This window comes from Streptomyces sp. MS19, assembly GCF_047200595.1.
In the GTDB taxonomy this organism is placed as follows: Bacteria; Actinomycetota; Actinomycetes; order Streptomycetales; family Streptomycetaceae; genus Streptomyces.
The window spans coordinates 57,672-115,342 of record NZ_JBJZOH010000014.1; the positions used below are offsets into that span (position 1 = coordinate 57,672).

The 57,671-nt window shown below is 73.1% G+C and carries 46 protein-coding genes and 1 pseudogene (2 of these 47 cut by a window edge); 21 read left to right on the plus strand and 26 right to left on the minus strand.

Annotation, left to right across the window (positions count from 1 at the left end; all coding sequences use genetic code 11):
* The 4 genes in view from ACL02R_RS16150 to zwf are tightly spaced (each overlapping or abutting the next) and all read right to left on the minus strand, a layout consistent with a single transcriptional unit that may run on beyond the window.
* Positions 1-314: the 5' portion of a histidine phosphatase family protein gene (locus ACL02R_RS16150; protein WP_412797604.1), read on the minus strand. The gene continues 289 nt to the left of window position 1, outside the view; the window shows 314 of its 603 coding nt (coding positions 1-314); it begins with the start codon at positions 312-314; its stop codon lies beyond the left edge, outside the window.
* Positions 307-1,956, minus strand: a complete 1,650-nt coding sequence (gene pgi / locus ACL02R_RS16155; RefSeq protein WP_412797605.1) for a glucose-6-phosphate isomerase — start codon at positions 1,954-1,956, stop codon at positions 307-309. The genes ACL02R_RS16150 and pgi overlap by 8 nt, the downstream gene beginning before the upstream one ends.
* Positions 1,949-2,998: a glucose-6-phosphate dehydrogenase assembly protein OpcA gene (gene opcA, locus ACL02R_RS16160; protein WP_412797606.1), complete on the minus strand. Its 1,050-nt coding sequence runs from the start codon at positions 2,996-2,998 to the stop codon at positions 1,949-1,951. Before opcA ends, pgi begins: the two co-directional genes overlap by 8 nt.
* Positions 2,995-4,533: a glucose-6-phosphate dehydrogenase gene (gene zwf / locus ACL02R_RS16165; RefSeq protein WP_412797607.1), complete on the minus strand. Its 1,539-nt coding sequence runs from the start codon at positions 4,531-4,533 to the stop codon at positions 2,995-2,997. Before zwf ends, opcA begins: the two co-directional genes overlap by 4 nt.
* Before the next feature lie 1,424 nt (positions 4,534-5,957).
* Between zwf and ACL02R_RS16170 the strand changes: the two genes are divergently transcribed.
* The 11 genes and pseudogenes from ACL02R_RS16170 (at position 5,958) to gndA (ending at position 15,739) form a co-directional block, all read left to right on the plus strand.
* Entirely contained in the window at positions 5,958-7,310 is a 1,353-nt protein-coding gene (locus ACL02R_RS16170) for an ATP-binding protein (RefSeq protein ID WP_412797608.1), read from the plus strand.
* A gap of 13 nt (positions 7,311-7,323) precedes the next feature.
* The gene (locus ACL02R_RS16175) at positions 7,324-7,737 is read left to right on the plus strand and encodes a roadblock/LC7 domain-containing protein (RefSeq protein ID WP_362959684.1); all 414 of its coding nucleotides are present in this window, start codon (positions 7,324-7,326) and stop codon (positions 7,735-7,737) included.
* Positions 7,734-8,099, plus strand: coding sequence for a DUF742 domain-containing protein (locus ACL02R_RS16180; RefSeq protein ID WP_412797609.1), 366 nt, complete (start codon positions 7,734-7,736; stop codon positions 8,097-8,099). The genes ACL02R_RS16175 and ACL02R_RS16180 overlap by 4 nt, the downstream gene beginning before the upstream one ends.
* Positions 8,077-8,673, plus strand: a complete 597-nt coding sequence (locus ACL02R_RS16185; RefSeq protein ID WP_362959689.1) for a GTP-binding protein — start codon at positions 8,077-8,079, stop codon at positions 8,671-8,673. The genes ACL02R_RS16180 and ACL02R_RS16185 overlap by 23 nt, the downstream gene beginning before the upstream one ends.
* Complete coding sequence (locus ACL02R_RS16190; RefSeq protein ID WP_412797610.1) at positions 8,670-9,953, plus strand: cytochrome P450; 1,284 nt, start codon at positions 8,670-8,672, stop codon at positions 9,951-9,953. The genes ACL02R_RS16185 and ACL02R_RS16190 overlap by 4 nt, the downstream gene beginning before the upstream one ends.
* A gap of 9 nt (positions 9,954-9,962) precedes the next feature.
* Positions 9,963-11,216: a cytochrome P450 family protein gene (locus tag ACL02R_RS16195; protein ID WP_412797611.1), complete on the plus strand. Its 1,254-nt coding sequence runs from the start codon at positions 9,963-9,965 to the stop codon at positions 11,214-11,216.
* Positions 11,217-11,399: 183 nt separating this feature from the next.
* Positions 11,400-12,095 carry a hypothetical protein gene (locus ACL02R_RS16200; protein WP_412797612.1) on the plus strand — a complete coding sequence of 232 codons (696 nt, stop codon included), beginning with the start codon at positions 11,400-11,402 and terminating at the stop codon, positions 12,093-12,095.
* A 34-nt stretch (positions 12,096-12,129) separates the two neighbouring features.
* Positions 12,130-12,792, plus strand: coding sequence for a nucleoside/nucleotide kinase family protein (locus tag ACL02R_RS16205; protein ID WP_412797613.1), 663 nt, complete (start codon positions 12,130-12,132; stop codon positions 12,790-12,792).
* A 49-nt stretch (positions 12,793-12,841) separates the two neighbouring features.
* Positions 12,842-13,230: pseudogene (locus tag ACL02R_RS16210) on the plus strand (MerR family transcriptional regulator).
* A 162-nt stretch (positions 13,231-13,392) separates the two neighbouring features.
* A complete protein-coding gene (locus ACL02R_RS16215) occupies positions 13,393-14,223 on the plus strand; it encodes an aldo/keto reductase (RefSeq protein ID WP_412797614.1) in 831 nt (276 codons plus the stop codon).
* 76 nt (positions 14,224-14,299) lie between these two features.
* Complete coding sequence (gndA, locus tag ACL02R_RS16220) at positions 14,300-15,739, plus strand: NADP-dependent phosphogluconate dehydrogenase (protein WP_412797615.1); 1,440 nt, start codon at positions 14,300-14,302, stop codon at positions 15,737-15,739.
* Positions 15,740-15,945: 206 nt separating this feature from the next.
* Here the strand turns inward: gndA and ACL02R_RS16225 are convergent, their stop codons facing one another.
* From ACL02R_RS16225 to ACL02R_RS16260, 8 genes are all read right to left on the minus strand, one after another.
* Positions 15,946-17,838: a discoidin domain-containing protein gene (locus ACL02R_RS16225; protein WP_412797616.1), complete on the minus strand. Its 1,893-nt coding sequence runs from the start codon at positions 17,836-17,838 to the stop codon at positions 15,946-15,948.
* Between the two features lie 222 nt (positions 17,839-18,060).
* Entirely contained in the window at positions 18,061-19,482 is a 1,422-nt protein-coding gene (locus ACL02R_RS16230) for a GH1 family beta-glucosidase (RefSeq protein ID WP_412797617.1), read from the minus strand.
* Positions 19,483-19,521: 39 nt separating this feature from the next.
* Positions 19,522-20,514 carry an ABC transporter ATP-binding protein gene (locus ACL02R_RS16235; protein ID WP_412797618.1) on the minus strand — a complete coding sequence of 331 codons (993 nt, stop codon included), beginning with the start codon at positions 20,512-20,514 and terminating at the stop codon, positions 19,522-19,524.
* A complete protein-coding gene (locus ACL02R_RS16240; protein ID WP_412797619.1) occupies positions 20,511-21,566 on the minus strand; it encodes an ABC transporter permease in 1,056 nt (351 codons plus the stop codon). The genes ACL02R_RS16235 and ACL02R_RS16240 overlap by 4 nt, the downstream gene beginning before the upstream one ends.
* A gap of 4 nt (positions 21,567-21,570) precedes the next feature.
* Complete coding sequence (locus tag ACL02R_RS16245) at positions 21,571-22,551, minus strand: ABC transporter permease (protein WP_412797620.1); 981 nt, start codon at positions 22,549-22,551, stop codon at positions 21,571-21,573.
* Positions 22,548-23,699: an ABC transporter ATP-binding protein gene (locus tag ACL02R_RS16250; protein ID WP_412797621.1), complete on the minus strand. Its 1,152-nt coding sequence runs from the start codon at positions 23,697-23,699 to the stop codon at positions 22,548-22,550. Before ACL02R_RS16250 ends, ACL02R_RS16245 begins: the two co-directional genes overlap by 4 nt.
* Before the next feature lie 197 nt (positions 23,700-23,896).
* Positions 23,897-25,585: an ABC transporter substrate-binding protein gene (locus ACL02R_RS16255; protein WP_412797622.1), complete on the minus strand. Its 1,689-nt coding sequence runs from the start codon at positions 25,583-25,585 to the stop codon at positions 23,897-23,899.
* Between the two features lie 188 nt (positions 25,586-25,773).
* Entirely contained in the window at positions 25,774-26,775 is a 1,002-nt protein-coding gene (locus ACL02R_RS16260; protein ID WP_412797623.1) for a LacI family DNA-binding transcriptional regulator, read from the minus strand.
* Between the two features lie 675 nt (positions 26,776-27,450).
* On the opposite strand from ACL02R_RS16260, the gene ACL02R_RS16265 reads away from it, so the two are divergent.
* Positions 27,451-28,431 (plus strand): TIGR03557 family F420-dependent LLM class oxidoreductase, encoded by a 981-nt coding sequence (locus ACL02R_RS16265; RefSeq protein ID WP_412797624.1) that lies wholly within the window; start codon positions 27,451-27,453, stop codon positions 28,429-28,431.
* A gap of 66 nt (positions 28,432-28,497) precedes the next feature.
* Here the strand turns inward: ACL02R_RS16265 and ACL02R_RS16270 are convergent, their stop codons facing one another.
* Both ACL02R_RS16270 and ligD read right to left on the minus strand, forming a co-directional pair.
* Positions 28,498-30,534, minus strand: coding sequence for a Dyp-type peroxidase (locus ACL02R_RS16270; protein ID WP_412797625.1), 2,037 nt, complete (start codon positions 30,532-30,534; stop codon positions 28,498-28,500).
* A 150-nt stretch (positions 30,535-30,684) separates the two neighbouring features.
* Positions 30,685-31,632: a non-homologous end-joining DNA ligase gene (gene ligD / locus ACL02R_RS16275; RefSeq protein WP_412797626.1), complete on the minus strand. Its 948-nt coding sequence runs from the start codon at positions 31,630-31,632 to the stop codon at positions 30,685-30,687.
* Positions 31,633-31,829: 197 nt separating this feature from the next.
* Between ligD and ACL02R_RS16280 the strand changes: the two genes are divergently transcribed.
* The 3 genes from ACL02R_RS16280 (at position 31,830) to ACL02R_RS16290 (ending at position 35,582) form a co-directional block, all read left to right on the plus strand.
* On the plus strand, positions 31,830-32,372 hold the full coding sequence (locus ACL02R_RS16280) for a type 1 glutamine amidotransferase domain-containing protein (protein WP_412797627.1): 543 nt from the start codon (positions 31,830-31,832) through the stop codon (positions 32,370-32,372).
* Complete coding sequence (locus ACL02R_RS16285; protein WP_412797628.1) at positions 32,369-33,559, plus strand: Vms1/Ankzf1 family peptidyl-tRNA hydrolase; 1,191 nt, start codon at positions 32,369-32,371, stop codon at positions 33,557-33,559. The genes ACL02R_RS16280 and ACL02R_RS16285 overlap by 4 nt, the downstream gene beginning before the upstream one ends.
* A gap of 157 nt (positions 33,560-33,716) precedes the next feature.
* Positions 33,717-35,582 (plus strand): transketolase, encoded by a 1,866-nt coding sequence (locus tag ACL02R_RS16290; protein WP_412797629.1) that lies wholly within the window; start codon positions 33,717-33,719, stop codon positions 35,580-35,582.
* A gap of 170 nt (positions 35,583-35,752) precedes the next feature.
* Here the strand turns inward: ACL02R_RS16290 and ACL02R_RS16295 are convergent, their stop codons facing one another.
* Positions 35,753-36,838, minus strand: a complete 1,086-nt coding sequence (locus ACL02R_RS16295; protein ID WP_412797630.1) for a hypothetical protein — start codon at positions 36,836-36,838, stop codon at positions 35,753-35,755.
* Positions 36,839-36,845: 7 nt separating this feature from the next.
* Positions 36,846-37,214 (minus strand): tetratricopeptide repeat protein, encoded by a 369-nt coding sequence (locus ACL02R_RS16300; RefSeq protein ID WP_412797631.1) that lies wholly within the window; start codon positions 37,212-37,214, stop codon positions 36,846-36,848.
* A gap of 171 nt (positions 37,215-37,385) precedes the next feature.
* Here ACL02R_RS16300 and ACL02R_RS16305 point away from each other — a divergent pair, with 171 nt between their 5' ends.
* Both ACL02R_RS16305 and ACL02R_RS16310 read left to right on the plus strand, forming a co-directional pair.
* On the plus strand, positions 37,386-38,843 hold the full coding sequence (locus tag ACL02R_RS16305) for an MFS transporter (protein WP_412797632.1): 1,458 nt from the start codon (positions 37,386-37,388) through the stop codon (positions 38,841-38,843).
* Positions 38,844-39,042: 199 nt separating this feature from the next.
* Positions 39,043-40,149 (plus strand): ATP-grasp domain-containing protein, encoded by a 1,107-nt coding sequence (locus ACL02R_RS16310; RefSeq protein ID WP_412797633.1) that lies wholly within the window; start codon positions 39,043-39,045, stop codon positions 40,147-40,149.
* A gap of 44 nt (positions 40,150-40,193) precedes the next feature.
* On the opposite strand, the gene ACL02R_RS16315 is transcribed toward ACL02R_RS16310, so the two are convergent.
* The 6 genes from ACL02R_RS16315 to ACL02R_RS16340 all read right to left on the minus strand — a co-directional run bounded on the left by ACL02R_RS16315 (position 40,194) and on the right by ACL02R_RS16340 (position 49,211).
* The gene (locus tag ACL02R_RS16315; protein ID WP_412797634.1) at positions 40,194-41,018 is read right to left on the minus strand and encodes a LacI family DNA-binding transcriptional regulator; all 825 of its coding nucleotides are present in this window, start codon (positions 41,016-41,018) and stop codon (positions 40,194-40,196) included.
* Between the two features lie 14 nt (positions 41,019-41,032).
* On the minus strand, positions 41,033-43,531 hold the full coding sequence (locus tag ACL02R_RS16320) for a glycoside hydrolase family 2 protein (RefSeq protein WP_412797635.1): 2,499 nt from the start codon (positions 43,529-43,531) through the stop codon (positions 41,033-41,035).
* Positions 43,532-43,674: 143 nt separating this feature from the next.
* The gene (locus tag ACL02R_RS16325; protein WP_412797636.1) at positions 43,675-44,604 is read right to left on the minus strand and encodes an ABC transporter ATP-binding protein; all 930 of its coding nucleotides are present in this window, start codon (positions 44,602-44,604) and stop codon (positions 43,675-43,677) included.
* Positions 44,601-46,511 (minus strand): dipeptide/oligopeptide/nickel ABC transporter permease/ATP-binding protein, encoded by a 1,911-nt coding sequence (locus ACL02R_RS16330; RefSeq protein ID WP_412797637.1) that lies wholly within the window; start codon positions 46,509-46,511, stop codon positions 44,601-44,603. The genes ACL02R_RS16325 and ACL02R_RS16330 overlap by 4 nt, the downstream gene beginning before the upstream one ends.
* Before the next feature lie 18 nt (positions 46,512-46,529).
* Positions 46,530-47,519, minus strand: coding sequence for an ABC transporter permease (locus tag ACL02R_RS16335; RefSeq protein ID WP_412797638.1), 990 nt, complete (start codon positions 47,517-47,519; stop codon positions 46,530-46,532).
* 9 nt (positions 47,520-47,528) lie between these two features.
* Positions 47,529-49,211, minus strand: coding sequence for an ABC transporter substrate-binding protein (locus tag ACL02R_RS16340; RefSeq protein WP_412797639.1), 1,683 nt, complete (start codon positions 49,209-49,211; stop codon positions 47,529-47,531).
* A 310-nt stretch (positions 49,212-49,521) separates the two neighbouring features.
* Here ACL02R_RS16340 and ACL02R_RS16345 point away from each other — a divergent pair, with 310 nt between their 5' ends.
* The 3 genes from ACL02R_RS16345 to ACL02R_RS16355 all read left to right on the plus strand — a co-directional run bounded on the left by ACL02R_RS16345 (position 49,522) and on the right by ACL02R_RS16355 (position 53,555).
* Positions 49,522-50,799 (plus strand): ROK family transcriptional regulator, encoded by a 1,278-nt coding sequence (locus ACL02R_RS16345; RefSeq protein WP_412797640.1) that lies wholly within the window; start codon positions 49,522-49,524, stop codon positions 50,797-50,799.
* A gap of 266 nt (positions 50,800-51,065) precedes the next feature.
* Positions 51,066-52,271 (plus strand): cytochrome P450, encoded by a 1,206-nt coding sequence (locus ACL02R_RS16350; protein WP_412797641.1) that lies wholly within the window; start codon positions 51,066-51,068, stop codon positions 52,269-52,271.
* 183 nt (positions 52,272-52,454) lie between these two features.
* The gene (locus tag ACL02R_RS16355) at positions 52,455-53,555 is read left to right on the plus strand and encodes a type III polyketide synthase (protein WP_412797642.1); all 1,101 of its coding nucleotides are present in this window, start codon (positions 52,455-52,457) and stop codon (positions 53,553-53,555) included.
* Positions 53,556-53,558: 3 nt separating this feature from the next.
* Here the strand turns inward: ACL02R_RS16355 and ACL02R_RS16360 are convergent, their stop codons facing one another.
* The 3 genes from ACL02R_RS16360 to ACL02R_RS16370 all read right to left on the minus strand — a co-directional run bounded on the left by ACL02R_RS16360 (position 53,559) and on the right by ACL02R_RS16370 (position 56,338).
* Positions 53,559-54,098 carry an NUDIX domain-containing protein gene (locus tag ACL02R_RS16360; RefSeq protein WP_412797643.1) on the minus strand — a complete coding sequence of 180 codons (540 nt, stop codon included), beginning with the start codon at positions 54,096-54,098 and terminating at the stop codon, positions 53,559-53,561.
* Positions 54,099-54,184: 86 nt separating this feature from the next.
* A complete protein-coding gene (locus tag ACL02R_RS16365) occupies positions 54,185-54,961 on the minus strand; it encodes an SAM-dependent methyltransferase (protein ID WP_412797664.1) in 777 nt (258 codons plus the stop codon).
* A 171-nt stretch (positions 54,962-55,132) separates the two neighbouring features.
* Entirely contained in the window at positions 55,133-56,338 is a 1,206-nt protein-coding gene (locus ACL02R_RS16370; protein WP_412797644.1) for an NAD(P)-binding domain-containing protein, read from the minus strand.
* A 69-nt stretch (positions 56,339-56,407) separates the two neighbouring features.
* On the opposite strand from ACL02R_RS16370, the gene ACL02R_RS16375 reads away from it, so the two are divergent.
* Positions 56,408-56,818 carry an HIT family protein gene (locus ACL02R_RS16375; protein ID WP_412797645.1) on the plus strand — a complete coding sequence of 137 codons (411 nt, stop codon included), beginning with the start codon at positions 56,408-56,410 and terminating at the stop codon, positions 56,816-56,818.
* A gap of 18 nt (positions 56,819-56,836) precedes the next feature.
* On the opposite strand, the gene ACL02R_RS16380 is transcribed toward ACL02R_RS16375, so the two are convergent.
* Positions 56,837-57,671, minus strand: the 3' portion of a protein-coding gene (locus tag ACL02R_RS16380; RefSeq protein WP_412797646.1) for an ATP-dependent DNA ligase. Its footprint extends 230 nt past the window's final position; the window shows 835 of its 1,065 coding nt (coding positions 231-1,065); its start codon lies off the right edge, out of view; the stop codon is at positions 56,837-56,839.

Sequence of the window (57,671 nt, forward strand, 5' to 3'; positions counted from 1 at the left end):
TCGGTCCACAGGTCCCAGGTGGGGCGGTCGCGGTGGATGTCGACGGTCGTGATGCCCTCGTACGCGCCGTAGTCCCACTCGTGGAGGTCCGCCACGTGCTCCGGGTCGCGCAGCCCGGCCAGCTCGGCCGTGCGCAGGGCGCGGCCGAGCGGGCTGACGAGGACGGCCGCGACCGGGCGCCCGGCGAGGAGCGGCGCGACGGCGCGCGCCTGCTCCTCGCCGTGGGGGGTGAGCGGGAGGTCGGTCCAGCTGGTGTGCCGGTGCGTGGCGCTCCACTCGGTCTCGCCGTGCCGGACCAGGATCAGCTCACCCACGGCCGCGCAGCTTCCGGTAGGCGGCGACGAGGGCGGTGGTGGACGGGTCGAGCCCGGGGACGCCGGCGCCCTCGGTGAGGGCCGGTTCGACGCGCTTGGCGAGGACCTTGCCCAGCTCCACGCCCCACTGGTCGAACGAGTCGATGTCCCACACCGCGCCCTGCACGAACACCTTGTGCTCGTACAGCGCGATCAGCTGCCCGAGGACGGACGGGGTGAGGCGGGGCGCGAGGATCGTCGTGGTCGGCCGGTTGCCGGGGAACGTGCGGTGCGGCACCTGCGCGTCGGGAACGCCCTCGGCCCGTACCTCGTCGGCGGTCTTGCCGAAGGCGAGGGCCTGGCCCTGGGCGAAGAGGTTCGCCATCAGCAGGTCGTGCTGGGCGGCCAGGGCGGGTTCGAGTCCGGGCACGGGCTCGGCGAAGCCGATCAGGTCGGCGGGGATGACCTTGGTGCCCTGGTGCAGCAGCTGGTAGTACGCGTGCTGCCCGTTCGTCCCCGGCGTCCCCCACACCACGGGCCCGGTCTGCCAGTCCACCGGTTCACCCCCACGGGTGACGGACTTGCCGTTCGACTCCATGTCGAGCTGCTGGAGGTACGCCGTGAACCGCGACAGGTAATGGCTGTACGGCAGCACCGCGTGCGACTGCGCCCCGAAGAACGCCCCGTACCAGACACCCAGCAGGCCGAGGAGGAGCGGAACGTTCTGCTCCGGCGGGGCGGTCCTGAAGTGCTCGTCCACGGTGTGGAAACCGTCGAGCATCTCCCGGAAGCGGTCGGGACCGATCGCGATCATCAGCGACAGACCGATCGCCGAGTCGTAGGAGTACCGCCCGCCGACCCAGTCCCAGAACTCGAACATGTTCACCGGGTCGATGCCGAAGCCGGCGACCTTCTCCGCGTTCGTGGACAGGGCCACGAAGTGCAGGGCGACCGCCTCCTGCCCCGCGCCGAGGCCGTCGAGCAGCCACTGCCTGGCCGACGTCGCGTTGGTGATCGTCTCGATCGTCGTGAACGTCTTCGAGGCGACGACGAACAGCGTCTCCGCCGGGTCCAGGCCGCGCAGCGCCTCGTGCAGGTCCGCGCCGTCCACGTTCGACACGAACCGCACGTCGATCCGGCGGTCCGCGTACGGGCGCAGCGCCTCGTACGCCATGGCCGGGCCCAGGTCGGAGCCGCCGATGCCGATGTTCACGACATGCCGGATGCGGCGGCCGGTCGCGCCCGCCCACCGGCCGTCCCGCACGGCGTCGGCGAAGCCCGCCATCCGGTCCAGCACCTCGTGGACGCGCGGGACGACGTTCTCCCCGTCCACCTCCACCACCGCGTCACGCGGCGCGCGCAGCGCCGTGTGCAGCACCGCCCGCCCCTCCGTCACATTGATCTTCCCGCCACGGAACATCGCGTCCCGCAGCCCCGCGACGTCCCGGGCGGCGGCCAGGTCGAGCAGCAGCCGCACCGTCTCGTCGGTCACGAGCTGCTTCGACCAGTCCACCCGCAGGTCGCCGACGCGGGTGGTGAACCGGTCCGCCCTACCGGGGTCGGCGTCGAACAGGTCGCGCAGCCGCGTGCCCGCCGTCTGCTCGCGGTGCTTCGCCAGGGCGGTCCACTCGGGCAGCCGGGTCAGGCGCGTCGGGTCAGGCATCGGAGGTCTCCCGCCGGTCGTGCGTGTGCTCGTCATCGGTGAGCTGCGTGTCCGTGTGCTGCGTGTCCGTGCCCTCGATCCTGCGCCCTCCGGCCGCGTCCCGCGACCCGCCGCCGTCCTGGGCGGGCGGCGGGGTGACGCGCGCGGCGAGCGCCGCCGCGTACGCCTCGTCCGGGTCGAGACGGCGCAGCTCCTCGGCGATCAGCTCGGACGTGCCGCGGACCTTGAGCGCGAGGGTGCGCGTCGGCTGGCCCGGGATGGACAGGCGCGCCACGGGGCCGTCCGGGCGGTCGATGCGTATCTCGCCGTCCTCGGTCCGCAGCCTGGCGGCCGTCACGACGGGGCCGCCGGTGACGATCCGCTCGACGGGGACGCGCAGCCGGTCGGAGAACCAGCGGGCGAGCAGTTCGGCGCTCGGGTTGTCCGCCTCGCTCTCGACGGTGGCCGAGGTCACGGCCGCGCCGCCCTCGTCGAGCGCCGCCGCGAGCATCGAGCGCCAGGGCGTGAGGCGCGTCCACGCCAGGTCGGTGTCGCCCGGCGCATAGGCGGCGGCGCGGGCGTCGAGCTGGGCGAGCGGGTCCTCGACGGCGTACGCGTCGGTGATCCTGCGCTGCGCGAGGGCGCCGAGCGGGTCGCGGGAGGGCACCTCGGGCGCGTCCACCGGCCACCAGACGACGACGGGCGCGTCCGGCAGGAGCAGCGGCAGGACGACGGAGTCGGCGTGGTCGGCCAGTTCGCCGTGCAGCCGCAGCAGGACGGTCTCGCCGTTGCCGGCCGCCCCGCCGGCGCGTACGTCGGCGTCGAGGCGCGACTCGGTGCGGCGCGCGCTCCTGCCGGGGCGGCGGATGACGACGAGGATGCGCGACGGGTGCTCGGTGGAGGCGTCGCGGGCGGCCTTCAGGGAGTCGTGGGCGTTCTCCTCGTCGGTGACGATGACGAGGGTCAGCACCATGCCGACGGCGGGGCTGCCCGCGGCGCGGCGCGCGGCGACCAGCGCCGCGTTGATCTTGGCTGAGGTGGTGCCGGTCAGTTCGGTGCTCATGGCCGCCGCCAGGTCCTTCCGTCTCGTGCGAGCATCTCGTCGGCCTCGTCCGGGCCCCACGTCCCGGCGGGGTAGGGGGCGGGCCTGCCGTGCGTGTCCCAGAACTCCTCGACCGGGTCGAGGATGCGCCAGGACTCCTCCACCTCCTGGTGGCGGGGGAAGAGGTTGGCGTCGCCGAGGAGGACGTCGAGGAGCAGGCGCTCATACGCCTCCGGGCTGGACTCGGTGAAGGACTCGCCGTAGGCGAAGTCCATCGTGACGTCGCGGATCTCCATCTGGGTGCCGGGCACCTTCGAGCCGAAGCGCACGGTGACGCCCTCGTCCGGCTGGACGCGGATCACCAGCGCGTTGTGCCCCAGTTCCTGGGTGTCGGTGGTGTCGAACGGGGAGTGGGGGGCGCGCTGGAAAACGACGGCGATCTCGGTGACGCGCCGCCCGAGCCGTTTGCCCGTGCGCAGGTAGAACGGCACGCCCGCCCAGCGCCGGTTGTCCACTTCGAGGCGGACGGCGGCGTAGGTGTCGGTGCGCGACCGGGGGTCGATGCCCTCCTCCTCCAGGTAGCCGCCGACCTTCTCGCCGCCCTGCCACCCGGCCGTGTACTGGCCGCGCACGGTGTGCCGCGCCAGGTCGTCGGGGAGCTGCACGGCCTTGAGGACCTTGAGCTTCTCGGCCATCAGCGCGTCGGCGTCGAAGTCGGCCGGCTCCTCCATGGCGGTGAGGGCGAGGAGCTGGAGGAGGTGGTTCTGGATGACGTCGCGGGCCGAGCCGATGCCGTCGTAGTAGCCCGCGCGGCCGCCGATGCCGATGTCCTCGGCCATCGTGATCTGCACATGGTCCACATAACCGCGGTTCCAGATCGGCTCGAAGAGGGTGTTGGCGAAGCGGAGCGCCAGGATGTTCTGGACGGTCTCCTTGCCGAGGTAGTGGTCGATGCGGAAGACCTCGCGCGGCGGGAAGACCTCGTGCACCACCGCGTTCAGCTCCTCGGCGGTGGCGAGGTCGCGGCCGAACGGCTTCTCGATCACCGCGCGCCGCCACGACCCGGCGGGCGCGTCCGCCAGCCCGTGCCGCTTGAGCTGCCTGACCACCTGCGGGAAGAACTTCGGCGGCACCGACAGGTAGAACGCGAAGTTCCCGCCCGTGCCGCGCGCGGAGTCCAGCTCGGCGATCGTCTCGCCGAGCCGCTTGAACGCCTCGTCGTCGTCGAACTGGCCGGGTATGAAGCGCATCCCCTCCGCGAGCTGCTGCCAGACCTCCTCGCGGAACGGCGTCCTGGCGTGCTCGCGCACCGCGTCGTGCACGACCTGCGCGAAGTCCTCGTCCTCCCAGTCGCGGCGGGCGAAGCCGACGAGGGAGAAGCCCGGCGGGAGCAGGCCGCGGTTGGCCAGGTCGTAGACGGCGGGCATCAGCTTCTTGCGCGACAGGTCGCCGGTGACGCCGAAGATCACCAGCCCTGACGGCCCCGCGATGCGTGGCAGCCGGCGGTCGTTGGCGGTGTCGCGCAGCGGGTTGGTCCAGGTGTCGGAGTCCGTCATGGGTCAGCCCTCCCGGACGGCGGCGCGCCGCCCCTGTGGGTGCTCGGCGGAGGCGGACGGGCCCTGTGGCGCCCGGGTCGCCCGCGCGGCGCGGCGGCCCGGTGGTGCGGTACGGGACATCGGGTCTCCTGCTGATCTTGTCGTCGGGATGTTCAATGCTCAGCGTGCCCCGGGCATTCCCGGCCAAGCGGCGGAGGGGGCATACGGCGCCCACCCCGGCATCTGCGCGGCGGCGGCGGGGCGTGTGCGGCGCGAGGGGCGGCCGGGCCGGGGCGGGGCGGGGGATTCCGGGGGACCCGCGAAGGGAGCGCTCCCATGCGCCGGGCGGCGGAGTTCCGCTGTGGGGAAATGGTGCGCCCGCCCGGGAGGTTATGCGAGAGCGCTTCCACAGGTGCGAGGATAATCCGCCCATTGCCCGCACGTACAACCAAGGTGTCCGCCGTCACTTTTCCGGCTCCGCGGTACCGCTCCCCCGGCGCGGGAAAACGGGCGCGCGGCAGCGCGGACCCCGGTGCGGGAACATCGGCATTCGCGAACACGGAAATGGAAAGCGCCCTTTGCGCGCGCCCCGGGGCCCTCGCTCCCGGGAAAAGGAACCGCCGTTCCCGTCGGCACCGGCGCCCGCGTCTTCGCAGGCCGACCGGCCTCGCGCCCGTCCGGACGGCAATCACCCGGCGGACTCCCGACTTCACCACGCGGCGGCCACGGGACCGTTCACAGCCCCGCGGCGGGGCGGACACCGGCGCGTATGCGGCGGCCCATCGGGACGTAAGGCGGACGCCACTATACAAATCGCAAAGTGCGGCTTGCCAATCCGCTTGTGCCACAAGCATAGTTGGGCCACTCGACGCACGCCGTCCGGACGCGTTCCCGCCGTCTTCCGGACCAGGAAGGACCGAGATGCCCGCCCGTTCCCCCGAGTTACCTGCCCGCATACGGGAACACCGCAGGGACGGCGGGACTTCGCCGCGTGCACGCTCCTCCCGGTACCGGCGGATCCAGGCAACCGGCGGACGGCGCACCGGAGTCGGAGCCGCGTTCACCTGGTGGACCGCGCTCGCACGACCCGGCGGGACCCGTACCCTGTTCCGCGTGATCACCGCACGGACGTACAGCGACGCAGGTGACGCCCCGTACGGCGCACAGCGAACCGGCCGTAGACGTCCGTCACTTGACGGGCCGTCCGGCCGGGGGCCGCACCCGGCGTCCGGCCGGGCCGCGCGGCCCGGCGCGATCGCTCACCAGGCGGCCCGCGCGTCACATACGAGACAGGGCAGGCGACTTCACACGTGATACATGTGGCGTGATGCCTGACGCCCCATCACCGAGCCACCGGGGACGCCCTTCCGCCGCCGCCCGCACGGCGTGCCCCCCGTCCCCCTCTCCGACGATCAGCCCCCGTTCCGAACGCCCTTGAGGACCCGATGACTCCCGTGATACAGGACGCGCTGGTGTGGGCGCCGACCGGCGGCATGCTCGCCGCCGGCGCGCTCGCACTGCACTACCGCAAGAAGGCGGCCCAGTACCGCACCCGCGCCGGGGTGCTCCAGGACCAGGCCGCCGAGGCGGGACTGCGGGCGGCCGAGGCCGAGCGCGGGATCGCCGTCCGGGACGAGGAGGCGCAGTACCTCGCCGAGACCCGGCTGCCCGACCTGGTGTACGCGCTCCAGTTCGGTCCGGTCGGCGCCGACAGCACCACCGGTACGGCGGGCGGCCTCAGGCACCGGCGGCTGGCCGACACCGTCACGGGCAAGGCCTATCTCTCGGTACTTGAGCAGGTGGGCGCGGTGGCGGAGCGGGCGTCCGAGCACGCCGAGGGCGCCGCCCGTTCCGCCGTGCAGGCGGTGACGCGCTCCGTCCAGGCGCTGGTCTACGAGCAGCAGTCGGCGATCACCCACCTGCTGGACACACAGCACGACGAGAAGTTCCTCGAACTCATCCAGCCCATCGACCACGCCGCCAGCCAGCTGGCCAGGCGCCTCCAGATCCTCGGTGTCCTCACCGGCATGTGGCCGGGGCGCCAGCGCGACGACGCGCCGCTGCTGGAGACGGTGCGCGGCGGCGTCTCCCGGATCAGGGACTACCACCGCGTGCGGGTCCCGAAGGAGTCGGCGCACTACGTGGCCGGGCGCTACGTCGAGCCCGTCGTCCTGGCGGTGGCCGAGCTGCTGGACAACGCGGCGCGGCACAGCGCGCCGAGCACGCCGGTGGAGGTCAGCTTCCTGGAGGCGCACCACGGCATCAGCATCGAGATCCACGACGCCGGCCCCGGGCTGCGGGCGGAGGCGCGCGACGAGGCCGGGCGGCGGCTGTCGGGCGAGGAGCCGATCCGCCTCACCGAGCTGCGCACCCCGCCGAGCTTCGGCCACCTCGGCGTCGGCGCGCTCGCCGCCCAGTACGGCTTCCGCGCCTCGGTGGACGAGGAGCACTCGGTGCACGGCGGTGTCAGGGCGGTGCTGCACATCCCGCGCGCGCTCCTCGCCGCCCCGCCCGGCGAGTCGGACACGGCGCGGACCCGGGCCCAGGGCACGGCGGCCGGCCAGGACCCGGCCCCGGCGCCCCGTACGGACGCGGACCCCGCGCCCGAGGAGGCCGCGGACGACGCGGCGTCACCGGAGTACCCGGTGGGCGAGGACGGCCTGCCCCTGCGCCGCCGCGCCCCCGGCGCGCGGCAGGACCGGTCCCGGCAGACGGCGGAACCCCCCTCCCCCGAGGCCGGTCAGGCACTGGCCGCCTTCGTCCGCGGCACCGAGGCCGCACGCAACACGACTGACTGAGGAGACGACAAACGTGAACAGCCCTGCCTCACCGGACCTGAGCTGGATCCTCGACGAGCTGGTGTCGGCACCGGGGGCCCGGCACGCGGTGCTGCTGTCGGCCGACGGACTGGCGACGGCGATGTCCGAGGGCGTCGACCGCGACATGGCGGACCGCGTCTCCGCGATCGCCTCCGGCATGCAGTCCCTCAGCCGCAGCGGCGCGGCGTTCGTCAGCGGCGGCGAGACGCCGTGGCAGCAGACGATGGTCAGTTACAAGGACGGCTTCCTCTTCGTCATCGCGGCGGCCGAGGGCTCGTTCCTGGTGGCCTCGGCGGGCTCGGGCGTGGACGTCGGCGCCTTCTCGTACCAGATGGCGAAGACGGTGGAGCGCCTCGGGGACGAGCTGGCGGTCGCGCCCCGGCGCCCGCGGTCCGAGACCGCATGACGCCGCCGGAACGGCGGGGCGGCGACCGGCTGGTGCGGACCTATGTGGTCACGTCCGGCCGGGCGCGCGCCAGCCGCAACCACTTCGACCACATCACGCTGGTCGCCCTGTCCACCTCCGCCGTCCACCTCAGCCGCGGCCAGCTGAACCCGGAGCACCACGTCATCCTCGACCGGCTGGCGAGCAGTGCCCAGTCGGTCGCCGAGCTGAGCGCGTTATTGCGCCAGCCCGTGAGCGTGCTGCGCATCCTGCTGGCCGACCTCATGGAGTCAGGACACATCACCACGCGGCAGCCCATCGACGCTGCCGACCCGACCCGCTCGCTGCTGGAGGAAGTCCTTGCCGGCCTTCGGAACCTCTGACCCCTCGCCGACGCTCCGGGGGGACGAGCGCACGGCGAAGATCCTGATCGCCGGGCACTTCGGCGCCGGGAAGACGACACTCGTCAACGTCCTGTCGCAGATCGAACCCGTCAGCACCGAGGAGGTGATGACGAGCGCCGCCGCAGGGGTGGACCGCACGAGCCTGCCGGACAAGACGACCACGACCGTGGCGATGGACTTCGGGCGCCTGCACCTGAGCGACCAGCTCGTCCTCTACCTGTTCGGCGCCCCGGGGCAGCCGCGTTTCTTCCCGGTCCTTGAGGACCTCTCCGTCGGCGCGCTGGGCGCGCTGGTCCTGGTGGACACGCGGCGGCTGGCCGAGACGTACCCGATCCTCCAGCTCGTCGAGGACCTGCGCCTGCCCTACACGGTCGCCATCAACGCGTTCGACGGCGCGCCCGTCATCCCGGACGAGCGGCTGCGCGAGGTCATGGACCTCGACGAGCGCACGCCGCTCGTGTGGTGCGACGCGCGGGACAGGACCAGTTCCCGCGACGCGCTGATCTCCCTCGTCAGCCACCTGCTCACCCTCACGCCGGAAGCCGTCCGATGACCACACACCACGAGTCCGTCCCCACCCGGTGCCCCGTCGCGCACGAGGACGCCGAGGCGCCCGCGGGCCCGATACCCATCCACGGCGAGGCCTTCACCGCCGACCCGCACGCCACGTACCGGCGGCTGCGGGCGCAGGGGCCGATCGTGCCGGTGGAGATATCGCCCGGCGTGTACGGGCTCCTGGCCGTCACGTACCGGGCCGCCCTGCACCTGCTGCGCAACACCCCGGTCCGCTTCGCGAAGGACCCGCGGCACTGGGAGGCCCTGCGCCTCGGCCAGGTGCCCGCCGACAGTCCGGCGCGGTCGATGATGCAGCCGCGTGACAACGCGCTGTGGAAGGACGGCGAGGAGCACGCGCGGCTGCGCAAGGCCATCACCCACAGCCTCGGCCGCGTGGACACGCACGCGCTCACGGCCACCGTCACCCGCATCGCCGACCAGCTGATCGACGCGTTCGCCGCGGCGGGCGAGGCGGATCTCGTCGCCCAGTACACGGACCCGCTGCCGATGCTGACCGTCATCGACATGTTCGGCTGCTCGCAGGAGCTGGGCGGGCGCATCGTCAGCGCCGTCACGCGGCTGTTCGACGGCGCGGAGGCGGCGCGGGCCAACGCCGAGCTGGAGGCGGCCTGCCTGGAGCTGGCGCACCTCAAGCGGCGGCGGCCCGGCCGTGACGTCACCTCGCACCTCATCGCGGCGGGGCTGACCGACCCCGAGCTGATCCAGACGATCCTGCTGGTCATCGGCGCCGCCGCGCCGCCCACCAGCAACCACATCGGCAACGGGCTGCGGCGCGTGCTGACCGACCCGAGCTTCGCGGGCAGCGTCCACGACGGCGTGCGGCCGGTCGCGGACGCGCTCGACGAGGTGCTGTGGGACAACCCGCCGGTCCCCAACTACTCGCCGCTCTACGCGCTCGGACCGCAGAGCTTCGAGGGGGTCGAGCTGCCGCCCGGCGTCCCGATCCTCGTGTCCTTCGCCGCCGCCAACGGGGACCCGGCGCTGGCCGTCGCGACCCCGGGCGCCCGCGCCGGGAACCGCGGCCACCTCGCGTTCTCCGCCGGCGCCCACGCCTGCCCGGCGCCCGACCTCGCCCGCATCATCGCCGAGACCGCCCTGGAGCGCGCCCTCGACCGCCTCCCCGGTCTCGGCCTCGCCGTGCCGGAGAGCGCGCTGGAGAACCGGCCCGGGACGTTCCTGGCCGGACTCACCGCGCTGCCCGTCCGTTTCCAGCCCGACAACCGACTCATCCAGGACAGACCCGCTTCGCACAGATAGGTGACCGCGATGGCAACCGCACAGACCCCTACCACCGGATGCCCCTACCACCTCGACGGCGCCGCCACCGACATCCACGGTGAGGCCGCCGCCCTGCGCGCCCTCGGACCCGCCGCCCCAGTGATCCTCCCCGGCGGGATCCCCGCCTGGTCCGTCACCGACCCGCACCTGATCCGCCGTCTGCTGACCCACCCCGACATCTCGAAGGACGCCCACCAGCACTGGCCCGCCTACATCGACAAGGAGATTCCCGAGGACTGGCCGCTGCGCATCTGGGTGGACGTCCGCAACGCCCTGTCCGCGTACGGCTCGGAGCACCGCCGCCTGCGCCGCCCGCTGGCCGCCGCGTTCAGCACGCGCCGCGTGCGGGCGCTGACCCCGCGGATCGAGGAGATCACCCGCACCCTGCTGGACGAGCTGGCGGCCGCGGGCCCGGACGAGACCGTGGACCTGCGGGCCCGCTTCGCGTGGCGGCTGCCGCTGCTCGTCGTGAACGCCGTGCTGGGCGTGCCCGAGGAGCTGCACGACGGGTTCCGCGACGCGGTCGGCAACCTGTTCGCCACCGACCTGCCGCCCGAGGAGGCGGCGGCGGCCCCGGTGGCGGTGTACGGGCTCATCACGCAGCTGATCGCCCACAAGCGCGAGCAGCCGGGTGACGACGTGACGTCCGCGCTGATCGCCTCGCACGCCGAGGGCGAGCTGACCGGCCAGGAGCTGGCGGACAGCCTGATGCTGCTGATCGGCGCGGGGCACGAGACGACCGTCAACCTCCTCGACCACGCCGCCGTGGACCTGATGCTCCACCCCGGCCAGCTGGCCGAGGCCACCTCGGGCCGCGTCGGCTGGGAGCAGGTGGTGGAGGAGGCGCTGCGGCACCAGGCGCCGATCGCGACGATCATCCTGCGCTTCGCCGTGCGCGACGTGCACGACGAGGCGACGGGGCTGACCTTCGCCCGGGGCGACGCCATCGCCATCAACTACGCGGCGGCCGGGCGCGACCCCGGGGTCCACGGCGACGACGCCGACCGCTTCGACATCGACCGGGCCACGTCCAGGGAGCACCTGGCGTTCGGGCACGGCGCGCACCTGTGCCTCGGCGCGGAACTCGCCAGGATCGAGGCGCGGATCGCGCTGGCGGCGCTCTTCGACCGGTTCCCGGAGATCCGCCTCGCGGTCGGCGCGGACGAGCTGCGCCCGATGCCGAGCCTCATCTCCAACGGCCACGAGCGCGTGCCCGTACGGCTCGGCCCCGCCGCCGCGTAACGGCGCCCCTCCCCCCCACTGCTCCACCGCTCCACTCCCCCACCGCGTCCCCCCACCGCGCGCAGCCGCCAGGACGCGCGCCGGGCCCTCCGCGGCCCGGCGCGCGGCCAGGCCGTTCGCAATCCGGACTTTTCCCCCGCCCGCCTCGTAGGGTGCGTGACGACGCAGCGGAGAGGTGACGGGGTGACAGACGCGCCGGAGATCCGCTCCCTCGGGGAGCCGGGTCCGGAGTTCGACCGGATCTACGCGGAGGTCCTGCGGCCCTCGTTCGACGACGACGAGCTGGCGCCGCCCGGGGAGCTGGCCGCGGAGCTGGCGGCCGGGCGGCTGACCGTCCTGTGGCGCGCCGGCGCGGCGGGCGAGCCGCTCGCGGCGGCCGTCGGCACGTACGAACCCGGCCACCGCATCATGCTCCTGACCTGGCTCGCCGTGCGACCCGGGCAGCGCGGCGGCGGTCTCGGCGGCCCGCTGCTCGACGCGGCCGTGGCGGCGTGGCGCGCGGCGTTCGAACCGTGCATGATCCTGGCCGAGGTCGCCGACCCGGAGCGGCACGCCGCCGACGAGGCGCACGGCGACCCGGCAGGGCGGCTGCGGTTCTACCTGCGACACGGCGCGCGGGTCCTGGACCTGCCCTACTTCCAGCCCGCGCTGGGCGAGGGCCGCAGGCGGGTGCCCGACATGCTGCTGACGGTGCTGCACGCCGACCCCGCGTTCGCCGGGAGCGCGCCGGAGACGATCGACGGCGCGCTGCTGCGGACCTGGCTGGAGGAGCACCAGGCGGAGACGGAGGGCTCGGTGGGCACCGACCCGCGGTCCGCGCGGCTGTGGCAGGCGGTGGAGCGGCCGGGCGGCGTCCCGTACCTGCGCTACCCGGGGTGAGGCGGCCCGCCGCCGCGCGCCGTACGCTCGCGGCATGACGCACGACGGGAACACCGGCCGCCCCGCGCCCGGACTGCTCGCCGCCGCCCGCGCGTTGCTCCCGGAGCACGGCCGCGCCGTCCTCGGTCTCGCGGGCCCGCCAGGGGCGGGCAAGTCCACGCTGGCCCGCGCCCTGACGGCGGCGCTCGGCCCGTCCGCCGCCTATGTGCCGCTGGACGGCTTCCACCTGTCGAACGGCCAGCTCGACCGGCTCGGCCTGCGCGACCGCAAGGGCTCGGAGCCGTCCTTCGACGTCTGGGGCTACGAGGCGCTGCTGCGGCGCCTGCTGGGCGACGGCGGCCGGGAGCCCGTGCGGGACGTGTACGTGCCGGACTTCGACCGCGCGCTGGACGAGCCGGTGGCGGCGCGGCACGCCGTGCCCGCCGCCGCGCGGCTGGTCGTCACCGAGGGGAACTACCTGGCGTGTGACCTGCCCGGCTGGCGGGAGGCGCGGTCCCTGATGGCGGCGGTCTGGTACGTGGACGCGCCGCCGGAGCTGCGGGACGAGCGGCTGATGCTGCGGCACACCGGCTTCGGGCGCGCCCGCGCGGCGGCCCGCGCCTGGATCGACGGGAACGACCTGCCGAACGCCGGTCTTGCCGAGCGTTCGCGCGACCGCTGCGACCGCGTGGTCCCCGGGCTGCCGGGGACCGTGTAGCGTCCGTCCACGGGCCGGGAAGGGCCCCGGGAACGAGGGGGTGGGGACCGTGCGGATCGGGGAGCTGTCCGAGCTGACCGGCACGCCGCGGCGGCTGCTGCGGTGATTACGTCGAGCGCAGAGCAGGGCCTCATCGCCGCCTGCCGCGCGCCGAACGGCTACCGCGAGTACGACGAGCGGTTCGTGGACCGCGTGCTCCAGATCCGCGGGCTGCTCGACGCCGGGCTGCCGACCCGCATCATCAGGCAGATCCTCCCCTGCCTCGACAAGCCGCGCACCATCCACTTCCCGGACGCCACGCCGGAGATGCTCGCGACGCTGGAGCACGAGCGCGAGCGGATGGCGGAGCGCATCGACTGCCTGGTGGGCAACCGGGACGCGATCACCGCGTACCTGGACGAGGTGCGCCGCCTCGCCCCCTCGGGCACCGGCCGCTGACGGGCCCCGCCACCCCTGGGACGCCTGCTACCTGACGACTTCGGCGTGACCTGTGGGGAAACCGTCCCGCCCGGACCCGGCCGCGCGTTACGCTGGCCGAACATGATCGAGTTTGGTCCGGAAATGACCCGGTCCGGCTTGTCGCCGATCGAGGAGGAGCCTGTGGCATCCGCCCCCACCCACACCCTCAACGACTCGCACACCCTGCCCGCCCTCGGCTACGGCACCTACCCGCTGGACGACGCGGAGGCCGAGGAGGCCGTGGCGGACGCGCTGGAGACCGGCTACCGGCTGATCGACACCGCCGTGAACTACGGGAACGAGACCGGCGTCGGCAAGGGCCTCGCCGCCTCCCGGCTGCCCCGCGCGGCGTTCACCGTGACCACCAAACTGCCCGGCAGGCACCAGGGCCACGACGAGACGCTCGCCTCGTTCGCCGAATCCCGGGCGCGGCTCGGCGTCGAGCAGGTCGATCTCTACCTGATCCACTGGCCGCTCCCCCGGGTGGACAAGTACGTCGACTCGTGGCGCGCCATGATCGAGCTGCGCGAGGCGGGGGCCGTCAGGTCGCTCGGCGTCTCGAACTTCACACCCGAGCACATCCTGCGCCTGAAGCGGGAGACCGGCGTCCTGCCGGCCGTCAACCAGATCGAGATGCACCCGCTGCTCCCCCAGGAGGAGCTGCGCGCGTTCCACGCCGAGCACGGCATCGTCACCCAGAGCTGGAGCCCCCTGGGGCGCGGCAGCGACCTCCTGGGCGACCCGGTGATCGGCGGCATCGCGGCGGCGCACGGGGTGAGCCCGGCGCAGGTGATCCTGCGCTGGCACGTGGAGCTCGGCGCCGTGCCGATCCCCAAGTCGGGGAGCGCGGAGCGGCGCCGCGAGAACTTCGACGTCTTTGGCTTCGCGCTGGACGGCGACGAACTGGCCGCGGTCTCCGACCGGCCGCACCGGCGGCTCGGCGGCGACCCGGACACGCACGAGGAGTTCTGAACGCCGCCCGGGGCGGGCGCGCGCCCCGGGACGCGCGGCACTACCGGACGCACCTATCGGAAGAGGGAGTGGAGACATGGGGCGGCAGGCGCAGATCGGGGTCACCGGGCTCGCGGTGATGGGGCGCAACCTCGCGCGCAACCTCGCGCGGCACGGCCACACCGTCGCGGTGCACAACCGCACCGCGACCCGGACCAGGGAGCTGGTGGAGCAGTTCGGCGACGAGGGGGACTTCGTGCCCGCCGAGTCGGCCGAGGAGTTCGTCGCGTCGCTGGAGCGGCCGCGGCGGCTGGTCGTCATGGTCAAGGCGGGGGCGCCCACGGACGCCGTGATCGACGAGTTCGCCCCGCTGCTCGAACCTGGCGACATGATCATGGACGGCGGCAACGCGCACTACGCCGACACCCGCCGCCGCGAGGCCGCGCTGCGCGAGCGCGGCCTGCACTTCGTCGGCTGCGGCATCTCGGGCGGCGAGGAGGGCGCGCTGCACGGGCCGAGCATCATGCCCGGCGGCTCGGCCGAGTCGTACGAGGCGCTGGGGCCGCTGCTGGAGAGCATCGCCGCCCAGGTGGACGGCGAGCCGTGCTGCGCGCACATCGGCCCGGACGGCGCGGGCCACTTCGTGAAGATGGTGCACAACGGCATCGAGTACGCCGACATGCAGCTGATCGCGGAGGCCTACGACCTGCTGCGGCAGGTCGCCGGGTACGAGCCGGCACGGATCGCCGACACGTTCCGCGAATGGAACAAAGGGCGCCTCGACTCGTACCTCATCGAGATCACGGCCGAGGTGCTCGCGCACACCGACGCGGCGACAGGCAAGCCGTTCGTGGACATCGTCGCCGACCGCGCCGAGCAGAAGGGCACGGGCCGCTGGACCGTGCAGACGGCGCTCGACCTCGGCGTGCCGGTGACGGGCATCGCGGAGGCGACGTTCGCGCGGTCGCTGTCGGGCCACGCCGAGCTGCGGGAGGCCGCGCGCGGCCTGCCGGGCCCGGCGCGCCCCGCGCTGCACCCGGACGACGCGGCGCGCTTCGCGAGCCAGGTCGAGGAGGCGCTGTACGCGTCGAAGATCGTCGCGTACGCGCAGGGCTGGGACCTGATCGAGGCGGGCAGCGCGGAGTACGGCTGGGACATCGACCGGGGCACGGTCGCGAAGATCTGGCGCGGCGGCTGCATCATCAGGGCGCGGTTCCTCGACCAGATCAGGGCGGCGTACCACGAGGGCGGCGACGCGCCGGTGACGCTGCTGGCGGACCCGACGTTCGCCGAGGCGCTGGGCGCGGCCCAGAACCCGTGGCGGCACGTCGTGGCGAAGGCGACGGAGCTGGGCGTCCCGGTGCCCGGCATCTCGTCGGCGCTGGCGTACTACGACGCGCTGCGCGCGGAGCGGCTTCCGGCGGCGCTGGTGCAGGGGCAGCGCGACTACTTCGGCGCCCACACGTACGAGCGCACGGACCGCGAGGGGTCGTTCCACACGCTGTGGGGCGGCGACCGGAGCGAGCAGGAGGCCTGAGCGCGCCGGTGCCCCGGCCTCCCTCGCGGGGGGCCGGGGCGGTGCGGACGCGGGTCCCGGATCACGGCTGACGGTCCGGGACCCGCGGGCCGGGTGTGCGGCCGTCCGCCGCGTGCGACGCGCGGCGGACGCAGGGGTCCGTGTACGGGCAGGGTCCTGGCCGTCGTCCCCGGCGGTCGGGTCAGGCCGCCGGGGACGGGCGGCGGTCAGGACTTCTGCTCGACCCGCACCCAGTCCACCTCAAGCTGCACGTCCCCGGCGCGGACGCGGTCCACGCTGGACTGCGGCAGGCCCCAGTAGGGGCTGGTGACCTGGTTGTAGCCCGCCGGGTAGGCGCCGCCGAGCGCCAGGTTGAGGATGACGTACTGGTTGTGGTCGAAGACCCACTGGCCGCGGGTCGCCTCGACCTTCTGGCGCAGCAGCTCGTACACCAGGCGGTCGTCCACGTAGAAGCGCTGGGCGGTCGGGGTCCACTCGACGCTGTAGGTGTGCCACTGGTCGACGGACTGCCCCGCGGGGAAGGTCTGCGAGGCGCCGATGTTGCCGTCGGCCGAGTAGCCGGGGCCGTGGACCGCTGCGCTGGTCCAGTCGGCGTAGCCGATGTTCTCCATGATGTCGGTCTCGCCGCTGGCGGGCCAGGAGACGTTGGGGTCGTCCACGTTGCTGCCCAGCATCCAGAAGGCGGGCCAGAAGCCGTCGCCCACCGGCATCTTGATACGGGCGCTGACGCGTCCGTAGGTGAAGTCGTGCTTGGTGTTGGTGTCGATGCGGCCTGAGGTGAAGTCGTACACCTGGCCGTTGGGGGCCGTGGTGCAGCGGACGCAGTGGTTGGCGCGCAGGCGCAGCGTGCCGCCCGTGACCTGGATGGTCTGCGGGGAGTCGACGTACGCCTGGGACTCGCCGTTCACCGAGCCCATGGTCGAACCGGTGGTGACGACGCGCCACTTGCCGCGGTCGAGGGAGGTGCCGTTGAAGTCGTCGAGGAACGTGGTGCGGTAGGTCCCGCTGGACTCAGCGGGCAGCGGGGCGTACTGGACGTTGCCGTTGCCGCCCGTGCCCCAGACCTGGAACTCGTAGAGCGAGTAGCCGAACTGGGCGGTGTAGGGCGCGGGGTTGTAGAAGGAGCGGCGCTCGACGCCGAGCATCCTGATGTAGCGCGCGTTGGCGGGCGTGCTCAGGTTGACGGTGTCGCGGATGCCGGCCGCTTCACCCGGGCCCTGGATGTCGGCCCGGCGGGCGGCGACCTGCGAGGCGGACGGCTGCCACACCGTGCGCCAGTTGCGGTTGTCGTCGGAGACCTGGATGCGGTAGTCCACGGCGTACGCGGCCTGCCAGTACAGGTCCACCGAGGTGATGCGGGAGGTGGCGCCGAGGTCCACGCCGACCCAGCGGTTGGCGTTCCAGTCGCTGGCCCAGCGGCTGATGTCGTCGCGCAGGTTGGCGGGGATGCCGCCGTCCGTCACGTACGCCGGGGAGTGGGCGGCGTCCTGGTGGACGTCGCCGTAGGCCGGGTGGTTCAGCGCCAGGTTGGTCGTGGTGGTGGAGGCCGGGGCGGTCACGCCGCCGTAGACCTCGAAGGAGAAGAGCGAGTAGCCCCAGGGGGTCGCGCGCTCGATGCCGCGCATCCGGACGTAGCGGCCGGTGACCTCCTGCGGGTAGGTGCGGGCGGTGAGGGTGCCGCCCGTGCCCGCGTTCTCCGTGAAGAACGAGCGCCAGTTCTGCCCGTCCGAGGAGACCTCCAAGGCGTAGCGGCGGCCGTAGGCGGCCTCCCAGGCGAGGCGCACCTCGGTGACGCGGAAGGTCTGGCCGAGGTCGATGGCGATCCACGCGTTGTCCGCGAAGTTGCTCGACCAGCGGGTGGCGCCGTTGCTGTCGAAGGCCAGGGCGGCCGCGGTGTCCGCGTTCTCCGCGCCCGACGAGGTGACCCGGGCGGGGGCGGCCGCGGCCGAGGAGGCGGCCAGGTCGCTGTTCCAGGCCGCCGCCGCGACCCCGCCCGCGGGGTCGGCGGCGGCGGTGTTGCTGATTCCGGTGATGATGAACAGGAGGGCCGCGCCGAGGGCGAGGACCCTGCTGCGTGCACGTGTCCGACTGCGGAACATGACGCTCCACTTCTGCCGATGAGGCAACACAGGGAAAGGTGATGACCCTTTGTCAGACGTCTCGCAAAGATCGTGAGAGCGCTCTCAGACACCTGTGATGGTCACGAGCAGGTTGCGTGCATGTCAACGGCGGCGTCAGGTTCCGGAACGCCCGGCCCTTTCCCGGAAAATCGCGGGTCCGGGCCGGACGGGGTCCCGTCGCCGTCAGCCGTCAGCCGGCCGTCAGGAGGAGGCCTCCCGGGTGAGCCTGATGCTGTCCGCGTACCACTGGCCGCTGTCCTTCACGGTGCGGCGCTGCGTGTCGTAGTCCACCCGTACGATGCCGAACCGCTTGTCGTACCCGTAGGCCCATTCGAAGTTGTCGAAGAGGGACCACGCGAAGTAGCCGCGGATGTCCGCGCCCGCCGCGCGCGCCTTGGCGACCGCGCCGATGTGCTCGACGAGGTAGGCGGTGCGGTCGGCGTCGTGGACCGTGCCGTCGTCCTGCGCCGTGTCGTCGAACGCGGCGCCGTTCTCCGTGATGACCATCGGCACGCCGTACTCCTCGTGCAGGCGCACCAGGAGGCTCGTCAGGCCCTCGGGGACGATCTCCCAGCCCATCGCCGTCACCGGGCGGCCGAAGGGGACGCCGCGGACGACGGGGAGGCCGTCCGCGCCGGTCGTGGCGCCGCTCTCGTCCGTGCCGGCGAACTGGTGGCTGGAGTAGTAGTTGACGCCCACGACGTCCAGCGGCGCGGAGATGACCTCCAGGTCGCCGTCCTCGACGGGCATCTCGATGCCGCGCTCCGCGAGGTCCGCCAGCAGGTCCGCCGGGTAGCGGCCGTGGACCAGCGGGTCCATGTAGACGCGGGTGCTCAGGGCGTCCGCGCGGCGCTGCGCGGCCCGGTCCTCCTCGGAGTCCGAGGCGGGGACGGAGTGGCCCATGTTGAGGGTGATGCCCAGTTCCAGCGGGCCGGTGGCGCGGGCGCGCAGCCGCTGGGCGGCCAGGCCGTGGCCGAGCAGCAGGTGGTGGACGGCGTGCATGGCGTCGCCGAAGTCCTTGCGGCCCGGCGCGTGGAGGCCCATGTCGTAGCCGAGCATGGCCGAGCACCACGGCTCGTTCAGCGTGGTCCAGTGGACGACGCGGTCGCCCAGCGCGTCGTACGCCAGCTCGGCGTAGTCGGCGAACCGGTAGGCCGTGTCGCGGACCGGCCAGCCGCCCGCGTCCTCCAGCTCCTGCGGGAGGTCCCAGTGGTAGAGCGTCACCCAGGGCGTGATGCCCCGGTCGAGCAGGGTGTCCACGAGGCGGTCGTAGAAGGCGACGCCCGCCGCGTTGGCGGGACCGCGCCCGCCGGGCTGGATGCGCGGCCAGGCGAGGGAGAAGCGGTACGTGTCCACGCCGAGGCCGGCGATGAGGTCCACGTCCTCGGTGTAGCGGTGGTAGTGGTCACAGGCGATGTCGCCGTTCTCCCCGTTGACCACGGCGCCCGGGACGCGGCAGAACGTGTCCCAGATGGACGGGGTGCGGCCGTCCTCGGCCACGGCGCCCTCGATCTGGTAGGAGGACGTCGCGACCCCCCAGCGGAAATCGGAGGCGAGTTCGGGGAAGGAGACGGCCGCCGGGCCGGTGCCGGGCCGGTCGGACGGCGTTGCGATGGAGGTCATGGTGCTGTCGTCGCTCCTGTGTGTGGCGCGGGCGGTCGGTCAGGCTTCTGCGTGGAGCCAGCAGGCGACGCTGCGGTCGCTGCCGGGCGTCGGCGGGGCGAGGACCGGCACGCGCTGGTCGCACGGTTCGAATTTCTTGGGGCAGCGCGGGTGGAAGGCGCACCCGTTCGGCATGGCGGTCAGGTCGGGGGGCGAGCCGGGGATGCCGGTCAGCTCCCTGCGGGGGCCGTGCAGTGCCGGGAACGAGTGCAGCAGCCCGTCACTGTACGGGTGGTTCGCCGACTCGTAGATCTCCTTGCTGTCGGCCTCCTCCACGATTCTGCCGCCGTACATGATCGCGATGCGGTCGGAGAACTCGATCAGGAGCGAGATGTCGTGCGTGATGAAGACGACCGAGAAGTCCAGCTCGGCGCGCAGGCGCGTGAGCTGGCGGAGGATCTGGCGCTGCATCACGACGTCGAGCGCCGTGGTGGGCTCGTCGAGGATGACGATGTCCGGGTCGAGCGCCAGGGCCATGCCGATCATGACGCGCTGGCGCATGCCGCCGGAGAGCTGGTGCGGGTAGCTGCCGAGCCGGTCCCGCGAGATGCCGACGAGGGCGAGGAGTTCGGCGGCGCGGGCGTCGCGGGCGGCGCGGCTCATGTCGGGCCGGTGCGCCTTGAGGACGTCCGTCAGCTGGGCGCGCACGGTGTGCACCGGGTTCAGGGAGTTCATGGCGCCCTGGAAGACCAGGGAGATCTCCTGCCACCTGAACGCGCGCAGCTGCTCGTTCCCGAGGCCGAGGATGTCGATCGGCTCGCCCTTGCGCGGGTGGTAGATGACCTCCCCGCCCGTGATGACGCCGGGCGGGGACAGCAGGCGGGTCACGGCGTAGGCGAGTGTGGACTTGCCGCTGCCTGACTCCCCGGCGAGGCCGAGGACCTCGCCGCGGTGCAGGGTGAGGTTGATGTCGCGGACGGCGTGCACCGCCTTGTCCCCGAGGCCGTAGTTGACGTCGAGGCCGCGTATGTCGAGAACGGCTGGTGCGGTCATGGCCGCTTCCCCTTTCCGTTGGAGCGGGCCGGTGGCGTGGGCGGCTCCGTCGGGGGGAGCTTCTGCACGGCGGCGTGCCGGGGGGCACCGGTGGCGGGGCGCTCGTCACGGAGCACGGGTGTGAAGCCGACGCGCATCTTGACGGACCGCTCGCCGCGTCCCTGGCTGCGCAGCCGGGGGTTGATGAACTCGTCGATGCCGAAGTTGATCAGCGACAGGGCCGTGCCGAGCAGCGCGATGCACAGACCGGCGGGAACGAACCACCACCAGGCGTCCTGGGCGAGCGCCTGGTTGCTCTGGGCCCAGAACAGCACGGTGCCCCAGTTCCAGTTCGAGATGTCGGCGATGCCGATGAAGGCGAGCGTGATCTCGGACAGGACGGCGAAGATGACCGTGCCGATGAAGCCGGACGCGATGACCGGCGTCAGGTTGGGCAGCAGCTCGAAGACGATGATGCGCCAGGTGGACTCGCCGGTGGCGCGGGCGGCCTGGACGTAGTCACGGCCGCGCAGCGACAGGGTCTGGGCCCGCAGCACGCGCGCGCCCCACGCCCAGGAGGTGAGTCCGATGACGAGGGCGATGACCAGGTCGCTGGTGTCGGGCAGGAAGCTGGTGATGATGATGATCAGCGGCAGGGCGGGGATGACGAGGAAGACGTTGCTGAGCGAGGACAGCACGTCGTCGCCGACACCGCCGAGGTAGCCGGCCGTCACGCCGATGAGGACACCGAGCACGGTGGCGATCAGGGCGGCGAGCAGGCCCACCAGCAGCACGCCCCGGGTGCCGACGAGGATCTGCGAGAAGATGTCCTCACCGGTCTGGGTGGTGCCGAACGGGTGGTCCCAGGAGGGGGACTGGAGCAGGTCCTCGCTGCGCGCCGACGGGTCGTACGGCGCGAGCCAGTCGCCGAAGAGCGCCATGAGCAGGAAGACGGCGAGGATGCCCAGGCCGATGGCGGTCTTGCGGTTGCGCAGGAAGCGGAACCTGTCGCGGCGCGGGGCCGCCGCCTCGTCTGACGAGGCGACGGCGGATTCGGTGGCTTGCAGGGCCATGGCGTTACCCCTCCCGCCGGGTGCGTGGGTCGAGCAGCAGATAGACGATGTCGGCCACCAGGTTCGCGGCGAGCACCGCCAGGGTGATGAACAGGAAGACGCCCTGCATCAGCGGGTAGTCCTTCGCGCTGACGCCCTGGTAGAGGATGTAGCCGATGCCCGGGTAGGAGAAGACCATCTCGACGAGCAGGGTGCCGCCGACGATGAACCCGAGGGACAGCGCGAAGTTGGAGATGTTCGGGAGGATGGCGTTGCGCGCGGCGTAGGAGAACATCACGCGGCGCTCCGACAGGCCCTTGGCCTGCGCGACCAGCACGTAGTCCTCCGCGGTCACGGAGACCATCATGTTGCGCATGCCGAGGATCCAGCCCGCGATCGAGCTGATGATGATCGTGACACCGGGCAGCACGCCGTGGTAGAGGGCGCTGCCGATGAAGTCGAAGTCCCAGCCGGGCACGAACTCGTTGCTGTAGCCGCCGGACGCGGGGAACCACTGCCACTGCACCGCGAACACCGCGATGGCGATCAGCCCGAGCCAGAAGTAGGGGATCGCGGCGAAGAAGGTGGTGATCGGCAGGATCGAGTCGAGCCAGGAGCCGCGGCGCCAGCCGGCGAGGATGCCGATGCCGGTGCCGAGGACGAAGCTGAGGACGGTGGTGATGCCCATCAGCGTCAGCGTCCAGGGCATGGACTGGCTGATGATGTCGGAGACGCCGGTCGGGAAGTAGGTGAACGACGTGCCGAGGTCGCCGTTGAACAGGTTGCCCCAGTAGTCCATGTACTGCTGCCACAGCGACGTGTCGTTGTCGAGGCCGAAGAGGACCCGCAGCGAGTCGATGGCCTCGGTGCTGAGCTGACCCTGGTACCGGTTGATCAGGGACTGGACCGGGTCGCCGGGCATGAGCCGGGGGATGAAGAAGTTGATCGTGATGGCGGCCCACGCCGTGGCGGCGTAGAAGAGCACGCGCTGGACGAAGTACCTCACGCCGTGGCCCCCTTGTCCACCGGGCGGGCGTCGGCCTTGTCGAGGTCGTCGGCGTACAGCCAGCAGGCGGCCCACTGGCCGCCGGGCAGGTCGAAGCGCGGCGGCAGCTCGGTGCGGCACCGTTCCATGGCCTTCGGGCAGCGCGGGTGGAACCGGCAGCCGGCCGGCGGCCTGATGAGGCTCGGCGGCTCGCCCGCCTTGTCGTCGTCCTCGGAGGCGACGACGGCCTCGCTCACCGCGTCGGCGGCGGCGGTGGGCGCGCCCGCCGGGGCACCGGGGGTGACGGCGATGCGGTCCGGGTCGGGCGCCGAGCCGATGAGGAGCTGCGTGTACGGGTGCGCGGGGCGCTGGGTGACGGTCTCGCTGTCGCCGCCCTCGACCATGCGGCCCGCGTACATCACCAGGGTCTCGTCGGCGAAGTACCGGGCGGACGCGATGTCGTGGGTGATGTAGAGGATCGCCAGGTTGAGGCGTTCCTTCAGGTCGCGCAGCAGGTTCAGGATGCCGAGGCGTATGGAGACGTCCAGCATGGAGACCGGCTCGTCGGCGAGCAGGACCTGCGGGTCGGCGGCCATGGCGCGGGCGATGGCGACGCGCTGGCGCTGTCCGCCGGACAGCTCGTGCGGGAACGAGTCGATGTAGCGCTCGGGCGGCGTCAGGTGGACGCGGCCGAGGAGTTCCTTGAGCGCCTTGTCGAGGTCGGCGGAGGTCTTCCCGGCGCGCTTGTGGATGCGCAGGGCGCGGGTGAGGTGGTACCGGATGGTGTGCGTCGGGTTCAGCGAGCCGAAGGGGTCCTGGAAGATCATCTGGACCTGGCGGCAGTAGGCGCGGAACGCGCGCCCGCGCGCGGCGCGTACCGGCTTGCCCGACAGCAGGAGTTGCCCGCCGGTGGCGGGGTAGAGCTGGGCGAGGAGCCGCGCGATGGTGGACTTGCCTGAGCCGGACTCGCCGACGACCGCGGTGACGGTGCCGCGGCGCAACGTGATGTTGACGGCGTCGACGGCGTGGACGACCGGCCGGTCGCGGTCGGCGAGGTTGCGCAGCGTGCGGCGGACTGCGAAGTGCTTGCTGAGGTCCCTGGCCTCCAGCACGACTTCACGGTCCGTCAGCGGCACTTCGACCGTAGGTGGTTCGGGAGTTTCGGGCATGACTTGGTGTCCTGTCGTACGAGGGCGAGAGGGCGCCCGCCCCCGCCGCGGTGCTGGCGCGGTCCGGGTGCGGCGGGGGCGGGCGGTCTGGGCGGACCCGGCGGGGTCCTTGTCACTCGGGCCTTGTCAGGCGGTCCTCGTCATCGGGGAGCCTGAATCACAGGTGGCCGACGATCCGTTCTGGGGGAAACGTTCCGTCAGTTGGCTGCTTCAAGGTTCAGGACGACCTCCAGGGCACCGCGCTGGGTGGGCTGCGGCGGGGCGTACGGGTCCTCCTCCGTCGGCCAGCCGGTCCAGTTCCTGGTGCTGTACTCGGCGCCGATGGGACCGGCGACGGTCGGGATCATCGGCACCTGGTCGACGAGGATGCGCTGGAGCTCGTACAGCGCCTCGTTGCGGGCGTTGTCGTCGGTCGCCTCGCGGTACTCGGCGAGCGCGGCGGTCGCCTCGTCGTTCTGGAAGCGGCCGAAGTTGCCGCCGGGGGACGCCTCGCCGATCGGCTTGTACAGGTCGCCGTCCATGATGTTGGCGTACATGTCGTACGGCGTGGCGCCGGTGTTGGTCCAGTGCAGCGTGGCGTCGAAGCCACCGGCGTTGACCGCGTCGGTCCACGCGTCGACGGTCTGCGTCTCGACGCTGGCCTCGATGCCGATCTCGGCGAGGTTGTCGCGGATGATCGACAGCGCGGTCAGGTAGTCGGACCAGCCGGCCGGGTCGGTCAGGGTCAGCGTGACCGGGTCGCCCTCGGGGGTGCGCAGGGTGTCGCCGTCCAGCTCGTAACCGGCCTCCTCCAGCACCGCGCGGGCGCCTTCGACGTCCGGCTCCGCGACCTGGCCCTGGAACTCGGGGGCGACGAACGACTCGCCGGCGGGCAGCGGCAGACCGGTCGGGTTCTCCAGCAGCGGGTACAGACCGGCGTGGGCCACCGAGCTGATGTCCGACCGGTTGATGACCATGGACATGGCGCGGCGCAGCGCCGGGTCGTCGAACGGGGCGCGCTCGTTGTTGATCCACAGACCGTGGATGCCGAGGCCGGTCGGGAACCACAGCTTGTGGTTCTCCGGGTCACGCTCGACGAAGACGCTCTCGTAGTCGGGCATGAAGACGTAGGACCATTCGCTGTCGCCGTTGGCGAGCGCGGTGGTCTGCGCGTTGTTGTCGTTGTACGACGTGTAGCGCAGCTCCTCGACCTCGGGCAGGTCCTGCCAGTAGCTGTCGCGGCGGACCAGCGTGACCGTCTGCGGGGTGAAGGTGTCGATGGAGTAGGGGCCGGTGCCGACCGGCTCCTGGTCCTCGTACATCTCCGGGGCCTCGACCTCGGACCATATGTGCTCGGGCACGATGTAGGTGTCGAGGATGCGCGTCTGGTTGACGAACTGCGACGACTCGAAGGTGACGGTGACGGTGTTGCCGTCGACCGCGACGTCCGAGAAGGGCAGGCCCGCGGTGTTCAGCGCGTCCGTGTTCATCAGCAGGTCGAAGGTGAACGCGATGTCCTCGGCGGTGAAGTCCTCACCGTCCGCCCAGGTCACGCCCTCACGCGCGGTGATGGTGACCTGGGTGAAGTCCTCGCTGAACTCCCACGACTCGGCGAGCCACGGGTCCGGGTCCTGGTCGGGGCGGACCGGGTTGGTCATGGCGAGGGGTTCGTAGATCATCGCGCGGTAGCCGAGGGAGGCGCCGGCGGAGGTGTCGAGGAAGGGGTTGCTGTTGTTGGTCTGCGGGCCGTTCGGCATGCCGACGTTCAGCACACCGGTGCCGCCACCGCCGCCGGGGCCCGACGCCCCTTCGCTGCCGCCACCGCCACAGCCGGCGATGACCCCGAGCGCGATGAGGACGCTCGTCGCGGTGGTGAGCGTTCTGCGTGAACGCGTACGGACTCTCATGTTCTGGAACCTCCCGTAGGGCAATGCTGTTCTCTCGGCGCCGTGTCGTGTGCACTGTCCCGATGGCGCTGGGACCGGCGCCGCGTGCGTAATACGCGGTCCTGCGGTGGCGCGCCGCCCGGCGGCGCTGTGGGGGTGCGGTGGTGCGGGGTGGTGCTGGTGGTACGGGGTGGTGCGTGGAGGGACCGTCAGCCCGGCGCGGACGACCGGACGACGAATTCGGTGGGCAGCACGACCGGTTCGGTGTCCAGCGGGATCACTCCGCCGAGGTGGTCGAGCATGCGCCGGGCCGCCGTCTCCCCCATCGCCCGCATGGGCTGGCGGACGGTGGTGAGGGGCGGTTCGGTGTAGGCCGCGATCGGGATGTCGTCGAATCCGATCACGGCCACGTCGTCCGGGACCCGGCGACCGGCTCCCCGCAGGGCGTGCAGGGCGCCGGTGGCGCTGAGGTCGTTGTGCGCGAAGACGGAGTCGAAGTGCAGTCCGTCGGCCAGCGCGCGTTCGATCTGGGTCTGTCCGCTGCGGACGGTGAAGTCGCCGGGGAGGACGTACTTCTCGGTCAGGGCCACGCCGTTCTCGCGCAGCACCCGTCCGAAGCCTGTGAGCCGGTCCTGCACGCAGCCGAAGTGCCGGGGCCCCGTAAGGGTGAGCGGGGCGCGGCGCCCGGAGGCGAGCAGGTGGTGCGCCGCCGCGGCGGCGCCCTCGGCGTTGGTGGTGGCGACCGAGGGGAACTCGGGGCGCTGCCCCCGGTCGTCGATCATGACGAGCGGCAGGCCCTGGTGGTGGAGCGCGGCGATCATGCGGAGCGTGTTCTCCGGCTCGATGACCAGCACCCCGTCGAAGGCGCGGGCGGACACCTGGCTGGTGAACTGCGCCATGGACACCTCACCGCGGTTGCAGGTGAAGAGGAGGAGGCCGTAGCCGGCGGCCTCCACCGTGTCGGCCACGCCCTGGACCATCTCGCCGACCCAGGGCCAGGTCAGGGACGGTACGAGCATCGCCAGCGTGCGGCTGCTGCCCCGGGCGAGGCCGACGGCGCGCGAGCTGGGGACGTACCCCAGTTCCGCGATGACGGCCCTGACGCGGTCAGCGGTCTCCGAGTCCACCTCGCCCTTGCCGTTGAGCACGCGCGAGACGGTGGTCTTGCTGACCGCCGCGGTACGCGCGACGTCGGCGATGGTGACACGCATGGACTGGGCTCCTCGGGCACATGAGGGCTGCCGTCCGACTCGGCGGCAGCGCCGACACCGGTTCCGGAACCGGTTCCGGCGATGTTGCGTGGGAGTTAACCGGCTCGCCCGAAACCCGTCAAGAGATGGCGGGTCAATCTTTCGAGGGCCACTCAGGCGCGCACAAGCTTTCAAAGCTTGAACGCGGAAAACGTTGCACCCGGACTGACCAGCACCGCTGTTTCATGGTCACGATGACATCTCGTTCCACGCTCCCTTGCGTGACACCCCTGTTGCCGCTGGTGGGAGACGGTATGCAGGTTTGCGCAGCGTGCCCACGGGGCAACAGGCCTCGATTCGGTAACGGTACGGACCAGGCCGCCGCCCGCCCCCCTCCCCTCACCGCTCCCGCCCGTACGGTCACGTGCTGTGAGCGCCCCGCGCGGCGGCGCGGAACCACGCATGCCGCGCCGCCGCGCGCGGTACCCGCATGCGGGCGCGCCGTCCCGCCGGGGCAGCCGGGTCCGCCATCCGGCGGACCCGGCCGGCCGGACGGCCTGTCGCCCGGGGAGACCCCCGCCGCGCCTGGCAGCGTGCCCGGTACGGCGCACCCCGGCGGGGGCCGGGCAGCCCCCAGGAGAGCCGGGCAGCCCATGAGAGCCGGGCAGCCCATGAGAGCCGGATTGAGGAGCGCAGATGCAGATCGGTTACAAACTCGCGTCCGAGGCGTTCGGTCCTGACGAGCTCGTGCGGCAGGCGGTGCTCGCCGAACGGGCGGGCTTCGACTTCGTCGAGATGAGCGACCACTTCCACCCGTGGCTCGACAACCAGGGCCACTCGCCCTTCACCTGGACGGTGTTCGGCGCCATCGCGGCGAAGACCGACCGGATCGGTCTCGCGACCGGCGTGACCTGCCCGACCGTCCGCTACCACCCGGCGGTCATCGCCCAGGCCGCCGCCACCCTCGCCCTGCTCTCCGGCGGCCGGTTCACCCTGGGCCTCGGCGCGGGCGAGCGGCTGAACGAGCACGTCGTGGGCCCCGGCTTCCCCGAGTCCGTGCCCGAGCGGCACGAGAGGCTGCGCGAGGCGGTGGAGATCATCACGCTGCTGTGGCGCGGCGGTTACCGCAGCTACGAGGGCAAGCACCTGCGCCTGGCGGACGCCCGGGTCTTCGACCTGCCGGACGAACCGCCGCTGATCGCGCTGGCCGCGGGCGGGCACGAGGCGGCCACGCTCGCCGCCGAGACGGGCTGCGGCCTCTTCGCCACCGAGCCGCGCCCCGAGCTGGTCGACACCTACCGGCGGTCGGGCGGTGACCTGCCGCGCTACGCCGAGGTGCCGCTGGCCTGGGCGCAGGACGAACGCACCGCCGCGCGCGCCGCGCTGGAGACCAACCGCTGGGGCGTCACCGGCTGGAAGGTGATGAGCGAACTGCCCAACCCCGTGAACTTCGAGGCCGCCACCACCACGGTGCGCGAGGAGGACATGCTGAAGCAGTTCGCGTGCGGCGGCGACCCGGACCACCATGTCGCGATGGCGCGGAAGTTCGCGGACGCGGGCTTCGACCGGCTGGTCCTGATGAACGCGGGCCCCGACCCCGACGGGTTCATCGAGTTCTTCCGCGACGAGCTGGCGGGCCGCCTGCGCGACCTCAGCCCGCGTGCGGCGAAGGTCTGACCCGGGTCGGCACGGACGGGCGGGGCGGGGTACGCCGGTACCCCGCCCCGCCCGCGCCGGGCGCGCTCAGTGGGCGGTGCCGGTCCGCCACAGGACGCGGCCGTCCGCCGCGCGGACGACCACGTCGCCGTCCGCCCGCACCACCAGCGCGGCGCCGGGGTTGCCGCCCGTGCCGGTGCTCCACAGGACCGCGCCCGCCACGTCCACGAGCACCAGTGACCCGTCCTCGCGCAGCTCGCCGCGCACCCCCGTGCTCCCCGCCATCCCCGCGTCCCAGAGGCGGTTCTCGTTCTCGTCGCGGACGACGAGGTTGTTGTCGGCCTCGTACCGCAGCCGCGCCGTGCCCGAGCTGACGACCTCGCCGCGCGCGATGATCGCGGGCGCGGTCACCACCCGGTCCCGCGGCGGGCCGCCGCCCGGCGGGACCGCCCCCTCGGCCAGCAGCTTCAGGGCGGTGAGCGAGGGCGTGAACGCGTACACCCCGCCCTCGGTGCGGACGAACTGGCGCAGGCTCAGTTCCGCCGCCCCGTCGCCGTCCCGGCCGCCCGCGGGGAACGAGACGGTGCCGTCGCGCCCCAGCACCGCGTCCCGGCCCACCGAAGGCTCCCTGCTGGGGAAGTCGTGGCCGTCGATCCAGGTGCGCTGGACGAACTCGAACTGCGCGACGAGATCGGCCTGGTAGGACACGAAGACGAGCCCGCGCGGGGCGTCGGGGCCGTTCCCGCCGCCCGCGGCCGGGTCGAAGGGCAGGCCGAACGGGATGCCGCGCCGCATGATGCGCCGCCCGTCGAGCGCCCCCTTCTGCTCCAGCGCCGCGTCGTCGTCGGCGTTCACCTTGAGCCCGTCCCGGGGGTTGCACTTGCGCATGTGCGAACACAGCGGGGTGACGCGGCCCTCGAAGTCGTCGGCGAACGTCACGTCGTTGTCCCCGTCGTCGGCGAGGACGGACGCCGGGTCGGCGTCGCGGTACTTGGCGACCGGCGCGCCGGAGCGCCAGCGCCCGAAGAGGCGCGCCGCCAGCCACTCCGAGCCGGCGTCCTCCGGGACCGCGCCCGCCTCCTTCAGCACCCGTAGCTGGTCCGCGACCTGCGCCCACCAGCCCGGCACGTCCTGGGCGAGGCGGCGCACCACCTGGAACGATCCGTCGGCCATCCAGTCGGGCAGGTAGGGACCGAGCCGGTGGTCGGCCGGGTGCCCGTGCACGATCTCGCCCGCGGGCAGCACACGGGTGCCCGGCTTGCCGCGCTGGTGCTGCGGGTCGTCCGGGTCGCGCTCGTCGAAGCCGTCCACGGCGGGCTGGCTGATGCCGTCCTTGAAGCCGAAGTGCTCCTTGCCGCGCCGGGCACCGGTGAGCGTCGCGCCGTACTGTTCGAACGACACGGTCACCCGGTGCGTCGCGGCCTCCTGGCGTTCGCGGGCCAGCGCCGCGTGCAGGTCCTCGACCCGGTCGGCGGCCACGGTCAGCACCGCGTGGACGGGCAGGGTGTGGCCCGCGCCGAAGAGCCAGCCCGACGGGTCGTTCGCCCCGGTGTCGCCGAGCGACGCGGCGCGGGCGGCCATGCCCTGGACGAACGCCTCCTGCGTGCTGCCCTTCGGGACGTCCGCGTACGGGGCGCCGCCGACGAGGGTGACGAGCCCCGGGTGCGTGAAGCTGACGGAGCGCCAGACGGCGTTGAGGTTGCGCGGGTCGTCGCCGCCCGAGTTGCGCCGGGCCCGGCTGAAGACCGCGTTGAACGCCGCGACGTCGCGTGTCGTGGCGACGCGGTGCCGGAGGCGCCCCAGCCAGCGGCGGGCGCGCTCGCCGCTGCCGAAGGTCAGGAACAGCAGCTGGACGTGGTCCTTCTTGAACCCGGCGAGCACGTCGCCCTGGATCTCGGTGCTGCGGCGCAGCGGCAGGTCGGGCCGGGGGGCCGGCTCGCCGGCCTGTTCCGGTACGTGCGACGGCGCGAGCGTGACGTCGGGGTGCGCGGGCACGGTCGGCGCGGGCGCGGGTGCCGCTGTGGAAGGGGCGGCGGTGGTGACGGCGGCGGCGGATGTGGCGTCGTCCGGCTTCGTGACGGTGCCCGCCTGTCCGGACGCGGGCGTGGCGGATGTGAACCCCATGGAACTCCCCCGTTGTGCTTCAGATCCCCGATGCGGCCGCGCCGGTGCGGGCCGGCCGCCTGCCCGAACGTATCCATCCGCTGGTCACGCTGTGTGCGGTCGGGCGGTCAATCCACTCGTTCGAGCGAACCGGGCGCGTGGGCGGACCGGTCAGGACGTCAGGGCCGCGAGCCGGCGCTGCGCCGGGTGCAGGGAGCGGCGCGCGCGGTGCAGGCCGGTCCAGGGGTCGCCGCGCCCGGCGAGCCGGTCCGGCAGGGTCCGCAGCGTCCAGTCGCGCGGCCCGAGCCCGGGGTCGTCCACCTCGTCCCAGCTCAGCGGGGTGGCGACCGGCGCGTGCGGCCTGGCGCGCACGGCGTACGGCGCGACGGCCGTCTGCGCGTAGCCGTTCCGCTGGGTGTCGAGGTAGAGGCGGCCCGCCCGGCGGTTCTTGCGCGCCTCGGTGGTCAGCCGGTCGGGGTGGCGGGCGGCGAGGATGCCGGCGACGTCGCGGGCGAAGCCGCGGACCGTGTCGAAGTCGCTACGCCCGTCCAGCGGGACGAGGACGTGCAGGCCGCGCGAGCCTGTGGTCATGACGACGGGCCGCAGGCCGAGGTCGGTCAGCAGGCCGCGCAGTTCCTTGGCCGCCCAGCGGACCGTGCCGAAGTCGGCGCGTGGCCCGTCGCCGCCCTCGCCCTCGGAGGGCGGGTCGAGGTCGAACACCAGCCGGTCGGGGCAGTCGAGGCCGCCGGTCCTGCTGAGCCAGACGTGCGGCGTGATGCACGCCTGGTCCGCCAGGTACGCGAGGGTCGGCGCGTCGTCGCAGACGGCCATGGTGAGGCTGCCGCCCTCCTTGGGGACCTCCTGCCGGTGCACCCAGTCGGGGAAGTGGGCGGGGATGTCCTTGTGGAAGAACGACCTGCCCGCGTAGCCGTCCGGGTACCGCTCCATGGAGACGGGCCGGTCACGCACGTACGTGAGCATCGGCCGGGCCACCGCGCGGTAGTAGTCGAACAGTTCCGCCTTGGTGATGCCGTCCTCGGGGAACATCTCCTTGTCCGGGTGGGACAGGGGCACCTGCCGCCCGCCGACCCGGACCTCCTGCCGCTTGCGTGCGCTCACCGCCCCCGGGTTCCCCGCGTGCCGTGGCGCAAACGGCGGCGCCGGGCGGCCGGCGACGGCGGGTTTTGGCGGCGCGGACGTCGGTTACCCGCCCCGGGAGCGCGGTGGAGCAGTCGGACATTCCCGGTCTGCCCCCGCGACACACCGGACAACCCCGGACGAGAAGGCGACAACGCCGGAGGAAAGGCAGGCATCCCATGCGCATCGCGTTCCTGGTGGCGCCGGAAGGCGTCGAACAGGTCGAGCTGACCGAGCCCTGGCGGGCGCTGACCGAGACGGGCGAGACCCCGCAGCTGGTCTCCACGAAGCCGGGCCACATCCAGGCGTTCAAGCACCTGGACCACGGCGACACGTTCCCCGTGGACCGGACCGTCGACCAGGTGACGGCGAAGGACTACGACGCCCTCGTCCTGCCCGGCGGCGTGGCCAACCCCGACGCGCTGCGGCTCGACGAGCGCGCCGTCGCCTTCGCGAAGGGCTTCTTCGACGCGGGCAAGCCGGTCGCGGCGATCTGCCACGCGCCGTGGACCCTGATCGAGGCGGACGTGGTGCGCGACCGCACCATGACCTCGTGGCCCAGCCTGCGCACCGACCTGCGCAACGCCGGGGCGAACTGGGTGGACGAACGCGTGGTCGTCTGCACGAGCGGGCCGAACACGCTGGTCACCAGCCGCAGGCCGGACGACCTGCCCGCCTTCGACGAGGCGATGCTGAACGAGTTCGGGAAGGCGATCGCATGAAGCTCGACATCCTCGAACCCCTCCTGAGCAGGCCGGGGCCGTGGGCGTCCGTGTACGTGGACACCTCGCGGACCTCGGAGAACGCGGTGCGGATCGGCGAGTTGCAGGCGCGCGACGCCTACGACCGGCTCGGCGAGCAGGGCGCCGACGAGGCGACCCGCCGCGCCGTCCGCGCGACCGTGGACGGCCTCGACCGCGAGCACCTGGGCCACGCCGTGTTCGCCACGGACGGCGAGACCGTGCTGTCGGTCCCGCTGACGGACCCGCCGCTCTCGCCGCCGCTGACGGACTGGGCGCCGCTGGCCAGGCTCGGCCCGCTGCTCGACCACGGTGGCCCGGAACCGCGCTGCCTGGTCGCGTTCGTCGACCGCAGGGGCGCCGACTTCGAGCTGCGCGGCATGCGGCGGCACCCGGCGGACGCGGGGCACGTCTCCGGCCGCCAGTGGCCGATCCACCGCACCGCGCGCGACGACTGGGGCGAGCGGCACTTCCAGCTGGCCGTCGAGAACACCTGGGAGGAGAACGCCCGGGAGACCGCCGACGTGCTGGCGTCGGAGGCCGCGCGGACCGGCGCGGAGATGATCGTCATCGCGGGTGACGAGCGCGAGCGGCGCTCGGTGTGGGAGCAACTGCCCGAGCCGCTGCGGCAGATCGCGTACGAGGCGGAGTCCGGCGGCCGTGCCCCGGGCGCGGACAACACGCTGCTGGACGCACAGATCGACGCGGCGCGCGTGGACATCGCGCGGCAGCGGGCGGCGGAGACGCTGGACCGCTTCCAGGCCGGGCGCATGCCGTCGTACGGCGACTCGGCGGAGGGCGTGCCCTCGCTGGTCGACGCGGCGCGCGAGCACCGGCTGGACACACTGCTGATGCGTGTCGGCGGCCCCGACCTGCACCGCGACGTCTGGGTCGGCCGCGACCCCGACCAGATCGCGGTGCGGCGCACGGACGCCGAGGCCCTGGGCGTGTACGACCCGTGGGCGGTGCGGGCGGACGACGCGCTGCTGCGCTCGGCGGCGGCGACCGGCGCCGACGTGGTGCCGCTGCCCGCCGAGGCGGACGCGCGGGACGAGGCGCTCGGCCCGCCGCTCGGCTCGATGGAGTACCCGTCGGGCGGGCTCGGCGGCCTGCTGCGCTGGCCGTACCAGGACGGCGTGCCCGGCGGTGGCCACCGCGCGGTGCCGTGAGCACCGGCGCGGGCGCCGCGGCCCGGCGGGACGGGTGGCCGGAACCGGCCGCCGCCCGCCGGCGCGCCGCCGTCCACGGCGTTACGCGCGGGACCGTGCGGGTACCCGCGCTCGGAATCGGACCCCGGCCCCGGCCGGGATGCAGGGAGGCTCGGACATGACCGCGACCATGGACACGACCACGGACCAGTTCCTGGCAGATCTGGCGCAGCAGCTGCGGGTGGACTCGGTGCGCGCCACGTCGGGCGCCCACTCGGGCCACGCGACGTCGTCGATGTCCGCCGCGGACCTGATGTCCGTGCTGCTGGCGCGGTACTTCCGCTACGACTTCGACTGGCCCGACCACCCGGGGAACGACCATCTGATCTTTTCCAAAGGGCACGCGTCGCCGCTGCTGTACGCCATGTACAAGGCGGCGGGCGTGGTGACCGACGAGGAGCTGATGACGTTCCGCACGCTCGGCAGCCGCCTCGAAGGGCACCCGACGCCGCGCCTGCCCTGGGTGGACGTGGCGACCGGCTCCCTGGGGCAGGGCCTGCCGATCGGCGTCGGCGTGGCGCTGACCGGCCGCAGGCTGGACAGGATGCCCTACCGGGTGTGGGTGCTGTGCGGCGACAGCGAGATGGCTGAGGGCTCCGTCTGGGAGGCGTTCGAGCACGCCGGGTACGAGAAGCTGGGCAATCTCACGGTGGTCGTGGACGTGAACCGCCTCGGCCAGCGCGGCCCGACCCGCCACGAGTGGGACCTCGACGCGTACGCCCGCCGCGCCCAGGCGTTCGGCTGGCACACGATCGAGGTGGACGGGCACGACATCGCCGCCGTCGACGCCGCCTACGCCGAGGCCGCGGGCGAGGAGGACCGGCCGACCGTCATCCTGGCGCGTACGCGGAAGGGCCGCGGCGTGAAGGCCGTGGAGGACCAGGAGGGCAAGCACGGGAAGCCGGTGCCCGACGAGACCGAGGCCATCGCCGAGCTGGGCGGCATCAGGGATCTGCGGGTGGACGTCGAGCGGCCGCCCGCCGCCACGGCGCCGCGCCGCGCGCAGGGCGTCCACACGCGCATGCCGCGCTACGGGATGGGCGAGCCCGTCGCGACGCGCAACGCGTACGGCGACGCGCTGACGGCCGTGGGCGAGGTGCGCGAGGACGTGGTGGCGCTGGACGGGGAGGTCGCGGACTCGACGCGCTCCGGCGTGTTCGCCGAGAAGTTCCCCGACCGCTTCTTCGAGTGCTACATCGCCGAGCAGGAGATGGTCGCGACGGCGGTGGGCATGCAGGTGCGGGGCTGGACGCCGTACGTCTCGACGTTCGCCGCGTTCCTGACGCGCGCGCACGACTTCCTGCGGATGGCGTCGGTCAGCAGGGCGAAGCTCAGCGTGGCCGGGTCGCACGCGGGTGTGGCGATCGGCGAGGACGGGCCGTCGCAGATGGCGCTTGAGGACCTCGCCATGTTCCGCTCGATCCACGGCAGCACCGTGCTGTACCCGTGCGACGCGCACCAGACGGGCCACCTGACGGCCGCCATGGCCGATCTGGACGGCATCAGCTACCTGCGGACGTCGCGGGGCAAGATGCCGGTGATCTACGGGCCGGACGAGGAGTTCCCCGTGGGCGGCAGCAAGCTGCTGCGGGCGTCGTCCGACGACGTGGTGACGGTCGTGGCCGCGGGGGTGACCGTGCACGAGGCGCTGAAGGCGGCCGACGAGCTGGCCGGCGAGGGCATCCGCGTGCGCGTGATCGACCTGTACTCGGTGAAGCCGGTGGACGTCGCGACGCTGCGCGAGGCGGCCGACGTGACGGGCTGCCTGCTGACGGTGGAGGACCACCACCCCGAGGGCGGGATCGGCGACGCGGTGTTCGAGGCGTTCGGCGACGGGCGTCCCGTGCCGCGGCTGCTGCGGCTCGCCGTCAGCTCCATGCCGGGCTCGGCGACGGAGGCGGAGCAGCTGGAGGCGGCGGGCATCGACGCCTCGGCCATCGCCACGGCGGTCCGCCGCCAGGCGGCGGGCCACGGCACCGTCTGACGCCGGTCCAGGTCGTGTCGTGCGGATCGTGGCGGATCGGTCCGCGTCGTCGGACGCCGTGCGTCGCGAGGCACCGGATCGCCACCCGTACCGGGCGTACCCGGGCGACGCGGCACCGCGGCGAAGTGCGGTGACCGGCGGCGCGCGCCAGGCACGACCCGAACGACGGCTTAGGACACGGCCTGGCCGCCGGCCCGTCCGCCGCTGTGGGCGAGGGTGGCGGCCAGGACGCGTTCCGCGGTCTGTTCGACGGCCGGGAGTGCGGCGAGCACCGTGCGGGCGCGTGCCGTGAGGTCGGCGGCCGAGGTGATGCCCAGGTCGGCCAGCGCGGCGTGGAAGGCGGGCTCCAGCTCGCGGCGCAGCGCGGCGGGCGCGTCGGCGTCCAGCGCCGTGTGGCAGCGCGCGAACGTCGCGGCGATCCAGAACATCACCTCGCGGTGCCGCCCCTGCCGGATCAGCCGCAGGCTGCCGTCCACGGCGATGGGCCTGGCGGCGGGCGTCAGGTCCGAGCTGAAGAAGAACGGGGTGCGGGCGACGGCGGCCGTCGCGTCGAAGGTGCGCGCGAGGGCGTGCAGGTGCTCCTCCGCGCGCCGCGCCGTGAGGTCCTGACAGCCGAGCAGCGTGAGCAGTTCCTCGTACGCGTCGCCGAGCCCATGGGCGGTGAGCAGTTCGCGGGCGGCGAGGTAGCGCAGCCGTACGGTCGGGTTGCGCAGACCGGCGACGAGGACGACGTGCGTGGTGACGCCCGTGGGGAACAGCCACGCCAGCACGGTCTGCGGCCAGGGCGCGGCGGTGGGGTCGAAGCCGGTCAGGGCGCGGGCGACGTTGCCGCGCGCCTCCGCCCAGCGGCGGCGCACCCAGCGCGGCTCGGCGAACGCGCGGCCCACCTCCGTCCGCAGCCGTCCCAGCTCGCCCGTGGGGTCGGCGAGCACGGTGTCCCCCACCGCGAGATCCGCGCGGAACGCGCCCGCCAGGTGGTAGGAGCCGAGCACGTCCGCCGGGGAGGCGAGGCGGGCGTGCGGCAGGTAGGAGACTTCGAGGAGCGCGCCGCCGTACAGGAACTTCCCCGGCTTGTGGCCCTCGGGCAGCTCGTCCAGGACGACCATCACGTCCGTGTCCGAGCCGACCGGGACCTCCGCGCCGGGCGGCAGCGACAGCGTCGAGCCGGTCAGGTACGCGCCACGGAAGCCGGGCAGCCGGCTCCCGTGGCGCGCGACCCAGTCCGCCGCCGCGCCCCTGGCGTCTCCGGCCAGCACCGGGCCGTCAGCCCGCCCGGTCGAAGTGGGCGGCGGCCAGGTACTCGGGCTTCGGGTCGAGGGCGGCGGCCAGCCGGAAGTGCCGCAGCGCCTCGTCGCCGCGCCCGGCGCGCTGGAGCGTGCGGGCGAGCGCGAAGTGCGCGAACGGGTTGTCGGGCTCGCGCTCAAGCACCAGGCCGAACTCCAGCTCGGCGGCGCGCAGCTGCGCCGCGAGGAAGAAGGCGCGGGCGCGCAGCAGACGCGCGGCGGTGTTCTCGGGGTGCGCGCTGACGACGGGGTCGAGCAGCTTGAGGGCGCCGCGCGGGTCGCGGGCGTCGAGCAGGTGCTCGGCCGCGCGGTAGGCGATGACGTTGGTCTCGGGAGTGGCTTCGGGCACGGGAGTCTCCTTGCGCTCGCTGCCGGACGGGCCCCGCGGGTGTCCGGGGTTCCGAGCCGGGGAACGTTGCCGACCGGGGGGTTATTCCCCCTGCGGGCCCGTTCCCGCACCTCCGGTCACGGCGGCGGCCCGCCGGGCGGGGGCGGGGGGCCGCGGCTAGCCTGGGGGATCATGGCCACGTCCGACGCCCCGTCGCCCCGTACGCAGTCGCCCGACGGCCTGCCGCCGCGGCGCCGCATCCTCGTCCTCGCGATCTGCTGCATGAGCCTGCTGATCGTCAGCCTCGACGTGACCGCGCTGAACGTCGCCCTGCCGTCACTGGGGCGCGAGCTGGACGCGGACATCTCGGGGCTCCAGTGGACGGTGGACATCTACACGGTGGTCATCGCGTCGTTCCTGATGCTGTCCGGCTCGACGGCGGACCGGGTGGGGCGGCGCCGGGTGTTCATGACGGGCCTGGTGGTCTTCGTGACGGGCTCGGTGCTGTGCGCCCTGGCGCCGGGCCTGGGGTGGCTGGTCGCGTTCCGCGCGGCGCAGGCCGTGGGCGGGTCGATGCTGAACCCGGTGGCGATGTCGATCATCACCAACACGTTCCGCGACCCGAAGGAGCTGGCGCGGGCGATCGGCGTGTGGGGCGGTGTCGTCGGCATCTCGATGGCGGTCGGGCCCGTGGTCGGCGGCGCGCTGGTGCAGTCGTTCGGCTGGCGGGCGATCTTCTGGATCAACCTGCCGATCGGGCTCGCGGCGCTGTTCCTGACGATGCGGTTCGTGCCGGAGTCGCGGGCGCCGCGCCCCAGGCGTCTCGACCCGGTGGGCCAGCTGCTGGTGATCGTGGTGCTCGGCGGGCTGACGTTCGGGATCATCGAGGGCGGCAAGGAGGGCTGGACGTCGCCGCTGCTGGTGGCGCCGGTGGCGCTGGCGGTGGCCGCGCTGGTCGCGCTGCTGGTGTACGAGCCCCGGCGCGCGCAGCCGCTGCTTGAGGTGCGCTTCTTCCGGAGCGCACCGTTCAGCGGGGCGTTCGGCATCGCGATCGCGGCGTTCGCGGGCCTGGGCGGCTTCCTCTTCCTCAACACGATCTACCTCCAGGACGACCGGCACCTGTCGGCGCTCGACGCGGGCCTGCACCTGCTGCCGATGGCGGCCGTGACGCTGTTCTTCTCCCCGCTGTCCGGCTACCTGGTGGGGCACATCGGCCCGCGGGTGCCGCTGCTGCTGGCCGGCACGGCGATCACGGCCAGCGGCGTCCTGCTGACCCGGCTGCACCCGCACACGTCGCTGCCGCTGCTGTTCGCCGCGTACGCGCTCTTCGGCATCGGCTTCGGGCTGGTCAACGCGCCGCTGACCAACACGGCGGTGACCGGCATGCCGCGCTCGCAGGCGGGCGTGGCGGCGGGCATCGCCTCGACGGGGCGGCAGATGGGGTCGGCGCTCGGCGTGGCGGTGGTGGGCACGGCGCTCGGCGCCGGTTCGCAGACGGCGGGCTGGTGGATCATCGCGGCCTGCGGGCTGCTGGTCCTGGCGATGGGCGCGCTGACCACCGGCCGCTGGGCCAGGGGCACGGCGGAACGGGCGGCGGAGGCGCTGCCGGAGGAGTCGGTGCCGATCGCGCAGCAGCGCCCCGGCGCGTGAGCCTGGGCGTACGCGTCCGTGAAACACGCGTGTCACGCGCGGGAGTTATGCTCCAGCTCCCATGATCATCACAGGAGCCATGGCCGCCTGAGCCCGCGGCCGTGGCGGGGCCCGGACGCCCCGGTCCACGGCGTCCGGCGGTACCCCGGCCCGTGATCCCGACGCCGTGGACCCCTTGCCGGTCTGTTGGCCTCGGTTGATGACGGGAGCGTGCGCGATAACACTTCGCATATGGCTGAGCAGCGCGGGAGCAGCCACCACCCAGGTGATCCGGATGCTGCGCGACAATCCGGACGCCCACCCGGTCCGCGTCCACGGGACGAACGTCGATCCCGCCGCGCCCGCCCTGGCGGCGTGCGACGTGGCGGAGGTCGAGCCCCACCGGGTCTCCGACGCGGAGTACGCCGACTTCGCCCTCGACTTCTGCCGGCGGCACGGCATCGACGTGCTGATCCCGCCCCGGCGGCTGGACGCCCTGGCGCCGCGCACCGCCGACTTCGCCGCGGCCGGGACCCGGCTGATGACATCGTCACCGGCCGCCATCAGGGTGCTGACCAGCAAGAGCCGCACGTACGAGACCGCCCGCGCCATCGGCGTGCCGGTGCCCGACTGGCGGGTCGTGTCGGACGCGGACGGGCTGCGGGCGGCGGTGGCGGAGCTGCGCGCGGCGGGCGGGCCCGTCTGCATCAAACCGGCGGGCGAGTACTCCGCGTTCGGCTTCCGCATCCTGGACGACGGGCCGCCGAGCCTGCGCGACCTGCTCCAGCCGGCGAGGCCCCTGGTGTCGGTCGGGGCGGTCGCCGAGGCGCTGGAACGGGCGGCGCAGGCGCGCGAGAAGGTGCCCCGGTTCATCGTGATGCCCTACCTGGACGGCCCCGAGGTGAGCGTGGACTGCCTCTCCGCGCCCGGCGGGGAGCTGCTGGCGGCGGTGCCGCGCGCCAAACAGGGCCGCTACCGGCTGCTGCTCGACGACCCCGAGGCGGCGCGGATCGCCCGGCTCGTCGTCCGGCACTTCGGGCTCGCCTACCTGTCCAACGTCCAGCTGCGCCACTGGCACGGACGGCCGGTGCTCCTTGAGGCGAACCCACGGCCGTCCGCCGGGATCTTCCAGACGGCCTTCACCGGCGTCAACCTGCCCTGGGCCGCCGTCCGGCTGCTGCGCACGGGGGACGCAGGGCCGCTGTCGGGGCTGCGCCTCGGCGGCCGGGTGGCCGTGACGGAGGTGGCGACCGAGGTGCGGGAGGTCACGCCGGGCGTGGTCAGGCAGCGGACCGCGCACCCGGGCGAGCTGGCGGCCACCGCCTGACGTACCGCGCCCCGGCCCCTGTCGCAGGGGCCGGGGCGCGCGGCTCAGGCCGGGGGCGGCGCGGTCGTCCCCCTCGGCACGAAACGCACGGCGGGCGACCAGCGCGGCGTGACGGGCACCCCGTCGATCAGTTCGAGGACCGACAGGGCCACCGACACGCCGTAGTCGTGCACGTCACCCCGCATCACCGACAGCGCGGGCGACGCGAGCTGGCACATCGCCGAGTCGTCCCAGGCGATCAGCGACAGCTGGTCGGGCACGGACACGCCGAGGTCCTTCGCGAGCCCGAGCCCGGCCAGGGCCATCACGTCGTTGTCGTACATGATGGCCGTCGGCCGCCCGGGACGGCTCAGCAGCTGCGCGGTCAGCACCGCGCCGGCCTCGGCCGAGTAGTCGCCCTCGACCAGCACCGGCTCGATCCCCGCCGCGCGGCAGCTCGCGACGTACGCCCGTGTCCTGGCGCGCGTGTGCAGCAGTGCGCCGGGGCCCGTGACGCGGGCGATCCGCCGGTGGCCCAGGCCGGTCAGGCGGCCGAACGCCTCGCGGACCGGCCCGACGTCGTCCGTCGGCACCGCCGGGGTCTCCGGATCGGCCGCCCACGTGCCGACGACCAGGTACGGCAGCCGCAGGTCGCGCAGCACGCCCGGCCTGCGGTCGCCCTCCGCCAGGTTGACGACCACGACCGCGTCGACCAGGCCGTGCGTGGCCCAGCGCCCGTACGTGGCGATCTCCGCGTCGTGCGAGGGCACCACGTGGAGGAGGACGGACAGCCCGCGCCCGGCGAGCGTCTCCTCGATCCCCGCGATGAACTCCATGAAGAACGGCTCGACGCCCAGCAGCCGCGCCGGGCGCGCGAGCACGAGCCCCACGGCTCCCGGCCGGCTCACCCGATGCCGTCCGCCCCGGAGGCCGCCAGCGAGTTGACGCTGCGCAGCACGAGCGGTCCGGTGAACTCCGCCGGATCGACCTCGGCGGCGGTGCGCACGGTGAAGCTGTGCGTCTCGCCCGGCAGCAGGCTCACCAGCATCTCGTCGGCCTCGGCGTCGGGGGCGACCCGGTCGGCGAGCAGGGCGACGTCGCGGGCGAACGAGCGTGCCCGCACGTCCACGCGGTAGCCGCCGGGCACGGCGGTCGCCTCTGCGTCCAGGGCGGCGGGGTCGTACGCGAGGTCGGGGTCCTCGGCGAAGAGGTGGACCGCGCGGGCGGTCTCCTCCGGGCCCTCGGGTCCCGTGGTGGCCACGAGCACCTCCCCGGCCGCGTCGGCCGGGGTGACCAGCGCGTCGGCGAGTTCCAGCACGACGGCCGAACGGGCGGCCGCGTCGAGGGGCAGCGTGGCGGTGGCGAGGACGTCGCCGCCGAACGTCACGCGGCGCACGGTGACGGGGCCGCGCCACGGCTCGCCGGTGTCGTTGACCGCCACGAGGGCGGGGCGGCCGTCGCGCGGCTGGACCGTCAGCAGGCGGGGGGCGTACGCGTGGCGCAGGCCGTACCACAGCGGCTTGCGGCGGCCCTCGCCGTCGACGGCGGCCCAGGAGGTCACCGGCCAGCAGTCGTTGAGCTGCCAGACGAGGGAGCCGGCGGTGCGCGGCCACCAGGAGCGGAAGTGCTCGATGCCGAAGCGCACGGCGCGCGCCTGGTTGAGCTGGGTGGCCCAGTGCCAGTCGGCGAACGTGGCGGGGGCGGGCAGGTGCGGCGCCATGCCGCGGTCGAGCTTGCCGTTGCCGTCCTCGGCCTTCTGGTGGAGGAGGAAGCCGGGCGAGGTGGGGGTCAGCGGCTCGTCGTGCACCCAGTCGGTGAGCGTGCGCCAGGTCGCGGGGCCCTGGAAGCCGAACTCGGAGGAGAAGCGCGGGATGTTGTCGCGGTACGCGGTGTAGTCGACGCGGTTCCACACCTCCCACTCGTGGCGGGTGCCGTGGTCCTCGTCGTTGGGGTGCTTGTCCTCGGGGGTGAAGCCGGGGCTGTAGGGGCTGCCGTCGGAGTAGGCGCGGGTCGGGTCCAGCTCGGCGACGATGGAGGGGAACAGCTCGGTGTAGTAGCGGCGGCCCCAGGTGCGGCCGTCGAGGGGCTCCTGCCAGTTCCAGTCGATCCAGCCCCACAGGTTCTCGTTGCCGCCGTTCCACAGGGCGAGCGAGGCGTGGGAGGTGAGGCGGGCGACGTTCTCGCGCGCCTCGGCCTCGAACTCGCCCCACAGCGGCTCTTCCTCGGGGTAGGCGGCGCAGGCGAGGAGGAAGTCCTGCCAGACGAGGACGCCGCGCTCGTCGCAGACGTCGTAGAAGTCCTCGGTCTCGTAGATGCCGCCGCCCCAGATGCGGAGCATGTTCATGTGGGCGTCCACGGCCTGGTCCACGCGGCGTTCGAGGCGTTCGCGGGTGATGCGGGTCAGGAAGTGGTCGTCGGGGATCCAGTTGGCGCCCTTGGCGAAGATCCGCACGCCGTTGACGACGAAGGTGAACGGGGTGCCGGTCTCGTCCGGCGTGGTGTCCACGGTGACGGTGCGGAAGCCGACGCGCCGCTCGGCGCCGTCGAGCCGCCCGGCGGCCGAGGCGAGGGTGACCTCCAGGCCGTAGAGCGGCTGCTCGCCGTAGCCGACGGGCCACCACAGGCGGGCGCCGGGGACCTCGACGGTGACGGTCGCGGTGTCGGACCCGGCCGGGACGGTGGCCTCGGCGCGGCGGCCGTCGACGGTGGCGGTCAGCGTGAGGTCGGCCGCGTCCTCCAGGCCGGAGCGCTCGACGCGGACGTGGACCTCGACGCGTCCCGTGCCGTCGTCGGCGACGGTGACCAGGGGCCGCACCTCGGCGAGCCGTGCGGTGCGCCAGCGCTCCAGGCGGACCGGCTTCCAGATCCCGGCGGTCTGGAGGTCGGGGCCCCAGTCCCAGCCGAAGCTGCACGCCATCTTGCGCACCATGTTGAACGGGTGGCCGTACGCGCGGGGGCGCTCGCCGAGGCGCTTCTCGACCTCCTCGGCGTGGACGAGCGCGGAGCGGAAGGTGACGGCGAGGGGCGCCGGGGTGCCGTCCAGGACGTCGCGGACGTCGAAGCGGTGGGTGCGGAACATGTTCGCGGTCTCGCCGAGCACCCGTCCGGCCAGCTCGACGGTGGCGACGGTGTCGAGGCCCTCGAAGACGAGGTCGATCCGCTCGTCCGGCGCCGCGGCGGGCGCCTCGACGGTGGTGTCGTACCGCCAGTCGGTGCGGTGCGCCCAGACCAGCTCCTCCTCGACGCGGTCGAGGTAGGGGTCGCGGATGAGACCGGCGGACAGCAGGTCGAGGTGGGCGCTGCCGGGGACCTGGGCGGGCAGGCTGCGGCCCGCGACGGTGTCGGGGACCGGCCCGGCGACCGCCGTGAGGCGCCAACCGTCGTGCAGGGCGTGGCGGATCATCGTGAACACTCCCAAGAACGTGTCTCTCGCCGTCGGCGCGGCCAGAGATTCTTACGCAGCTGAACAAAGTAAGTCAACAGGGGCGGAGGTGCCCGGACCGGGGCGGTGTGCGCCCGGCCCGCCTCAGGCCCGGCGGGCGCGGCTCACACCGGGTCCCCGGCGGCGGGGTCGGCCGCCGCCACCGCGATCGGCTCCGCCTCGTCGAACGACTGCCAGGACCCCGTGTAGTGGTCGTACGACCGCGCCAGGTCCTCCGGCGCGATGGCCCCGGGGGTGTCGGCGAGGGTGCGGCCGCGGTCGTCCGGGTTGGGCGCCGCGGCGGCCAGCAGCTTCGTGTACGAGTGCCGGGGGGTGAGGATGACGTCGTCCGCCGGGCCGCGCTCGACCACACGGCCGCGGTACATCACCAGGATCTCGTCGGAGAAGTGCCGGGCCGTGGCGAGGTCGTGCGTGATGTAGAGGACGGCGAGGCGGTCCTCGCGCTGGAGCCTCGCCAGCAGGTTGAGCACCCCGAGGCGGATCGACACGTCGAGCATCGACACCGGCTCGTCGGCCACGACGACCTGGGCGCCCGGCGCCAGCGCGCGGGCGATGGCCACGCGCTGGCGCTGGCCGCCGGACAGCTCGTGGGGCCGCCGGACGGCCATGTCGGCGGCCGGGGTCAGGTTGACGCGCTCCAGGAGCTGTTCGACGTGGCGGCGCGTCTCCTCGCGGCCGCGCGTCACACCGTGCAGGCGCAGCGGGCGGGCGATGTGGTGCTCGATGCTGTGGAACGGGTTGAGCGACGCGAACGGGTCCTGGAACACCATCTGCACGTGGTCCCGGTACCTGCGGTCCTGGATCGGCGCGCCGTCGTCGCCCGTGGCGGTGATCTCGCCGCCGGTGGGCCGCTCAAGACGCGCGATCATCCGCGCGACGGTGGACTTGCCCGAGCCGGACTCGCCGACGAGCGCGACGGTGCGGCCGGGGGTGAGGGTGAAGGACACGTGGTCCACGGCCCGCAGGCGGGCGCTGGAGAACCCCGAGCGGATGCGGAAGTCCTTCACCAGGTCGCGGACCTCTAGAGCGGTCATCGCGGTGCACCTTCGTTCGCGTCGGTGGAGTGCGGGCCGGCCGGGCGCGCGCTGGACTCGCCGGTGCGGACGAACGCGCCCCGTTCGCCGGTCAGGCTCGGGAAGGAGTCGAGCAGCTGACGGGTGTACGGGTGCCGCGGGCTCGCGTGGATCTCCGCGGCGGGGGCGTACTCGATGATCTCGCCCGCGCGCATCACGGCGATGCGGTCGCTCAGTTCGAGCAGCAGCGGCAGGTCGTGCGTGATGAAGACGACGGCGAAGCCCAGTTCGTCGCGCAGCCGCACGATCTCGCGCAGGATGCCCCGCTGGACGACCACGTCGAGCGCGGTGGTCGGCTCGTCCATGATCATCACCTGCGGGTCGAGCAGCATGGCCATGGCGATCATCACGCGCTGGCGCATGCCGCCGGACAGCTCGTGCGCGTACGAGCCGAGCCGCTTGGGATCGACGCCGACGAGGCGCAGGACCTCCTCGCAGCGTGCGCGGCGTTCGTCGCGCGGCATGTCAGGGCGGTGTGTGAGGAGCACGTCGTCGAGCTGCTCGTGCACGGTGATCACCGGGTTGAGCGAGTTCATCGCGCCCTGGAAGACCATCGAGAGCTTCGACCAGCGGAACTGCCGCAGCTCCTCGGCGCCGAGCGCCAGCAGGTCGATGTCCTCGCCGGAGCGGTCGTGGAAGGTGACCGTGCCCGACGAGACCTCGGCCGGGGGGCGGTGCAGGCGGTTGATCGCGTAGGCCAGCGTGGTCTTGCCGCAGCCCGACTCGCCCGCGAGCCCCAGGATCTCGCCGCGCCTGAGGGTGAGGGAGACGTCCTTCACCGCGTGCACGGGGGTGTCCGCGCGGTAGACGACGTTCAGGCCCTCGACCGTCAGGACCTTCTCGCGCCCGTCCTCGGCCGCCTCCACCGTGGCCGTGCCGGTCCGCGCCTCCGGGGCGACGGCGCCCGGTTCGACGCCGGTGCCCGAGCGGGACGCGCGGACACGCAGCTTGGGGTTGATGATCTCGTCGATGCTGAAGTTGATCAGCGAGAGGCCGCAGCCGAAGAACGCGATCATCAGGCCCGGCGGGACGAACCACCACCACGCCTCGTACTGGAGCGCCCAGCCGTTCTGGGCGAAGTACAGCATGGTGCCGAGCGTGTGCGAGTTGGTGGCGCCGAGGCCGAGGAAGGCGAGGCCGGCCTCGGAGAGGATCGCCGCGATGACGGCGAAGACGAACTGCGAGGCCAGCAGCGGCAGCAGGTTCGGCAGGATCTCCACCGAGACGATGCGCCAGCGCTTCTCTCCCGCGACGCGCGCGGCGGCCACGTAGTCCCGGTTGCGCAGGGACAGCGTCTGGGCGCGCAGCACGCGGGCGGACGCGGCCCAGCCCGTGACGGCGAGGACGACGGCGATCGTCCACCAGCCGCGGTCGGGGGCGGGGACGAACCCGGCGATCACGATGACCAGCGGCAGGCCGGGGATGACCAGCATGACGTTGGAGAACAGCGAGAAGCCCTCGTCCAGGGCGCCGCCGACGTACGCGCCGATGATGCCGAAGACGGCGGACAGCGCGGTGGCGAGGACGCCGACGAGCAGGCCGACCTGGAGCGAGCCCCGGGTCGCGTGCGCCAGCTGCGCGAGGACGTCCTGTCCTGTCTGGGTGGTGCCGAGCCAGAACTCGCCGCTCGGCGAGGTCATGCCCATGCTGTCGATGGCGTTCGGGTCGCCGGTGAACAGGGGGCCGAGGAGGCCGAACAGCGTGATACCGGCGACGAGGAGGAGTCCGACGGCCAGCTTCGGGGACCACGCGGGCAGCAGCGCGCGCAGGCCGCTGCCGCGTCCGGTGGGCGGCGCGGCGGACGCCGCCGCCTCCGCCTGGGGGGCGCCCTCGTCGGTCGCGCCGGTGAGCGGGCTGAGATGGGTCATGGGTGCCTGCTCCTTAGCTCAGTTCTCGACTCGGGTGCGGGGGTCGATGAGGCCGTAGAGCAGGTCGACGACCAGGTTGGCGCCGAGCACCGCCACGGTGATCACGAGGAAGATGCCCTGCATCAGGGCGTAGTCGTTGTTCTGCACCGACTCCAGCAGCCGTGAGCCGATCCCCGGGTAGGAGAAGACCTGCTCGGTGACGATGGAGCCCGAGACCACGAAGCCGAGGGAGATCGCGAACCCGGCCACGGAGGGCAGGACCGCGTTCCGCGCGGCGTAGCGGCGCATGATGCGGCTGGTGCGCAGGCCCTTGGCCTGGGCGGTGAGGACGTAGTCCTCGGCGACGGTGGAGACCATCATGTTGCGCATCCCGAGCAGCCAGGCGCCGACGGACGAGAGCACGATGGTGAGCGCGGGCAGGAAGCCGTGCTCGACCGTCGAGCTGATGAAGTCCCAGTTCCAGCCGGTGGACAGCGTCACGTCGTAGCCGCCGTTGAGCGGGAAGCAGCCGAGGTTGGTGGACAGGAGCAGGACGAGGATCAGCGCCAGCCAGAAGTACGGCACGGCGGCGAGCAGCGTGGTGGCCGGGACGAGGGTGTCCGTCCAGGAGCCGCGCTTCCAGCCGACCAGGGCGCCGAGCAGGACACCGATCGCGAAGGACAGGAAGGTCGCTATGCCGACCAGCACGATCGTCCACGGCAGGGAGTCGCCGATGACGTCGGTCACGTTCGCGGGGAACTGGCTGACCGAGACGCCCAGGTCGCCCGTGAACAGGTTGCCCAGGTAGTCGGTGTACTGGTTCCACAGCGGGGCGCCGCTGTCCGTGCCGAGCATCAGCTCGAACGCCTCGCGGGCCTCCGGGGTGACCGAGCCGCCACGCTGCTGGAGCTTCGCCAGCAGCGTGTCGACCGGACTGCCCGGCATCATTCGCGGAATGAAGAAGTTGAGGGTCAGTGCCGCCCACAGGGCGATGACGTAGAACCCCAGCTTCCGGGCGTAGTACCTCATGGCTGGACGTCACTCACCGTTGGGCGCGAGGCGGAGGAAGATCTCCGCCTGGTCGGGGCGGCTCCAGATCGCGGGGAACGCGTACAGGTTCACGTTGGTGGGCCAGCCGCTGAACTTCTCGGCGTTGAACTCGGTGGTGGTGCCGTTGGTCAGGACGGGGATGTACGGCATCTCCTGCTCCAGGGCCTCCTGGATGACGTCGTAGTACTGCATCCGGTCGGAGTCCGACGGGGCCAGCTGGCCGAGCTGGTCGATGGCCTCGTCCACCTCCGGGTTGGCGTACCGGGCGTAGTTCGTGGAGGAGGCGGTGCCGACCTCGGCGGTGTTCGCGCTGTGGAAGAAGTAGCTGTAGACGTAGTACGGGTCGGGGGCCGGGCCGGGGGCCAGCGAGTCGATCATCAGCTGGTAGTTGCCGGTGGCGCGGGAGTCCGCCATCTCGTTCCACGAGACCTGCTGCACCGTCAGCTCGATGCCGGCGGCGGCCACCTGCTCCGCCATCGTGTTGAGCGTGGTGATGTAGTCGTTCCAGCCCGCGACGACCGAGACGGTCATGGAGGCGCGCCGGCCGTCCTTCTCGAAGACGCCGTCGTCGCCCCGGCTGTAGCCGGCGGACTCCAGCGCCTGCTCGGCCCGCGCGGTGTTGGGCGACATCGGCACGATGCGGTTGGTCAGGCGGGCCGAGATGTAGGCCGCGTCGCGGTCCGGGAGCGCGAAGCCGGGCGACATCTCACCGGCGGTGTCCTGGAACGCGAGGGAGTTGATCTGCTCGCGGTCCATCGCGAAGTAGATCGCCTGGCGCACGGCCGGGTCGGTCTGCGCACCCTCGCAGCCCAGCTCCGTGTTCGAGCAGGCGTTGAGCACGATCTGGTTCATCGGGACGGTGATCGCCTTGTAACCGGGGTACTGGCGCTCGACGTTGGCGATGTCGGGGACCGGCCCGGTGTTCATGTCGATCTCGCCGGCGGCCAGCGCGTCGGCGGCGGCCTGGTTGCCCGAGAGCGAGCGGTAGCGCACGTTCTTCAGCTCGGGCTCGCCGTCCCAGTACTCCGGGTTGGCGGTGAGGACGAACGACTGCGGCTTGAAGTCGCTCAGCGTGTAGGGGCCGGTGCCGACGGGCTCGGCGATCGGGTCGGTGACCGGGTCGGCTATCCGGCTCCACAGGTGCTCGGGCACGATCCACGTCTTGCCGAGCAGCTGGGGGCCGTCCATGAAGGAGGGCTCGTCGAACGTGACGCGCACCTCCGTCGGGCTCACGACCTCCGTCTCGCCCTCGAAGCCGACCGCGTTCATGGCGGGCTGGGCGATCAGCATGTCGAACGTGAACTTCACGTCGTCGGCCGTGAAGGGCTCGCCGTCGGACCAGGTCACGTCCTCGCGCAGGGTGATGGACAGCTCGGTGCCGTCGTCGTTCCACGCGTACTCGGTGCCGAGCTTGGGTGACGGCTCGGCCTGGGAGGCGATGTTGTAGAAGAACAGCGGCTCGAAGATGCTGCCCGGCCCCTCGATGAACGACTGGGAGAACGGGTTGAAGTTGGCGGTGTAGTCGGTGGCCTGTCCGGCGTAGACCACCAGGGTGTCGGTGGGGGTGGAGCTGCCGCCCCCGTCCGAACCGCCGCACCCGGACACGAGGAGGCCGACCGAAACCGCTCCGATCGCCGCCGTGCGCACCCGTCGCCTTACGTGCAGGGACATATTCGTTCCTCTCAGAGCCTGCCCCACCGTTGGGGCATGGGCGGAGTCACCCAGGGGTATGTGATTGTTAAGCCGCCGAATTAACGAAGTCAACCCCGGCAAGACACGAACAGACAACGACACGCGTGGAGTTGACCCTCGCTGTCCGCGACGGACCGGACACGGCGCGGCGAAAGTGACACGAACTCACCTCCACCGGCGCATTCCCTCTGGCGTGTGGCTTCGTCAGGCAAATAAACTAAGCAACGCACAGCGTCACCGTCGCAGCACACCCGGGTTGCGCACTCCTGTGCACGATGCGGAGGAGCCAGTGAGCGGACCGGCGGGAGCCACCCCGCACGCCAGCAGCAGGGCAGCCGTCCTCGACGTCATCCGGGCCGCGGGCACCATCAGCAGGGTGGGGCTCGTCAACGCGACCGGTTTCACGGGCGCGACCATCTCCACCGTGGTCAGGCGCCTGATCGACGACGGCCTCGTCCTGGAGACCGGCCGCGCCGAGTCCACCGGCGGCAAACGCAGGGTGCTGCTCCAGCTCAACCAGTCCTCCCGGTTCGCCGTGGGCGTGCACCTCGACCACGCGGGCATCACCTACGTCCTCACCAACCTGGGGGGCTCGGTGGTGGCCCGGATGTCCCGCGCGGGCGTCGGCACGGACGACCCCCCCGTCGTCGTGGCGAGAATGGCCACGGAGGTCGACGCCCTGATCGAGGGCGCGGGCATCGACCGCGGCAGGGTCCTCGGCCTCGGACTCGTCGCCCCCGGGCCCATGAACCAGACGAGCGGCATGCGGCTCGTCCCGCCCGCCATGCGGCACTGGGACGACTTCCCGCTCGACCGCGAACTCCAGTCCGCCACCCGGCTGCCCGTCGTGCTCGACAACGACGCGACGGCCGCCGCGCTCGGCGAGCACTGGTCGGGCGATGTCGGGGGCACCCCGACCTTCGCCGCGATCTACATGGGCACCGGCATCGGCGCGGGCCTGATGGTCAACGGCATCACCTTCCGCGGCGCGAGCGGCAACGCCGGGGAGATCGGGCACGTCTGCCTCGACGCGGACGGCCCCGAGTGCTGGTGCGGCGCGCGGGGCTGTACCGAGGTACTGGCGGGCCCCGGCGCGGTCGTCGAGGCCGCGCGCGCCGACCCGGCGGTGGCGCGCGCGGCGGGACTGGCCACGGGACCGGCCGAACGGCCCCGCCGCCTCGCCGACTTCGCGGCCGTCACCCGCGCCGCGCTGCGGGGCGAGCCCGGCGCCAGGGCGCTGCTGGAGCGCTCGGCGCGGAACCTGGCGGTGGCCGCGCGGACGCTGGCCAACGTGATGGACCTGGAGCAGATGGTCCTCACCGGCCCGAGCCTCGCCATCGCCGGCTCCATCTACCTGCCGGTCGTCCAGGGCGAGCTGGACCGCGCGTTCTTCGCCCGCGCCACGCACGGCGTGACGGTGCGGCTGTCCCGGTCGGCGGCGACCGCGCCCGCCATCGGGGCGGCGGCGCTCGTCCTCCAGTCGGAGCTGGTGCCGCTGCGCGAGGGCCTGCGGCTGCCGGACAACCTCGCCGACGCCGAGCCCGCCGCCCCGTCCGCGCCCCGCTGACCGCCTTGGGTCCGGCGCACCCGTCCGGGTGATCCGGTGGCGCGCGCCCCCGGCGGACCGACGCGCGGGTGGGCGCACGCGTGCCGTCGCTGTCGCGAAAGGCGCCGGTCGAAGTCTCGGCTGCCGCAAGCCCGTTCGGCGCCGGTGTCCACTAAAGGGTTAATTGGCGCTCCCCCGCACATGACCCCGCGCGGAGGCGGGGACACATCGGTCGTCCAGGGGAAAGACGCCGGAACGCGGCGGTCCTCGACGATTGGAGCGCCGGAGTGGATACCTCCGACAAGGTATGGGCCTGTCCGTTCGACTTCGCGGACGGCCTTGAGTTCGACCCGTTGCTTCGGCAACTGATGACGGAGGCACCCGTCGCCCGCATCCGCATGTCCTACGGGGAGGGCGAGGCCTGGCTCGTCACCCGCTACGAGGACGTGCGCCTGGTGACGACCGACCGCAGGTTCAGCAGGGCGGCGGTGGCGGGACGCGACTTCCCGCGCATGACGCCCGCGCCGATCGTGCAGTCGGAGTCGATCAACCTGCTCGACCCGCCGGCCAGCAACCGGCTCAGGAAGCTGGTCTCCCAGGCGTTCACCGCGCCGAAGGTGGAGGCCATGAAGCCGAAGACGCAGCGGATCGTCGACACGCTGCTCTCCGGCCTGGAGGACCACGGCCCGCCCGCGGACCTCGTCAAGCACGTGTCGATGCAGCTGCCGCTGACGACCATCTGCGAAGTGCTCGACATCCCGGAGGCGGACCGGCCCGAACTGCGGCGCCGGGCCATCGCCATGATGTCCGTCGGCGCGGCCACCAAGGAGGCGGCGGTCCGTGCCAAGGCGGAGCTCCGGACGTACTTCGCGGACCTCACCCGGCGCCGCCGCGCGGATCCGGGTGACGACCTGATCAGCTCGCTCGCCGTCGCCAAGGACGGTGACGACATCCTCGGCGCGGACGAGCTGACCGTCATGGCCATGGTCCTGCTGATGACCGGGCACGACACGAGCACCTACCAGCTCAGCAACATCGTCTACACCCTGCTCACCCGGCCCGAGCAGCTCGCCAGGCTGCGCGCCGAGCGCGGGCTGCTCCCGCGGGCGCTGGAGGAGTTCCTCCGGTTCATCCCGTTCCGCAAGGGCGTCGGCATCCCCCGGGTGGCCACGGAGGACGTGGCGGTCGGCGGTGTGCTGATCAGGAAGGGGGAGGCCGTACACGTCTCCTACCTGGCCGCCAACCGGGACCCGGCACGCTTCGAGCGGCCGGACGAGCTGGACATCGACCGGCCCGCGTCGCCGCACATGACGTTCGGCTGGGGAGCGCACCACTGCATCGGCGCCCCGCTGGCGCTGATGGAGCTGGAGCTGGCGATCGGGAGCCTGCTGGAACGGTTCCCGCGGCTCACACTCGCCGTGCCGCCCGAGGAGGTCAGGTGGAACGACGAGTCGATCTGGCGCTACCCGTACGAGCTGCCGGTCACCTGGTGACCTGGCGGCACGCCCGCCCCCGCCGGCCCGCGCCCGCGCCCGCGCCCGCGCCCGCGCAGCACACACCACCCGCACCGCGGACGTCCACGTCACCGGCGCCCGCGCCACCCGCACCACCGAACAGCCATCGATACCACGGCGGCCACGCCCGTGAACGCCGGAGCAAGGGGAGGGGATCGATTCATGGCGACCCTGTGCAGACCGTCCATCGCCGTTCCTGAGCACGTCCTCACTGTCGAGGACACCCTGGAACTCGCCCGCACCATGCACGCCGACCACCCGCAGCTCGGCCTCGCGCTGCGGCTGATCGCGAACACGGGGGTGCAGACCCGGCATCTCGTCCAGCCCATCGAGGAGACGCTGAAGCACCCGGGCTTCGAGGCGCGCAACAAGGTCTACGAGGCCGAGGCCAAGCGGCGCGTGCCGCAGGTCGTCTACGGGGCCCTGGACCACGCGGGCCTCGGCGTGCGCGACATCGACCTCATCGTCTACGTGTCGTGCACCGGCTTCATGATGCCGTCGATGACGGCCTGGCTGATCAACACGCTCGGCTTCCGCCCGGAGACCCGGCAGCTGCCCATCGCCCAGCTGGGCTGCGCCGCCGGCGGGGCGGCCGTCAACAGGGCGCACGACTTCTGCCTGGCCTACCCGGACGCGAACGTGCTGATCGTCGCCTGCGAGTTCTGCTCGCTGTGCTACCAGCCGACCGACCTCGGCGTCGGGTCGCTGCTGTCCAACGGGCTGTTCGGCGACGCCGTCGCGGCGGCCGTCGTCCGCGGCCAGGGCGGCACGGGCGTCCGCCTGGAGCGCAACGGGTCGCACCTCGTGCCCGACACGGAGGACTGGATCTCGTACGCCGTGCGGGGCACCGGCTTCCACTTCCTGCTGGACAAGCGGGTGCCCACGACGATGAAGATGCTGGCCCCCGCGCTGCGGACGCTGGCCTCGCAGCACGACTGGGACATGGCGGGGCTCGATTTCCACATCGTCCACGCGGGCGGGCCCCGCATCCTGGACGACCTCTGCCACTTCCTCGGGGTCGCGCCGGAGATGTACCGCTACAGCAGGGCGACGCTCACCGAACGGGGCAACATCGCCAGCTGCGTCGTGTTCGACGCGCTGGAGCGGCTGTTCGCCGACGGCGGCGCGGCGGAGGCGGCGCGCGGTGTGATCGCGGGCTTCGGCCCGGGGATCACCGCGGAGATCTCGCTCGGTTCCTGGAGCACGGCCCGGGGGACCGTGGGCGGCCAGGCCCGCAGGGCCGAGCAGGCCGGGGTCGCCTGACGGTCAGCGCGCCGGGCTGCCGCTGTCCGCGTCGCGGACGCGGTCGAAGTACGCCTCCACCACCGTGTCGTGGCCGGGGAAGGCCAGGGGGACGGGCTTGTCGAGCACGAGCCACTCGGTGGTCTCGTCGGTGGGGGCGGACTCCGGCAGGTCGGCGTGGTCCACGGGCGGCAGCAGGCCGTAGACGTTGACCGTGCGGTCGCCGCTGTGCACCTGGAAGAGGGTGACGCCGGTGGCGTCCGCGATCAGCCCCGTCTCCTCGCGCAGCTCGCGGACGACGGACTCCTGCCAGGTCTCGCCCAGCTCCATGTATCCGCCCGGCAGGGCCAGTTCGCCCCGGCACGGCTCGATGTCGCGCCGGACGACGACGAGTCCGGTGCCGTGCGCCATCCTGACCTGGAGCATGGCGACGGCGACGGGCAGCGGGTTGGCCCACTGCGTCTCGCCGCAGCCGGGGCAGTCGCGCGGCCACAGGGCGTCGGCCGCGTAGGCCGTGCCGCAGAAGGGGCAGTGGGAGATGGTCCTGCCATAGGTGTAGGCCATGGGTGACCCGCCTTTCTCACGCTGGTGTCATGCTGTCATCGCGCCTGGTCACGGCGCGGCAGGCCGGTGGCCCGCGACGACACGCGTCAGGGTTTCCGGCCCACACCGCCGAAGATGTCGAGCTCTTCTCCAGGCTCCGGCGTCCTGGTCCCGGGACGCCACTGCGAGCAGGGAACGAAACCCGGCTCGACCAAGTCGAGTCCGTCGAAGAAGACGCCCAGCTCCTCCGGAGACCTCAGGTGGTAGGGGACGGCGCCGCTCTCGTTGTACTCCTGCTGCGCGGCCACGCACGCCTTCGCGAAGACGTTGGTGCCGTCGCTCAGGACGAGGTGGCTGCCGGGCGGCACCGCGGCGACCAGCCGGCCGACGACGGCCCGCGCCTCCGCGTACGAGGCGACGTGGCCGAGGACCCCGCTGAGGATCAGGCCGACCGGCCGCGCCAGGTCGAGCGTGCGGGCGGCGGCGTCGAGGATGACGTCGGGCTGCCGCAGGTCGGCGTACACGTAGTCGGCCGCCCCGTCGGGGCCGCTGATCAGCAGGGCCCGCGCGTGGGCGAGGACGAGCGCGTCGTTGTCGACGTAGACGATGCGTGACTCGGGGGCGATGCGCTGCGCGATCTGGTGGGTGTTGTCGGCGGTGGGCAGGCCCGTCCCTATGTCGACGAACTGCCGTAGCCCCGCGTCGGCGGCGAGGTGGTGGACGGCCCGGGTCAGGAAGCCGCGGGACGCCTTGACGAGCTGGGTGATCTCCGGGTAGGTCGCGCGGTAGCGTTCCCCCGCGGCACGGTCCACCTCGTAGTTGTCCTGGCCGCCCAGCCAGTAGTTCCAGATCCGCGCCGAGTGGGGCACCGAGATGTCGATCATGGGTGCTTCGTCGGTCACGGGGCATTTCTCCTGTACTGCTGTGCTGGGTGGTGCTCTGGCTCGGGTGACCGCGCGGATCGCCGTGCCGCGGAACCACCTGTTGGCCCGTCCCACGGTGATCAATGACAGCACGGGATCATAGACGCCGCCTATCGCTTGGTCGATAAAACGTCATGAACGGATGACGTCGGCCGCCGGGACGTGCTGTGCGGCAGTGGACGGTGACAGTGCGTCACCATTTCGGCCGGTCGCGCGGCCGGTCGCGCGGCCGGCCGACTCCCCCGGCGCGGCACGCTGTCCAGCGGCCGGCCCGTGCGGCGCGGCGTCGTCGCCGGTCAGGGGCAGCAGGGCGTGGACGGCGGCGCGTCCGGCGCGGCCGGCGCCCACGGTGCTGGCGGACGGCCCGTAGCCGACGAGGTGGACGCGCGGGTCGCGGACGGCGCCCGTGCCGTCGAGCCTGATGCCGCCGCCCGGCTCGCGCAGGCCGAGCGGCGCGAGGTGGTCGACGGCCGCGCGGAAGCCGGTCGCCCACACAATCGTGTCGGCGGCGAGGACGGTCCCGTCGTCCCACACCACGCCCTCGGGGACGATCCGGCGGAACATGGGCCGCCGCGCCAGCAGGCCGCGTTCCCTGGCTTCGCGCACCGCCTCCGTCATCACGAGGCCGGTGACCGACACCACGCTCTGCGGCGGCAGCCCGCGGCTCACGCGGTCGGCCACCAGCGCGACGGCCGCCCTGCCCCGCTCCTCGTCGAACGGGGTGTCGCGGATGACGGGCGGCCTGCGGGTGACCCAGGTGGTCTGGGCGGCCGTGGCGCTGATCTCCAGCAGGTGCTGCACGGCGGAGGTGCCGCCGCCGACGACGATCACCCGGCGTCCCGCGAACGCCTGGGGGCCGGGGTAGGAGGCGGTGTGGAGCTGGCGGCCGGCGAACGACTCGCGGCCGGGCACGTACGGCCAGAACGGGCGGTCCCAGGTACCCGTCGCGTTGATCAGGCCACGCGCGCTCCACTCCCCCGCCGATGAGGTCACGAGCAGCCGCCCGTCGCCGGTGTCCCGCACGGATGACACGTCCACGGGGCGCAGGACGCGCAGGCCGAAGGCGCGCTCGTAGGCGTCGAAGTACTCGCCGACGACCTCGGACGAGGGCCGGCCGGGGTCGGCGCCCGTGAGCTCCATGCCGGGCAGGGAGTGCATGCCGTGCAGGCCGCCGTAGGTCAGGGTGGGCCAGCGGTACTGCCAGGCGCCGCCGGGCCGCGGGGCGTGGTCGAGGACGACGAAGCCGGGTCCGGGCTTCAGACCGTGGTGCCGCAGGTGGTGGGCGGCCGAGAGCCCGGACTGGCCCGCCCCGACGACGACGATCCGCGTGTGCTCCATGCCCGGTGAACGCTCCCGGCCGCCCGTGGCTTCCCGCGGCCGGGCGGCGGGGGCGGGAGACTGGGCGGTGTGGACTGTGTGTTCTGTGCGATCGCGGCGGGCGAGGCGCCCGCCCACCGGGTGTACGAGGACGGGGTGGCGGTGGCGTTCCTGGACATCAGGCCGCTGTTCCCCGGCCACACGCTGGTCGTGCCCAGGCGGCACGTGGAGACGCTGACGGACCTGGCGGACGGGGACGTCGGGCCGTACTTCTCGCGTGTGCGGCGGCTGGCGCTGGCGGTGGAGCGCGGGATGGGGGCGGACGGGTCGTTCGTCGCGGAGAACAACCGGGTGAGCCAGTCCGTGCGGCACCTGCATGTCCATGTGGTGCCACGCCGCCGCAAGGACGGGCTGCGGGGGTTCTTCTGGCCGCGCGGGCGGTACGCGGACGAGGCGGAGGCGGCGGCGGTCGCCGCGCGTGTGCGGGAGGCGGCGGCGTGACGGCGGAGCGGTGGGCCGTCAGCCGGGCGGGGGTGTGAGGACGTCGGCCAGGTCGAAGCGCATGGGCTGCTCCAGCTGCTCGTAGGTGCAGCTGTCCGGCGTGCGGTCGGGCCGCCAGCGGCGGAAGCGCGCGGTGTGGCGGAACCGGTCGCCCTGCATGTGGTCGTACGCCACCTCGCACACCCGCTCGGGCCGCAGCGGGACCCACGACAGGTCCTTGCCGCCGCTCCAGCGGCTCGGGGCGCCTGGCACGCGGGTCGCGCCGTCCCCGGCGTGCCCGCCGGCCCAGGGGTGTCCGGCGGGGTCGTCCGTCACGAGCGGCGCCAGCTCGTCCATCAGCTCGCGGCGGCGGCGCATGGGGAACGCGGCGCAGACCCCGACGTGCTGGAGCGTGCCCCCGCCGTCGTACAGGCCGAGCAGCAGCGAGCCGACGACGGGGCCGCTCTTGTGGTGCCGCAGGCCCGCGACCACGCAGTCGGCGGTGCGCTCGTGCTTGATCTTGAGCATCACCCGTTCGCCCGGGTGGTAGCGCAGGTCGGGGGACTTGGCGACGATGCCGTCGAGCCCGGCGCCCTCGTAGCGGCCGTACCAGTCGCGCGCCGTCTCCAGGTCGCGCGTGGCGGGAGCGAGGTGGAGCGGCGGCCGGGCGCCGCGCAGGGCGTCGGCGAGGGCGGCGCGGCGTTCGGCCAGCGGCGTGTCGAGGAGCGCGGCGTCGCCGAGGGCGAGCAGGTCGAAGGCGACGAACGCGGCGGGTGTGCGCTCGGCGAGCTGCCGGACGCGGGAGGCGGCGGGGTGGATGCGTTCCTGGAGCGCGTCGAAGTCGAGGCGGCCCCGGTGGACGACGACGATCTCA

Excerpts from the sequence above, each read along its gene's own strand:
- gndA (WP_412797615.1), top strand. The coding sequence starts at position 14,300 with ATGGGGCGGCAGGCGCAGATCGGGGTCACCGGGCTCGCGGTGATGGGG.
- ACL02R_RS16290 (WP_412797629.1), top strand. The coding sequence starts at position 33,717 with ATGACCGCGACCATGGACACGACCACGGACCAGTTCCTGGCAGATCTG.
- ACL02R_RS16365 (WP_412797664.1), bottom strand. The coding sequence starts at position 54,961 with ATGATCGACATCTCGGTGCCCCACTCGGCGCGGATCTGGAACTACTGG.
- ACL02R_RS16335 (WP_412797638.1), bottom strand. The coding sequence starts at position 47,519 with ATGAGGTACTACGCCCGGAAGCTGGGGTTCTACGTCATCGCCCTGTGG.
- ACL02R_RS16310 (WP_412797633.1), top strand. The coding sequence starts at position 39,043 with ATGACGGGAGCGTGCGCGATAACACTTCGCATATGGCTGAGCAGCGCG.
- ACL02R_RS16325 (WP_412797636.1), bottom strand. The coding sequence starts at position 44,604 with ATGACCGCTCTAGAGGTCCGCGACCTGGTGAAGGACTTCCGCATCCGC.
- ACL02R_RS16305 (WP_412797632.1), top strand. The coding sequence starts at position 37,386 with ATGGCCACGTCCGACGCCCCGTCGCCCCGTACGCAGTCGCCCGACGGC.
- ACL02R_RS16285 (WP_412797628.1), top strand. The coding sequence starts at position 32,369 with ATGAAGCTCGACATCCTCGAACCCCTCCTGAGCAGGCCGGGGCCGTGG.
- ACL02R_RS16170 (WP_412797608.1), top strand. The coding sequence starts at position 5,958 with ATGACTCCCGTGATACAGGACGCGCTGGTGTGGGCGCCGACCGGCGGC.
- ACL02R_RS16265 (WP_412797624.1), top strand. The coding sequence starts at position 27,451 with ATGCAGATCGGTTACAAACTCGCGTCCGAGGCGTTCGGTCCTGACGAG.
- ACL02R_RS16180 (WP_412797609.1), top strand. The coding sequence starts at position 7,734 with ATGACGCCGCCGGAACGGCGGGGCGGCGACCGGCTGGTGCGGACCTAT.
- ACL02R_RS16340 (WP_412797639.1), bottom strand. The coding sequence starts at position 49,211 with ATGTCCCTGCACGTAAGGCGACGGGTGCGCACGGCGGCGATCGGAGCG.
- ACL02R_RS16195 (WP_412797611.1), top strand. The coding sequence starts at position 9,963 with ATGGCAACCGCACAGACCCCTACCACCGGATGCCCCTACCACCTCGAC.
- ACL02R_RS16260 (WP_412797623.1), bottom strand. The coding sequence starts at position 26,775 with ATGCGTGTCACCATCGCCGACGTCGCGCGTACCGCGGCGGTCAGCAAG.
- zwf (WP_412797607.1), bottom strand. The coding sequence starts at position 4,533 with ATGACGGACTCCGACACCTGGACCAACCCGCTGCGCGACACCGCCAAC.
- ACL02R_RS16370 (WP_412797644.1), bottom strand. The coding sequence starts at position 56,338 with ATGGAGCACACGCGGATCGTCGTCGTCGGGGCGGGCCAGTCCGGGCTC.
- ACL02R_RS16355 (WP_412797642.1), top strand. The coding sequence starts at position 52,455 with ATGGCGACCCTGTGCAGACCGTCCATCGCCGTTCCTGAGCACGTCCTC.
- ACL02R_RS16270 (WP_412797625.1), bottom strand. The coding sequence starts at position 30,534 with ATGGGGTTCACATCCGCCACGCCCGCGTCCGGACAGGCGGGCACCGTC.
- ACL02R_RS16330 (WP_412797637.1), bottom strand. The coding sequence starts at position 46,511 with ATGACCCATCTCAGCCCGCTCACCGGCGCGACCGACGAGGGCGCCCCC.
- ACL02R_RS16320 (WP_412797635.1), bottom strand. The coding sequence starts at position 43,531 with ATGATCCGCCACGCCCTGCACGACGGTTGGCGCCTCACGGCGGTCGCC.
- ACL02R_RS16240 (WP_412797619.1), bottom strand. The coding sequence starts at position 21,566 with ATGGCCCTGCAAGCCACCGAATCCGCCGTCGCCTCGTCAGACGAGGCG.
- ACL02R_RS16235 (WP_412797618.1), bottom strand. The coding sequence starts at position 20,514 with ATGACCGCACCAGCCGTTCTCGACATACGCGGCCTCGACGTCAACTAC.
- pgi (WP_412797605.1), bottom strand. The coding sequence starts at position 1,956 with ATGCCTGACCCGACGCGCCTGACCCGGCTGCCCGAGTGGACCGCCCTG.
- ACL02R_RS16230 (WP_412797617.1), bottom strand. The coding sequence starts at position 19,482 with ATGACCTCCATCGCAACGCCGTCCGACCGGCCCGGCACCGGCCCGGCG.
- opcA (WP_412797606.1), bottom strand. The coding sequence starts at position 2,998 with ATGAGCACCGAACTGACCGGCACCACCTCAGCCAAGATCAACGCGGCG.
- ACL02R_RS16280 (WP_412797627.1), top strand. The coding sequence starts at position 31,830 with ATGCGCATCGCGTTCCTGGTGGCGCCGGAAGGCGTCGAACAGGTCGAG.
- ACL02R_RS16255 (WP_412797622.1), bottom strand. The coding sequence starts at position 25,585 with ATGAGAGTCCGTACGCGTTCACGCAGAACGCTCACCACCGCGACGAGC.
- ACL02R_RS16190 (WP_412797610.1), top strand. The coding sequence starts at position 8,670 with ATGACCACACACCACGAGTCCGTCCCCACCCGGTGCCCCGTCGCGCAC.
- ACL02R_RS16250 (WP_412797621.1), bottom strand. The coding sequence starts at position 23,699 with ATGCCCGAAACTCCCGAACCACCTACGGTCGAAGTGCCGCTGACGGAC.
- ACL02R_RS16225 (WP_412797616.1), bottom strand. The coding sequence starts at position 17,838 with ATGTTCCGCAGTCGGACACGTGCACGCAGCAGGGTCCTCGCCCTCGGC.
- ACL02R_RS16205 (WP_412797613.1), top strand. The coding sequence starts at position 12,130 with ATGACGCACGACGGGAACACCGGCCGCCCCGCGCCCGGACTGCTCGCC.
- ACL02R_RS16360 (WP_412797643.1), bottom strand. The coding sequence starts at position 54,098 with ATGGCCTACACCTATGGCAGGACCATCTCCCACTGCCCCTTCTGCGGC.